Below are 57,671 nucleotides of genomic sequence, written 5' to 3'. Positions count from 1 at the left end.
CATCAATCCAGGTGTTGCCCGGCACCGTCTGCACCACGTCTATTTCATTCGTTTTTCCTCCGTGACACCTTCGCCCGCCATGAGCGTGAACTCTACTTTTGCCATGCGGTGGTTGAAACGGAGGCTGACGGCTTGGTCATAACCTCCCACTACGGTGACGTATAGAAGGCCGAAGCCGGCATACCCGCCACTTTGGTCGATATCGGCATTCGGAGTCCGTGCCGTGACACATGTCTCGGTAGTGCTCTTCCGGTAAATGGTGTTTTCAGCATCCTTTGGGACAGTATTGCCCGAGGCGTCCATTACGTACCTTTGGAGGCTGAGCATGCCATCCAGCATCACTCCTATCTCCTTGCCGCCGGCACGGGGGTGCGGTTGCGCCACCTCCGCTGTCAGTCGCAATGGGTACTTGCCATCGGGTAAACGTGTAGTAGATTCTCCCGTTTCCATCTTGCCGCAAGAGACGAGTAGCCCGCCCGCGAGCATCAACATCGGCTACCAGCCGCTGATGCGCATCCATCGTCCGGAATATCCTGTTCCTTTCACATCGTTATTTTTCTTTGTTTTATGTGGTTAGAAAGCGCACACGGCACGCACATTGAGTGCGCCGTCCTTTTCGCTGAGCTGTGCGAAGGCATTGTAGAAATACACGCTAAAAGCGCCATTCTTATTACTGGGGCTCTCCGAAGAAGACCAGAAACGTTTATGGTTATTGCGCGGTGACAATGCGTCACCGCCAACGGCGGAGATGGAGACTTCGACTATATCCCTCGTCTCTGTGTTGTCCCGTGTGTACGCAATATTATCGACATCCTTATAACATAGCATGTGCAGTTCCTTTACCGACGGCAAGAACCATCCGGTGCTGTTTGCCGGGGCTGGATTATTTGCGATAAATGTTTTCAGGACCTCAGCAGGATTGACCAAGGCATCGGTTTTGCCGTTTGTCTTGCAATATCCGTTATACGCCCACAGCACTTTCGTGTTCTGGTAACCGAGTATCCTGTTTATGTTGCCGGTCGCATCGAAACCAGTGGCAATGTTTACGTACTCATCCTTATCGACAGGATTGAAATCTGTTCCTCTTTGAAAATCCGCCACCCAGTCGTTAACGTTTTGCCACGAGACGTTGCCCGGAGCATCTTTAATCGACACGGCAAGGCCATGGGTGCAATTGGGATGTTCTTTCACCATAATCTTGTCGAAATCCAGAGACGCCGGCGTGATCCGTCCTTCAGGATTGGTCTCTGCCGGTGTCCAGAAGACGATGGCCGCCACGCTTGCCTTCTGCTCCTCGGTCAGGGTAGTACCCTTAGGCAGCAGGTTGCCGTCGGCGAGCAGGTAATCTCCCCGTTGCATCGTGTAGTCCTTTACAGTTGTCACCGCGCCGTCCACCTTGTATCTCTTGTAACTGCCGGTAGAAAGGCCGGACGGGGTTATGGTGAACTCCTTGCTTCCCTCGTCATAATGTCCTTCGATAGTCGGTGCGGGAGTCGCGTGATTCACCAAGTAGCGGTATGTACCATCGTTCACGCGCAGCGGCTGGGCAATGCCAGAGAATGTAGTGGCGGGTGACACGGCGTAATCAGGAATCCTCTCGTCGGTAAACTTGTATTTAACGGTATTCGGCATCTCGATGACGGCCAATGCCATACGATGGTTCATGGTGAAAGAGAGGTGGAGGGTGTTGTCTTCCCCTGTCGTTGCGGAGCCTTCGGCAGTCATCAAGTCGGAGGCGGTATATGCCGCATGAGTACTTTGGTCGTCCTGAGGCTGCCAAGCGGAAACCAACGGGGCGAAGAATTCCGTGTCGGTCAAGGCTGAGCCTGTGGGAGTGGCAGTCTTTCCGCTCATATCCGTTTAGTAGGGATAGTAGAGGTAGTAGTGCTCATCCGACAATCCCCCCACAAGTGTCGTGTTGTCCTTGGACTTCCACACGAGGTCGCCCGTGGCGGCATCCCTCTCTGCGGTCAGTTTCACGTTGGAATAGAGGGTTTGAGTGCCGTGCGTCACGTATCGCCGTCAGGCATGTTTTTCCTGCCGCTATGAACAACGGCGGGGGTATATGGTTATCCGGATGTTGCCGATGGAAAAAATCGGCTGGAAGAAGAAATAAATTTCTCGCAACGTTTCACAACAGCTTTGACCTGATGCTTTTCAACACACGCCACACCGTCATGCCTGAGAGCTTTATTCTCTTCCTAAGCAGATAGTTGGCAATCCGTTGCGCTCCCCATCTTCTTGTCTCACGCACAGATTAAGGATAATGGTTTCAATTTCAGGTGTTATCTTCATATTGGCAAGTCTTGATGAACGTTTAGACTTATCGGACAATTCCGACTTGCCTTGTTCTTTCTCGCAATTTATCCAACGGTATAACGTGGAACGGGTAATCCCGCACCGAAGGGCAGTTTTTGTCACAGAACCCGTTTCGACGTATAGCTCAAGCCATTTTTGGCGCATCCGTATATCTTCTTTCATGCAACGAAGATACGGATTAAGATTTGCCAACGAAAAGAAAAAGTGTAGCGTATCTATTGATACTTTGCAATTAAATACTACTCCGCTTTTCAGCCATCTCCTTAATACCAGCCTGTCAATCTACACATTGTTGAGAAGCCATTCATGATTAATATGATCAAAACAACCCTTAATGTCACCTTCCAGTATCCATTGTGGTAAACAGTCTCTACTCAACCATCTATGAAGTGCGCCTATTGCATCCGCAGTACTTCTAAACTTTCTGAACCCATATGAGTTCGCATCCGCTTCACTTTCAGTTATAAGTTCTAAAGCCATAAGATATATCCTGCACGGCTCTGTCCTTCATGGTTGGTATTCCCAAAGATCTTGTCTTGCCATTTGCTTTGGCTATGTTGACCTTCCTCAGCGGGAAGGCCTTATATCCTCTCCTTTTCAATAAACATATAGCTTCTATTTTCTTGGCATCAGTGTCCCACTTCATATGGTCAACCCCTGCCGTACGTTTACCTTTATTGGAAGTTACTTTCCTTATCGCCAATGCCTTGGCTTCGTAGGAAGTGGCAAGTAGGTACCGTAAGGCCTTTACCTTGTTGTACCTCTTTTCTTTGTGGGCCTTTGCTATTCGGACCTGCAGTTTTCTCACTTTACGCTCATATTTGGAAGAATCGATATCTTTTCATGTCGTGTTTCGTACGGTTAAAGATGCACACTCGGCTTTTGCCTTGCTCATTTGCAGTTTCTTCATTTTATTAAAGTTCTACAATCGTTTCACAAAGAATTACCCTGCGGAAGTCTGCCTGATTTCGCATGGGGTGATGTTTAAACCTCTATCCTCCGCATTACACAGAATCATTCACTTTCTCCGCAATCCTTTACCCGCACCACATTCGGCTTTTCTTGCAATTGGCTTACCTGCCTGACATAGACAGGAGAAATACGGGTTTACCAAGTTCCGTACAAGTAACTGACGCCCGACTTAGAGCCCGCCCCTCCACCGCCAGTATGATGTCCGTGTAGCCTTACATTCCCCAAAGACTATCCTGACTACCCACCTTTTGGCTATAGCTTATAAATATCCGTAAGCTATTTCTTTATTACGATGGTGTAGCGATTCACATATGTTACTCATATCAGTCAGCCTAACAGCCTATACATTGGATATTTCTGTAAAGGACTGCATTGTCAAGAGGGCTTCGCACTAAACCATGACTTGGTAAAGCACGCCTCTTTAGACTACTATTGACAGAACAATAGGTTCAGGCACAGTGCTGAACAATTACTTGTACGACTTCTTGTCGCACGGAATACCTAAAGATACAAAAAGGCCAACTAATTCGCAATAATTTGGCTATGAATTAGTTGGCTAATTTTATATTATTTAATAAATACCCCTATTCAGTTCGATTAATGGAGCTGAACTATAAATTTGGACGTTTGCCTTCTTATACAAGATTGACATTCATTGTTTCCGCTATTGTTTTGTTTTCAATCAGCATTCAACTGTATCAACATGAACAGTCGTTTGAAAACTTGAAACTCATTTTCCAAAAACATAAATAATCAACAGATTATTAAAGGTAATCAGTTGGACTATACATTATCTCAGAAAATATATCTATTTGACCTTCATTATATCTTTCAACAGTCCCAACGGCTCATCTGTAGTGATAAAGTCGACTTTATCCCAAAAGTATTGCATGTCCTCTTTTTTATTAACCGTCCATACATTCACTTTTAGCCCCAAGGCATGGCAACTTTCAATCCAATCGGTATAACGGTAAAATTCAGAGAAGTGATAATCCGGTCCGGCACTACCCAATTCTTTCAGTTGTTGTGGAGATAAGTCCCCTTTCAGATAATATACAGGAGTGCTTGTGGGAGCCTGACGGATCAGTTCCTTTAATGCGTGAGACGAAAAGGTGATATATATCATCCGGGGTTCGAGTCCCATCTTCTTTATCATCGAAACGATCTCTTCAACAGCTTTTATCTCCCGTTCGGGTTTACTATGAGCTTTCAACTCCAGCACCAGCTTCAAAGATGTTTTCCGCTTAGCTGTTTCCAGAAGCTCTTTTAAGGAGGGTACGCATTCTCCATTCGCTAACCATAACCCGGTTAATTCCTTCAGAGTGGACTCTTCAACCTTATGCCCTTGAATAATCCCATCATGGCTAACCACCAAACCATTATCTTTTGTCAGCCAGACATCAAACTCCGAACCATAACATCCTATAGAATCCGCTTTCAACAAAGATGTAATGCTATTCTGTGCTGATCCTTGGGTTTTCCAGAAACCACGATGGGCAATCACCCGTGTTTGTGCCGAAGTATTGGCAATCATAAACATAATTGCCAATAAACACATTACCTTTTTCATTTTGTCCTTTCCTCTAATTGTTAGTTATATAAGAGCTGATTCTCTAGTATCCCGGATTCTGCACTAGATTGGGATTTACTTCTATCTGATCTTGTGGAATAGCAAGCCAATAGTTCTTGGGAGCGGTAAAATTACGAACGCCGGTTTCTTTCATGTCCGTAAGTTTATAAAAACTATCAGCGGTTTTTCCGGATAATGTCCAGGATTTCTGATAACGCATCATTTCAGTATGGGCAATTTTCCAACGGCGCATATCATGGAAACGTCTGCCTTCCATAGCCAATTCAATGGAGCGTTCATCATGTAATATTTCGCGCAACTTCTCTCCTGAAGGAATACCACCGGCTTTTGCCCATGAATCTGCAAAGGTAGGTAATCCGCAACGTTCACGTACTTTATTCAAATAGGACAGACTGGCAGTACTCAGTGTGCCGCTATATTCGAAATCCGCTTCTGCATAACTCAGATAGAGTTCGGCCAGACGCATATAAGGAAAGCACCAACGGTTGTAGGTTATTTGATCGGTAGTCCTATTATAGGTATCATATTTAGACACCCATTTCTGACAATAATAACCGTTGTCCGTTTGATACTCATCCTTGGCATTGCCATTATTCTGCTGCATTTCACCACGTCTGCATTTGAGCACTATTGTCTTTCCCTGCACGTCATAATTTCCACGATCAAAGCCAATAGAGGCATAAAAGCGCGGATCACGATTCCTGTGAAAACGTACCGTACTATCACCTGGTGCAATGGAATACGGATCAAGCTTCTTAGTCTCGGGGTCATCTGCCCAAGGTAGACCGTTCTTGGTATAATACCTACTCACACAATCCCACGTCGGGAATAAGGACCCTCTAAAACCTTTGGTCGAATAACTTGTAAATTCAACACGAGGAGCCATATTCTTGATACAGTAGGAAATAGTTCCCTGTTCAGCAAAGCCAAACAGGACTTCATTCCAGTTAAATCCGCTACCACTGATCCCATCACCGACAAAGGCTTCATGATAGTTTTTCTTCCCTTGCTCCAAGTCATTGGTCGAATTTCCATAAAGTTTGTAACCGTTCTCTTCGCAAAGGTCTATGGCCTCTTTGGCAGCATCCATCGCTCTCTTCCACTTTTCCCGGTCATAAGTCTGGTTAATCAGAAAAGTGCCGTCGGGGTTTTTAAAGTCGGAATAAAACTCACTATTCCCATTGACTAACGGCGAGGCGGCATAAAGCAACAGCCGAGCCTTGAAAGCCAAGGCAGCAGAAGAGGTAGCCCTGTTTCTCTTACTTGAATCCCATACGCCAGGAAGTAATCTAGCTGCTTCCGAATATTTATTGGCAATGAAATCGACACATGTATCATAAGGAGAACGGGAGGTCATCATCTCGGCCGGAGAACTTTCCATTGGTATTTCCTTGTCAATAATAACTATCGGTCCATAGTACTCCAGCATGATCTGATGATAATACCCGATCAAAAACAGCGCTTCACCTTTCCACCAGCTCAGGTTTTCGGGGGTAATGTCCGATACCCTATCCAGATTATTAAGCACATTATAGCAATTGCGGATACTTTCCCATACTGCTTTCTTCACAGCACCCTGCGGATAAGATTTTGCTGTATTGCTCCATAATGAGTAATAAGTCGTTGTTGGGGATTCTTCCCCATAAACCAGACTGCGGAAATGAAACCAGCGCGTTGTTCCTCCTTTGCTCGTTATGATTTCGTTTCCTCCGGTAAAATCAGGAAATTGTTGGGGATGGAAATAGTTAGGGATATTCGCGTAGCAAGACAGTACCATTCCTTCAGCCTGATATTGTGTTCGGTAGATATCATCCACGGTAGCAGTACCTTGCGGAACCACATCAAGAAAATCACATGATGCCATCATTAAACAGCCGATTGCCGACAGGCATAACTTTGTATATATATTTTTCATAACTTATTCTGTTCTTAATTAATAATGAAACTGAATCCCGATCTTGGCCGTGCGCTGTAGCGGATATTTCAAACCATTCCCACTTCCCATTTCAGGATCCCAGGTACTGAACGGAGAGAATGTCAGCAAATTAGTACCTGCTGCATACACACGCAGCCACGGGAAGAAGGAATAGCCCAGTTCGGCATTCTTCAGGCGCAGGAAAGCTGCGTTACGTAGGTAATAAGTGCTGGTTTGCGCATTGTTCGTGATAAATTCGGGTGATAATCGGGGATAGGCGGCACCGGCTACATTATTGCTTTCCGACCAGTGGTCATCAACGATATACTGTGCAATGTTATATCCTTTATGGCCCGCTTCGCTGAACGGATGAATATCGCTCATCATTAAACTGACTTTGGCCACTCCCTGGAAAAACAGAGACAAATCCCACTTTTTATACTTCAACGTTCCTCCAAAACCATAGATAATCTCCGGAATTTCAGGATTGCCGATAATCGTCCTGTCATAACCATTCACCACGTTATCACCATTCAGATCTTTATATTTAATATCTCCCACCGTATAATTTCCGAACGACTGTTTGGGAGATCTGTCTATTTCCTCCTGAGAAGTAAACAATCCGTCAGACACATATCCCATAATACTGTTTATCGGGTGTCCGATTCTTGAAGAATAGGGTTCTACATTCACCGGTTCGTCTATCTCCGTAATCTCATTATGTGCATAGGTCAGACTACCGTTCAGGCGGAGCACCCAATCTTTGCCAATTACTTTGCTGTATGCTACACTCATATCCACACCCTTATTCTTTACCGAGCCAATGTTGGCATAAGGCAGCATACCTGTCACTCCCATTGTTGAAGGGACGGACGAACGTTGCATAAAAATTCCACTACGGTCTTCCTTGAAATAATCAATGGTTATATCCATAGATTCAAGAAGGGTCATATCGACACCTAAATTCAGCTTTTTCGATTTCTCCCATGTAGCGTTCGCATTACCATAAATATTTACAAGCGGCCCATTCACGCGGGTACCGCTACCAGTCCACCAATCCAAATTATTATTCATACTGACTTCTGTTACATAGGGAAAGCGAGTGGCAAGCGCATCATTTCCGGTCAATCCATAAGTAGCTCGGATTTTCAGAGTGGAAACTGTTTTTTTTAACGGTTGGAAAAACTTTTCATTAGAAATAGTCCATCCTAGGGCAATCGCAGGGAAGAATCCGAAACGATGCCCGCTTCTGAAATTCTCCGAGCCATTATAACCAAAGGTAGCCTCAAGCAGGTAACGCTGACCAAAACTGTAGGTCAGACGTCCGGCCATCCCTTGCTCACGGTAAGGAAGAAGATCTTTTTCAGCTCCGCCGTCCTTCACTTTCTTGGTTTCTTTCATGTGGTAAACAAGGGTAGCTCCCACATCATGTCCACCAAACTGGCGTGAGTAGTCCAGCGCTCCCTGTAAAGACCAGACACTCTCTGTCGGATCACGCCCGGAATTGCTCTTCAGATAAGGTTCTCCCGGCTCACCGATAGTCGAAGTCTTATAAAGGTAGTTTCCCTGATCATCCATCGTATAGTCATCAGATACTTTATAGTAGAAAGGTACAATCCAATGATCCAGCCAGTTAAAACTGTAATTATAGAAAGATGCCAGTCCGGTGAGTTTTAACCCTGGTGTGACAAACTTCAAGTCCTGTTCGAGATTGAAAGCGGTCGTCATATAGACATAATTTCGTTCCGTATAACCTTCACTCAATTTGGCGTAAGGATTCGGCTCTGATTTTCCCACATCCCACGGATCATTGCTACCGTAGCGGATGTATGTATCCCCTGGTTCAGCAGGAAGTGTAGCAGGAAAACGTACGGGATTCCCATGCATGGAATAGGCGAACAAATTCCGGGTACTTGTTTTGGGGGCATGGTGGTAGAACAACTGCGTATTCATATTTAGCCCCACTTTCGTCGTAGAGGTAACACGGGCTGTCACATTACTCTGAAACAGGTATTTCTTGTTGCGCATACCCACATCAAGCTTATCTTCCTTGGGTTGCCGGATGATACCATTTTCATAGAAGATTCCAGCATTCAGGAAGTAATCCACATTTTTGCTTCCGCCCTTGATGGAGATATTCAAATTCTGATTAACGGCGAAGTCTTTGAACAACATACTGTACCAGTCATTGTTTGGGAACAGGTAGGGATTTGCATTGGCACGTGTTTTATCTATCTTATCCCGGCTATAGAAAGGCTCATACTCTTGGTTATTGGCAATAGCCTGATTATAAACGGCTTCATTATACATATCCATGTAAGTCGGGCCATCTGCCATTTTCTGCACATAGGTAGGCATGGAGAAAGTATTATCAAAGCGGATATCTACAGACATTTTCTCGGAAAGCTGTCCTTGCTTGGTAGTAACGATGATAACTCCGTTAGCCCCCCGTGAGCCGTATAGGGACGTTGCCGTAGCATCTTTCAGCACAGAAAACGACGCGATAGATTCTGGAGGAATATTGTTCATCATCGTAGCGTTGATTTCCACACCGTCAAGTATGATCAGCGGTGAGGTATTCGAACCAAAAGTTGATATACCACGTATATAGAATTTCGCCTCATCAGAGCCTGGTTCACCCTGTGTTTGTACGGCGATGATACCTGGAACGTTCCCGGCAAATGAAGTACTAAGATTACTGGATGTCATCTTCAGGTCTTCCGGCTTCACTGCCTGCACAGCTCCCACGAGGGATTCTTTCTTTTGTTTGCCAAAACCGACCACGACCACTTCATCCAGCATCATACTCCTGTCCGGAGTCAAATTAACGGAAATGAACTTCTTATCTTTTACCACTACCGTTTTCTTCTGGTACCCAACATATGAAATGGTCAATGATGCGTTCTTTGCCAACTGTATAGTGAATATACCGTCCACATCTGTTATAACCCCGTTCTGCGTTCCACTTTCCAATACGGTAGCTCCAATAACAGGCTCTCCGTTTTCGTCTCCCACATATCCTTTCATTTCTGCTTTTACTTCTTTTTGCTGGCTCTCGTCGATCTTTCTATTATCTGCCGCCGTTACAACGGAAACGGGAAATAATGTGAAGGCTAACCATAACAGGATGCAACAGCTTTCGCTGGTAAGGCATCCTTGTTTTACTTTACAGTTCATATATCAATAGATTTTTTGATTAGTAGTGTAGATTTTTCTCTGAAATACAGGGAGGTGTGTCGTAATGCACGATGTACCCTCTTTTTTATTCATTACTATACAACTCTGTTCATTTTCTTTTCTATTATTCATTGTGTGTGCAATTTATTTTATAATTATTTCTTTGACTTTATATAAATTACAGTACAAATTCTCAAACTAAGAATCGTTTATATATACGATAGGAAAACAACTCTCTCTTCCGCCCGAAGGCTGGCTGGCAAAAAAAAGTAAATACCTTGTCATACATCAAATTTAGTTGTTAATATATTTGCAAAATTACCCGGAACAACTCGGATAAAATATCAGAAAATGACCTGATATTATAAAATTTAAAGCAAAATACATATTACTAGTGCGATATGAAATCTTTAGGCAGTACTCCGAACTGTTTTTTAAAACAGCTTGAAAAATAGGAGGGGGTACTGAACCCTACCATGTAAGAGACTTCCACCACTCCATAGGTTCCTTCTTTCAGTATGGAAGCTGCCTGCTTCAAACGGAAAAGGCGGAGATATTCGTTCGGACTCATATTTAGGATTCCTTTCAATTTCCGGTAAAAGTTGGAACGTCCCATATTCATTGCATCCGCTATATCATCAATTTGCAGGTCCGTATTATCAAGATGGCGTAATACATACTCATTTAACTTGCTAATAAACATCTCATCGGCCTTTGTCTGCGCCATTGCATCTGCTTTGATAAAAGGAAATTCAATAAAGTGACGGCGTAATCTTTCCCGATTACTCAACAGATTTGCTACATTGGCACGAAGATACTCCATAGAAAACGGCTTTTCAATATACGCATCCGCCCCTTCTTCAAGTCCTTCGATTCTTGATTCCAGATTAGTTTTAGCTGTCAATAATATTACAGGAATATGACTATAGTCCAGATTTTGTTTCAGATGCTTGCATAATTCAACCCCGTCCATCAGAGGCATCATAATGTCACTTATTATCAGATCCACAGATTTCTGTTCAAGAACGTCCAACGCCTCGACCCCATTTTCCGCAATCAGTACATGATACAATGAAGACAATTGCCTGAACACAAAAGCAAGCATATCCTTATTATCTTCTACAACCAATATGGAAGCAACCTCTCTTTTATCTTTATCAGAAACTTCACGATCTTCATCATCATACCCAGGTTTCTTATGTTGTTCTTCCGAATCATCCGGAAGTGTCTGGTGTAATATTGGAATGGAAAGAATGAAACGGTTACAATCTAGCTCCCGGTCCATCACCAGCATACCTTGATGCAACTCTGCCAAGTAACGAGCCATAGCTAATCCGATGCCTGTGCCCGAGACAATATCTTTCCCGTCCCGGTATTGGACAAAGGCTTTAAAAATATTTTCACGCATTTCGATAGGGACTATATTCCCATCATTACTCATAGAGATAGTGAACACCTCATTCTTCTCATCAACAGACAAATGGAGATAAACGTATGTCCGGGCATATTTCAATGCATTAGCAAACAGATTACTGAGAATTTTGGTCAAAGCCTCTTTGTCAACAGAAGCCAACAATTCTTCCTCTGGAACTTCTACTTCAAGTTTAATTCCCCTTTGCTTTGCCAAAGTGGTGAAATACTTATAAACAGAGTGGACGATAGTACCGATATTATATTCTTTCGGATTCAATTTAAAACCTTTATTTTCCGCTTTACGGAAATCAAGTAATTGGTTTATCAGGTTCAGTAACCTCTCCACGTTCTGATCCATAATTTCCAATTCCATCCTTACATTTTCGGAGAGTTCCCTATCAGCAAGTACATTCTCCAATGGGCACTTTATCAGTGTTAAAGGAGTACGGATTTCGTGTGCCACATTTGTAAAGAAATCTATCTTAGTGGTGTAGAGTTCCTGCTCCTTTTCCTGTTCGAACTTCTCCATCTCTTTACGCTGCTTTTCAATAGTACGCTTCCTTAAATAAAAGAAGAGGGCGAAAAATGTACCGAGTATCAATAGGATATAAATCAGGTATGCCCATACGGATAAATAAAACGGGGGCAATATCCTGATCCCCAATGTGCGTACATCTGGATTCCATACACCATCACTATTCGCACCTTTCACGCGTAACATGTATGTCCCATAAGGTAAATTGGAATACGTAATAGGGCCCTTACCCGCTGTATGCCATTCGGAATCATACCCTTCCAGTCTATATAGCAGTGTATTCATGCTCGGTGACTGATAACTTATCGCAGCTATCCTGAAGGAGAACGAATTCTGATTTGACTGAAGTTCGATATGGTTTGACAAAGTGATACTTTGTTTCAATGGAGAGCCTTTTTCTCCGACTACCACCTTTTTATTAAAGAGCATAAAATCGGTAATCAAAACAGAGGGTAAAAAATCATTATCAATAAAGGAGGAGGGGGCAAAGGAGATGAAACCGTTAATACAGCCAAAATAAATCCGTCCATTCTTATCCTTATAGCTGGACTGGTAATTAAACTGGTTACTCAGCAACCCATTAGCAACTGTATACACTTTAAAACTGGAATTCTTCGGGTTAAAATGCACCAGCCCTTTATTGGTTGAAACCCAGAACAATCCCTTTTCATCTTCTTCAATCCGATAAATGACGTTGCTTGGCAGACCGATACCGTCATAACGGACAAAGGTGTTGGCGGAAGGCACAAAGCGGCAGAAGCCACCTCCTTGTGTGGTAAACCATAGCTGATTTTGACTGTCTTCAAAAATACTCAGCACCTTATTGGATGGAAGGGTGGACGAGTCTGCTTCCTCATGTACGAAATGTTCCCAACCACCTGTACGGACATTCTTTTTATAGACGCCATCGGCATAAGTTGCCAGCCATAAATTCCCCTGCTTATCCTCCTTTATATAATAAACAAACGTCCACCCAAGTTCGGGGACGCGTTTAAAACGTTCCGTATCTGGGTTGTACCGAAACAATCCTATTGTTGTTCCAAGATACAGATCGCCCGCAGTTATCCGGCAGATAGAAAAGATATCACTTGCAATATTATCATAGTGCTTTACAGCGTATGTCCTCAAATCAATACGCTTCAATCCTTTTGCAAAATTCCCAACCCACAGATAATCTCCGTCCAAATACAATCCGTGAACATTATGATAAATATCCGGATGAATGAACGGTTCGATTTTTCCAGTACTAGGATAATAATGGAAAAGCCCCTTATCTTCTGTACCTATCCAGAGTGTGCCGTCATGGGCGGCACAAAACTCCCGCACCCTTTTTCCCATTTTGTTTGATTCTTTCTGGGGATAGACTTTATCAAAGTAGGTATATTGCCGGGGGTAATAATTCACACCCCCAAAATAAGTCCCTATCCACATTCCGCCTTCACGGTCTTTGAGAATCGAATAGATGGCATTGTCAGAGATTGAATAGGGATCACCGTTGACGTTCTGCAAGTGGATGATTTTTGCCGTGTGCAGATTATAGATATAAAGTCCCGATTCGGTTCCTATCCATAATTCGTCATCTGAATAAAATGCAAGTTCCCTGATATAAATATCACCTCCCAATTCATCCTTGGAAAGAAGGGTACGGATAGTCTTATTAGTTAGGTTCACTTCTTTCAGTCCGAATACAGTTCCCACATACATGCAATTATAGGGTCCGGGGAGCAATTTATAGATGTATTCATCTCTGAAAGACACTTTTGAATCTTCTGGAAAAATCGGAGTTAAAGTTTTAAGCTTGTCTTTTGAATAATACAGATTTCCATCACGTATGTCCAACCAGCAGACATCGTCCGAATCAAAATAGAGTTGGCCGGAAGTTTTAAGGTTCAGAGTACCGGACCCGTCCGACTGATAATTAACCAACTGGCTATCCTGGGGATTGTAATAGAAGATTCCCCGCGTCTGAGTTACAACCCAGATACCTCCTTTCTGGTCCCCAGTTATCAGATTGACCGTACAGTCTATATCTATGTTTGAATTACTTATCAGAGTAAAATGCCTGACCTTTTCCATTTGTGGGCAATAGACATATAGGCCTACGTCTGTCCCAATCCATATTTGCCCAAGATTGTCTTCATACAAAGAAGTGATGAAATTATTGCCCAAGGTTCCGGATTCTTTCATGAAAGTCCGAAAAGAGATACCATCATACCGGTCAAGACCATCCTTCGTCCCAAACCACATAAATCCTTGTTTATCCTGAAGGATGGCATGGACCGTATTCTGGGATAATCCATTATTGATATCAAGTGAACGGAATGCATATTGTCCTTCATTCAGAACGGCAAGGGAATAAAGAGGCATCAAAGAAAGAAGTATTAATATAACTAAAATACGTAGTCTCTGCATTGTCTTAATTGTTAGTTTCATTAATTAACATACAACAGGATATAAGAATATCCTGAAAAGTGGATATCAGAGCTATTTCAACAGTATATTCTCAGTACGTCCCGGTGTCAGCAATTCCCAAAGGGATGCTACCGTCCAACCGGGAGCAAACATGTCATTATAATATCCTTTTCCATTCCTTCCATAATCCCAGTTGGTGTGCTGGATCACTTCCGGATAATAACCAACTTTTATCACTCCACACATATGTCCTTTATAAGGAAGTAACTGGCACATGGAAGTAGAAATGACTTCAGCAAAATCAGAGAAACGAGGTTCATTATACTCTTTGGAAAGCCAACGGAGCACATCGGCAAATTCAAAAATAAATACATCAATATGATTATTCTCCACCGAGACATTTCCCCAGCCGCGAGTTTTCAGACCGATATCACCCAACATCTGCCCGGGAGCAAACGGAACGTCCCAGACGTAATACCAGGACAAGGCAAAATAAGCCGCTTTTCGTGTCAGAGAGGCATAGTGGTTATGTTCCGTACCATTTGTTATCAATGATAAATAGTAAGTTGCCGTAGCGGTATAGAGGGAAGCTTCCTTATCCTCACAGTTTGCATCCAGCGTAGAGGAGAAATAGTCAGCCTTTGATATAAGCTCTTTTTCCAGATATTCCGCAGTACGCCGGGCAGCGGACAGATAGCGTTTGTCCTTAAAATATTTATATCCCATAACCAGAGGTAATGTAGCGGATGGAGTACTTCCTCCACTTCCGTCAACAACTGTAAAGTCATCATGGAATTTACGTGGAAAACTTCCATCTGGATTTTGCAGTTGCAAGAACATATCGAGCATTTTCTTTAAGCGTTGTTCCCAATCAGGATGGTGACGTTTATACTTCTGTTCATAATTCAGATAATGAAACATGGCATAAATTCCTTCCGACTGACGACGTATGCTATGCACTGGGCGTTCTTCTTTCACATCACTATCATTTTCCAGATTTACCCATTCACGCAAATAACCGGTTTCCGTAAAGCCATTTTCTAAGTAACTATCAAATATCTTTTTACTGCTAGCTGCAAGGTCATCACGTCCATTCTCATTGCCAAACTCCCATGCATTGAAAGCGTTTAGAAGTACGCGACCGACAAAACCTATCTCTGCTACATTCATGTTGGCACAGGCTGCCACTTTCATTTCAGGGCTGGAGTAATAGGCAAGAGCTTTGTCCCCAACAAAACTTTCCACAAAATAATTGCTCAGCACTCCTTTTATCTCTTCTGGAGAAAAAGGTATTTTCACAGGTTGGGGACGGTATGTATCATAACAATATTCCCAAGTATGGCAAATAAAATCTGAGTAGTCTGTAGCCTGCCCCTCGATAAATTCCCAGGTCAGGAGTACTGTTTCTCCTTTTTTTAGATATTGGAAAGATGTAACCTCCGGAGCCAGCGTCAACTTACGAATATAGGTTTTAGGAGCTTCTCGGTAAGGAAATCCAAAAGATAGTGTTGATGTTCCGTCATGGCTCTCAAAGCCGGTGAACCCTAGGGACGTTTTGCCCGAGAGGATGATTTCGCCTGTTTGGTGGGTAGCAAGGGCATCCCATTGAAAATCGTCCTTGCGTGCCACAGTCATATAACGTCCATCTTTCTGATTGAAGATACCGGTAAGGGGTGAGCTCAGACGATCCTCACGTACCAGCCAACTCTCTGATATATGAAATGAAGGAGCACCTTTAGGAGAACGTAAATTGCGACTATACCAGAATCCTGGTAGATAAAACATACAGTCATTATGTCGGAAGCCTGTTTTCAACTGTTGTTGATAATTAAAGTACACGTCTTCCAATGCCGTAATACTTACTACCATTACACATTTAACATTGTCACGTTCTATTCTCTCTGTAATGATTAATGGTATTTTTTCTTCAGACTCTAACAGATAGATTCCCTTATCATCAACGGCTCCTTGAAAAGCAAGGGAATAGTTTCGTGATTGATTACCGGGAACCTTCAAGGAGACTTGTGCAGATATTCTTTTATATATATCATTAACAGTCCTAGCATCAATAGTAATAGTACAGATCATCAGGCAACAAAGCATACATCTTAATTTTGTCATATAAATCAGATAATTTAGTTTATTAATATTCTTTTAATTTGCGTTCCAAAATTAGGATATTACGTATACAAAGAATGTGATTTTTTGAGCAATTATTATAAGATTTCAGTAGAATTCATAAGAAACAGCCCATTAAGTATTTATTTTTTAATCCTCTATTAAGATCCCATTACAATATACACTTATATTTTTATTGGGATATTTAATACTACAAATGTAAATGTGTCAGAATGCGGGCACAACCTCAGGTCCCTAGCCTTTGTATTGACGAGACTTCTTTAAGCTGCGGAGAATTATATACTGTTGTCACTAATCGTGCGGGACGTGGTGGCAGAGGTACACTTGTGACCATGATACGTGGCACGAAGTCTGAAGACGTCATAAAGGTGCTTGAAATGATTCATGTCTCCAAGCGCAAGACAGCCAAAGAGGTCACTTTAGATCTTTTGCCGACCATGATGCGGATCGTCTGAACGGCTTTTCCCAATGCCACTATGACAGGTTATCGGTTTCATGTACCTTAATTCCGCAATACTATTGTAAATTAAATCTTTTAAGTAGAGGTTGTGTCAAAACGCTGACACACCTCTTTTAAATGCTATTTAATGCGAAATTACAAAAATACGCATTTAGATGGAGGCAAACTGTTTGCGCCATTGGCTAGGTGACATGCCCGTTTTTTGTTTGAATATACGATAAATCCATGTGTGGGATGAGAAACCGCACTCTGTGGAAATAGCGTCAATGCTATATTCGGGGTTGGCTTTCATCATGCGAACAGCCTCATTAAAACGAATGTCGCTAAGCCAGGTTCTAAAATTGGTGTATTCTGACTGATTGAAGTATTCTGTCAGTTCGTTTTTCTTGTATCCCAACTTGGTAGCTAGCGAATAGATGTTAACTTCATAGTCCTTATAAAATCCCTCTTCACACCATTTCTTGAGGGCTAATTCTATTTCCATCTTTCTATTAGCTGTCAAGATATTTGTGCCATGAGTGTTCTTGCCGTCTTTCATGTCTTCTGCTTCCGTGACTTTTGCTTCTGCGTCATTTTCCTCAGGAATGACTTCTTTGGGTGTGATGTAATAGCCCATAGCAATGAAAGTGTGGACGAAAAAGATGACAGAGAGTAATATCAAGGGACCTATTATATATAATAAGGTATTGAAGAGGATTGCTACAGGAAGGAGTCCAGCAGCAAAGTATAGCAAAATGATGCTGGCTTGCGAATAGCGCACGTATGGAATCAAGTCGATTCCGAAATTCTCCATGAGCTTCTGCTTTCGGGCTTTTGTTTCTTTGCGAATGATAAGAATAAAATATGCCATGCTAGCCACAAAAAGACCGAGCATCACATAGAGCATATTGCCAATGTGTAAACTTTGACTTTTGAACATGCCAATGACGAAAACTATGGCGATGAGTATGTATGCCATCATACCACGTAAACAATACCGTCGCACTTTGTTGCCTGTGCTCTCTATGTTGATTATGGAGAGAGTGATGGCAAATGCCACTGGAGTATAGAACAATATGTTGAATGCTGCGCCCACATCGGCACCTTGTGCACGGAGTCCATGAATCATCTGTAAGAGGTAGTGGACGGAGAAGAATAGCATGGATGCAACGAGAATCCATCTTGATATTTCGTAGCGCCACACCTTCCATCTCACCTGCAAACTTGCCATGGCTAATTGCAATGCTAGCATGGCTGTAATGACGCAACATACAAGTTGTAATATGAATAACGATTTCATAGTATTGTTATTACCTTAATTCCGCAACACTATAAATTTTAACTTTTATAATATCCTGAACAACAAAAAGTTCTTGGACAAGCCAAGCGGCAAAGCCGAGCGGCTCAGGATTTTGTCATGTCAAAGGATTCACTTAACTTAGTGTTGCAAAAATAGTCAAACAAAACCTCATCAAGCATGGTAAAAGTACAAATAAAATCCGAGAAACTCACATCTTTTGGTGGTATATTTCCAATTATGGAGAAATTCGACAGGATGTTGTCTTGTACAATAGACTCTACTTTAGGTTTGCGTAGCAAAGTGTATGGCTATCAATATAGCGAGATAATACGTTCTCTGATGTGCGTATATTTCTGTGGAGGGTCATGTGTCGAAGACGTGACCTCACACCTTATGGAAGCACTTTGCTTGCATCCACCCCTCCGTACATGCAGCGCAGACACAATACTTAGGGCCATTCGTGAATTGACCACACCGAATCTGACCTACAGGTCTGATTCGGGCAAAAGCTACGACTTCAACGTGGCTTCCGACCTTAACAATCTGCTTGTCAATGCATTGCTGGCAACTGGACAGTTGCTGCCAGACAATGAATATGACTTTGATTTTGACCACCAGTTCATTGAGACGGAGAAATTTGACGCAAAAATAACCTACAAGAAGTTTACCGGTTACAGTCCAGGAATAGCAACGGTCGGCGATGTCATCGTCGGGATAGAGAACCGCGACGGCAATACCAATGTCCGTTTCCATCAGGAAGACACTCTAAAACGTATTTTTGAGCGTTTGGAGAATGCCAGAATACATATAAACCGTGCGAGGATGGATTGTGGCTCATGCTCTGAGGCTATGGTGGAAATGGTGGAGAAGCACAGTCGGCATTTTTATATCCGCGCAAACAGGTGTGTATCGTTGTATGACGATATCTTTGCCTTGCGCGGATGGAAGACCGAATACATAAACGGTCACGAGTTTGAGATATGCTCCATCATTGCAGAGAAATGGGTCGGCAAAGCGTACCGCCTTGTCATACAGCGGCAAAGAAGCATCAACAAGGAACTCGACCTGTGGGAAGGGGAATATACATACAGATGCATACTGACAAATGACTATACTTCGACAGACCGTGACATCGTGGAGTATTACAACAAGCGTGGCGGTGCTGAGCGTGTATTGGACGACATGAACAACGGCTTTGGCTGGAAACGGCTGCCAAAATCGTTCATGGCGGAAAACACGGTGTTCCTGCTTCTGACCGCTTTAATACGAAACTTTTACAGACACCTCATATCTGACGCAAACATGAAGAGCTTTGGACTTAAACGCACAAGCAGAATCAAAACTTTTGTATTCAAGTATGTTTCTGTCCCTGCAAAATGGATTAAGACTGCAAGACAGCACATACTGAACATATACACAAGCAATGATGCATACATGATGGCCTTCAAATTTGATTTTGGGTAGCCTCAAATCTTCGTGGCCTTTTGCGTATTGCCTCAAGTCGCATCATGGGGTAAGGGGATTTTGTCTCTTGCGACTGCACCATTAGGGTTCTTTACGAAAACGAGTCGTTTTAGAGAGGTATCTGCAACCCCAGATATCAAAAATATTACAGGTTGCGGATTTTAGGATGTACAAAAGCTCTTTTATGAGGCAATTGATGAACTCAGGATTACTTATCGCTGAAGGGCACGGGATTTGGAGAGCGGAGAGCGATGAAATTCAGTGGCGCAGAGAGTAAAATAATAAAAAAGTTGGATTTTTATTGACGCGAATCAATTCTTTTAGTATTTTTGCCTTGTCTTTTACCAAAAAAGATTAATAACAGTAAGCGTTAGGCATTATCCATGTTCAGGAAATCCCCAATTTCAAGACAACAATTGGATAATACATCAGGTGTCCCTATGCACTATTATATCTTGTTAGCATATATAGGCGTGGGGCTTTGTGTATTATATGTTGTTGAGTATGGGGATACTTCTGAACGGTAATACCAAAGTTCCCACGCTTAACTTTATATAAACACAACTTCAGGGAACAGAGTTGTCATATAATCGCATTATGAAAGCAATTTGTTTCAAAACCGGACAGGTCCTGCCTTCCGTTTTCATTCCTCTGTCTGTTACTGTCTTTAGTGGAATTCTCTGCCTTTTTGTTTCCATTCCTGCCCCTTTTCGGGACTTGCGGCTATTATTACACAAATTACATGCCAAACAGTTTCTCTGAATCCATTTATGGCATTCAATAATCCCCCTGGACATACAGAAGAGGAACTTTGGCAACAAATACTCTCCCTGTCAAGGGAATTGCAGGAATGCAGGGCCTGCCTGCACTATCATAATACGCTGGATTACATATACGACAAGATCAACATGATAGAGAAAGAACTGGATATCTTGTTGAGAATGTTGTAGGGATCTTGTGACAAAAAGGCATGATAATTATACATTTTTATGACTATTTGTCTCGCAAGCATTAAAATTCATTTTACAACTCCATAAGAGTCCGATTTACAGATGCTATCACATAAATTCATGATTATTGCAGGATATGAATTACGATTTATTTTGTCTAATTTCAAATATCAGAACAGCCATGGATAAACGAATTGAATATGCGATGAACACATTGATCAATACAGAAATCTGGTCAACTAACCTGTACCTGTCATTGCAGGTCTATTTTGAGGGGCAGCAACTTCCGATATTGGCCTCATGGCTAAGTGCACAGGCACAGGACAATATGGGCAAGGTCTATCAGATGATGAATCGCATCTATCATGAAGGAGGTGCTGTAACCATCCATGAAATCAGGCGCGACATCCGGCAATGGCCGACACCGCTGGCTGCCTTGAACACCCTGCTTGAACATGAACAATATATATCCCGTCAGATATCCGAACTTCACGTACTATGCCAGAATACGGATTCATCCATCCATTCTTTCATCAAGGGGCTGTACACAAAACGGATATATGTAAGTACGGCGTTTATGGAATTGTTGCGTATCCTGGCCATGGAATATGAACGCAGGCTGCCCTGCTTCATATGATGTGTCAAATCGTGTAACCTGACCGGAGTTTATTGTTCACAGAGAAAATAATGGTCTAAAAATAAAACAAGTATCATCCTATGGATATATTCGCATACTCAATGTTGTGTTTCACTTCGTTGTTCACATTGATGGACCCCCTCGGAGTGATGCCGGTTTTCCTGCAGATGACCGAGGGCATGAGTGCCGGAGAACGCCGGAGCATCGCCTTAAAATCCTGCGCCCTCACGTTCGTCATACTGGTACTTTTCACCTTGTGCGGCAGGTTCCTGTTCCATTTTTTCGGGATCTCGACCAATGGTTTCCGGATTGCGGGAGGTATCATCATCTTTAAAATCGGATATGACATGCTGCAGGCACACTTCACCCATGTGAAACTGAACGAGAACGAGAAAAAAGAATATTCCAGGAACATCACCGTCACGCCTCTTGCCGTTCCGATGCTGTGCGGTCCGGGTGTAATTTCAAGCGGCATAACACTGATGGAAGATGCCCCTGAGCATATTTTCAAAATTGCACTGGTTTGCGTGATCGCCCTAGTCTGTCTCCTCTCTTTCATTATCCTTTGCGTGTCAACGCGGCTTTTGAAAATTCTTGGAGAAACCGGAAATAATGTGATGATGAGACTGATGGGGCTTATTCTGATGGTCATCGCCGTGGAATGTTTCATAAACGGGATGCAACCTGTCCTGACAGATATTTTGAGACAAGCACACGCTTGCCCCTGAATATGAAAAATAAAAAATAGTACCAACATTAAAAATTAGATTCATTATGACCGAGAATTTACAAAAGGCCCTGAACGGGCAGATTACTGCGGAATTATGGTCCGCCAACCTGTATCTTTCAATGTCCTTCTATCTGGAAAAGGAAGGTTTTTCCGGCATGGCCCGCTGGATGCGCAAGCAATCGGCGGAAGAGACAGGACACGCATGTGCCATCGCCGAATATATGGCCAAACGTGAGGCGGAGGCAAAAGTGGACAAGGTCGATGTGGTTCCACAGGGTTGGGGCAGTCCCACCGAAGTCTTTGAACATGCCTTGGAACACGAGAGACATGTTTCCAGATTGATTGACGAACTGGTACATCTGGCTTCCGAGGAGAAAGACAATGCCACCCGTGATTTTCTTTGGGGATTTGTCAGGGAGCAGGTGGAGGAAGAGGCGAATTTCCTGAACATCGTAAACCTGATGAAGAAAGCCGGAGAGAGCGGCATCCTTTTCATGGATGCAAAACTGGGGGAACGCCAGTCCTGATTTGGAATAAAAAAACGACTGACATGAGCACGATTATTGATTTGTTGGGAACGCAGGCAGGATACTACCTGGACCATGTATGCAAGACAATAGACAAGAAACTCATCCATATCCCCGAGCCGAATATGATAGACAAGGCATGGGTGGATTCCGACAGGAATATACGCACCTTGGAGAGCCTGCAAGCCCTGTACGGGCACGGGCGTCTGGCCAATACCGGGTATGTCTCCATCCTGCCGGTGGATCAGGGGATAGAACATTCTGCCGGAGCATCCTTTGCACCCAATCCTCTTTACTTCGATCCCGGGAACATTGTGAAACTCGCTATCGAGGGAGGATGCAACGCCGTGGCATCCACATTCGGAGTTCTGGGAGCTGTGGCACGTAAGTACGCCCATAAGATTCCTTTCATCGTGAAGTTGAACCATAACGAGCTGCTGACTTATCCGAACAGTTATGACCAGGTCATGTTCGGTACAGTGAAGGAGGCATGGAACATGGGTGCCGTTGCCGTGGGGGCAACTATCTATTTCGGTTCGGAACAAAGCCGCCGCCAGATTGTGGAGGTCTCACAGGCGTTTGAATATGCCCATGAGTTGGGGATGGCCACGGTATTGTGGTGTTATCTGAGAAACAGCAGTTTTAAGAAAGACGGGATTGACTATCATGCGGCAGCAGATCTGACAGGGCAGGCCAACCATATCGGGGTCACCATCAAGGCTGATATCGTGAAGCAGAAGCTGCCGTCCAACAATGGAGGTTTTAAAGCCATCGGATTCGGTAAGACCGACGGGCGTATGTATACGGAACTGGTCTCCGACCATCCGATAGACCTCTGCCGCTACCAGGTGGCCAACGGGTATATGGGAAGGGTTGGCCTGATCAATTCGGGGGGCGAGTCCCATGGGACATCTGACCTGCATGATGCCGTCGTAACCGCAGTGGTGAACAAACGTGCCGGAGGTATGGGACTTATCTGTGGGAGAAAAGCCTTCCAGAAGACGATGAAAGACGGGGTCTCGCTTCTGAACACCATTCAGGATGTCTATCTGGATCCTTCGATAACCGTTGCATAAAAACTATATGGCATGAAAAGGATCGTATTGTTGAGACATGGCGAGAGCCTATGGAACAAGGAAAACCGCTTTACCGGTTGGACCGATGTAGACCTGAGTGATAAGGGGATCGCAGAAGCCTGTAAAGCCGGTGATATGCTGAAAGAAGCGGGATTCTCTTTTGAGGCGGCTTACACATCCTATCTGAAACGGGCTGTGAAAACGTTGAATTGTGTTCTGGACCGTCTCAATGAAGACTGGATCCCGGTGGAGAAAAGCTGGAGGTTGAACGAGAAACACTACGGCATACTTCAGGGACTTAACAAAAGGGAGACAGCAGACAAATATGGCGAGGAACAAGTCCATATCTGGCGGAGAAGTTACGGCGTGTCGCCCGAGCCGGTGAAGGAAGACGATCCCCGCTATCCGGGGAACGACACCCGTTACGCCGGTGTTCCCGAAATGGAACTGCCACGGACTGAATCCCTGAAGGATGCCGTCATGCGTGTCATGCCCTATTGGGAATGTGTCATCCTACCCACATTGATGCATAGGGACAACCTGCTTGTCGTTGCCCATGGAAACAGTCTGCGCGGGATAGTCAAGCATCTCAAGAATATTTCCGATACGGACATATCCCTCTTGAACCTGCCCACGGCAGTACCTTATGTATTCGAATTTGATGAACGGCCGGTGCTTGTCAGGGACTATTTCCTCGGAGACCAGGAGGAGATACGGAGACGGACGGAGGCTGTAGCCGAACAAGGTATGATCAGACGATAAGAGTCAGTCAATCAGACTGATTTGTATTGTCTTTTTGAATATTTTATTTATTAACAATTTAAAAAAGGAGGTAAAAATGGTACCTGTAAAAACAAATTCAAACTGGTTGCCGAGTATTTTTAACGATTTCTTCGAGAATGAGTGGCTGGCAAAAACGGGAGTTACGGCTCCTGCCATCAATGTCATTGAGAATGACAAGGACTACAAGGTTGAAATGGCGGCTCCCGGAATGACGAAGGATGATTTCAAGGTGAATGTTGACGAAAACAACAACCTGACAATCTGCATGGAAAAGAAAGAAGAGAAGAAGGAGGAGAAGAAAGACAAGAAGTATCTCCGCCGCGAATTCTCTTATTCCAAGTTCCAGCAGACCATCCTGCTACCTGAAAACGTGGAGAAGGATAAGATTTCCGCAAAAGTCGAACACGGGATCCTGTCCATTGAAATCCCGAAAGTGAAGGAGGAAGAAAAACAAAAAACTTCCAAGGCTATCGAGGTTAAATAATTCCATATCTGGAATGGTGTAAGGCCGGACAGGCTTTTCCTGTCCGGAGAGCCGTCCGGCCTTTAACAGGCACTTCCGGAACAGGGAACCGGCACAACCGATGAAGGAATTCAATTTTGAAAAAGAGCTGCTTAGCGTACAGGACGAACTGTTCCGTTTCGCGTACAAACTGACAGCGGACAGGGAGAAGGCGGAAGATCTGCTGCAGGATACCCTGCTCAAGGCAATGCTTCACAAAGAAAGTTACAACAAGAACACAAATTTCAAAGGGTGGCTGTTTATCATCATGCGTAACACGTTTATCAACGGTTACCGGGCGGAGGTCGGTCATACCCGTCTGTACATATCCTCCGATCCTGCATATTATTCGCGGATCATGGACGAGTCCCGTACAGAGGAGGTGGACAGGAACTATGACCTGGAAAAGATACGTAATGCCATCAAAAGTATACCGGAGTCGCATTTCATACCTTTTGAGATGTACCTGTCAGGGTTCAAATACCGTGAGATAGCGGAAAGAACCGGTGTGAGTTTGGGAACCATAAAGAGCCGTATTTTTCACTGCCGGAAAAAACTGAAAGCTATATTGGCAGAATGAAACAAAACAAGAACTGAGATAGATGAAAAAAGATGAATATATAGGAATCCTTACTTCCGGAGGGGACGCTTCCGGAATGAATGCGGCAATCCGTGCCGTGACCCGTACCGCCATTTTCAACGGCTTCAAAGTCAAAGGAATTTACAGAGGGTACGAAGGCCTGATAGCGGGCGAGTCCAGGGAACTTACGACCGAGGATGTGAGCAGCATCATCCAGCGTGGGGGAACCATCCTGAAAACGGCACGTTCCGAAGCGTTCACCACCCCGGAAGGACGCAGAGAGGCATACGATACCATGAGGAAAGAAAAAATCGGGGCGCTGGTAGTCATCGGGGGCGACGGCTCACTGACTGGAGCCCGCATATTTGCCGAGGAATACCCTGTCACGTGCATAGGACTGCCCGGTACCATCGACAATGACCTGTACGGTACCGATTTTACAATCGGATATGATACGGCCCTGAACACCATTGTGGAGTGTGTGGACAAAATCCGGGATACAGCCACCTCGCACGACCGAATTTTCTTTGTCGAGGTGATGGGACGCGACGCCGGTTTCCTCGCCCAGAACAGCGCAATAGCCTCGGGAGCCGAGGCCGCCATTATTCCGGAAGACCGGACGGATGCGGATCAGCTGGAGACTTTTATCGGACGCGGATTCCGGAAGACCAAGAACAGCAGCATCGTCATCGTGACGGAAAGCCCGGGCAATAAGAATGGCGGAGCCATGCACTATGCCGACCGGGTAAAAAGGGAATACCCCGGATATGATGTCAGGGTCTCTATCCTGGGACATCTACAACGGGGAGGAGCGCCAAGTGCCAACGACCGCATATTGGCCAGCCGGCTGGGTGAGGCCGCCATACAGGCCCTGATGGAGGACCAGCACAATATCATGGTAGGCATACATAACAATGAGATTGTCTATGTTCCTTTTGACCAGGCTATCAAGAACGACAAGCCCATTGACAAAAACCTGATCCGTGTCCTTAACGAGTTGTCCATATAAAATGTTACTCCTATGTCGGAAGTTGCCCCTTTAATATCAGACCTTGCCACTATCTTGATTATAGCCGGTATCATAACCGTCATTTTCAAATGGCTGGGACAGCCGGTCATAGTGGGATATATTGTGGCCGGTATTATGGCAGGTCCTTCCATTTCCCTATTCCCGACTGTTTCCGACCAGGCCAATATCAAGATATGGGCGGATATCGGTGTTATTTTCCTCCTGTTCGCCATAGGACTGGATTTCTCGTTCAGAAAGCTGATAAGTGTGGGAGCCTCGGCCATATTCTCCACTGTTATCATCGTCTGCGGCATGATGTTCCTGGGATATACGGCAGGCAATGCGATGGGCTTCTCACACACGAGCTGTATCTTTCTGGGCGGAATGCTGTCCATGTCCTCCACCGCCATCGTATTCAAAGCATTCAGTGACATGGGGCTTCTCGATCAGAAATTTACCGGTATTGTCCTGGGGATACTAATCATTGAGGACGTGGTGGCGGTAATCATGATGGTGGTCCTCTCCACATTGGCTGTAGGCAAGCATTTTGAAGGCTTCGAAATGCTGGAGAGCATATTGAAACTTGCGGCCTTTCTTATTTTCTGGTCAGCATTGGGAATCTATCTGATTCCTACCCTTCTGAAAAGATTGAACCGCTTTATTAGCAATGAAATACTGTTGACAACCTCCCTGGGACTATGCCTGGGAATGGTGATGATAGCGACAAAGGCGGGATTCTCCGCCGCGCTGGGTGCGTTCGTCATGGGATCCCTGCTGGCAGAAACAGATAAAGCGGAAGAAATCGCACATATCGTGCAACCGGTAAAGGACCTGTTCGCCTCCGTTTTCTTCGTATCAGTGGGAATGATGATCGACCCTGCCATGATATGGGAATATGCCGTTCCTGTTTTTATCCTGACGGCACTGGTCCTATGCGGGCAGGTCCTGTTCGGGAGTTTCGGCGTGTTGCTTTCCGGACAACCGCTAAAGATTGCGATACAAGCCGGCTTTTCCCTGGCACAAGTGGGTGAGTTTGCGTTCATCATCGCTTCGTTAGGAATCAGTCTGAATGTAATGGACAAATACCTTTATCCGGTCATAGTGGCAGTATCGGTCATCACCACTTTCCTTACTCCTTATATGATAAGACTGTCGGATCCCGTCTACTGTTTTGCAGACAGGCACTTGCCACAATTCCTGAAAGATTACCTGACGCATTATTCTTCTGGAACAATGACCACAAGACATCAAGGCTCCTGGCACAAGCTCATCAGGTCCATGTTGGTATCCGTCACCCTTTATCTGGTGGTATGCCTGTTTTTCATAGCGCTGTTCTTCTCCTATGCGTATCCTCTGGTAATGGGACGTATTCCGGGGATGAAAGGAAGCCTGCTGAGCTTCGTTCTTGTCCTCCTTATCATATCCCCGTTTTTGTGCGCCATCATCATGAAGAAAAACAATTCCGTCGAATTCCGCAAACTTTGGGCGGACAACAGGTTCAACAGGGGGCTGCTGGTATCAATGATAGTGATCAAGGTGTTGATCTGTATCATTATCGTAATGGGTATCATCATCCGTCTTTTCAATGTCGCTTTGGGGTCAGGACTGATATTATCTTTCCTGATCATTGTCGTTATCTATTTTTCCAAGCGGATACGGAAACGATCGCTAAGTATGGAAAAACAGTTCCTCGAGAATTTCCAGGGTACAGCCGGGACATTTCCACAGGAAGAACCGGAAACAGGAGAAACCTCCACAGAAAAAAATCATGAACTATCAAATAAGTAAAATGTTATGGAATATTCAAGTTATCATGTAAACGTCCCACAATGGAGGGAGATTACAGTCGGTTCACACCTTCCGGCAGAATTGCGGAGATTTGCGGAGATGGCACATAATCTTTGGTGGACCTGGAACGAGGATGCGAAGAGTTTATATAGTGGTTTGAACCCGGAACTATGGGAAGAGGCGGAACAGAATCCGGTACTGTTTCTGGAACGGATGGATTATGAAGAGCTGGAGGCACTGACACATGACGGAAACTTCATGCGTAAGATGGAAAACGTATATTCCACTTTTAAGGCGTATCTTGATGTGGAGCCGGACCACAGCCGTCCGTCAGTTGCCTATTTCAGCATGGAATATGGTCTGGACAGGGTTCTTAAAATCTATTCCGGCGGTCTGGGCATATTGGCAGGTGACTATCTGAAGGAAGCTTCGGACAGTAACGTAGACCTCTGCGCTGTAGGGCTTTTATATCGTTATGGCTATTTTGACCAGGCTCTGGCGATGGACGGGCAGCAACAGGTTCATTATGACCCACAGAATTTCGGGCAGCTTCCGATAGAGAAAGTGATGCAGCCTGACGGGCGACAACTGGTAATCCATGTTCCCTATGCCGACAGTTTCACGGTCCATGCCAATGTATGGAAGGCCAATGTGGGACGTGTTTCCCTCTACCTGCTGGATACGGACAATGAACTGAACAGCGAGTTCGACCGTCCGATTACCCATCACCTGTATGGCGGTGACTGGGAAAACCGGCTCAAGCAGGAAATACTGCTCGGCATCGGAGGAATGATGACATTAAAAGTATTGGGCATCGAGAAAGATGTATATCACTGCAACGAGGGGCATGCCGCACTGATCAATATCCAGCGGTTATGCGACTATATATCCGAAGGCCTGGACTTCGGACAAGCCATGGAACTGGTTAGGGCTTCCTCGCTTTACACTGTGCATACACCTGTGCCTGCCGGCCATGACTATTTCGATGAGGGGCTTTTCAATAAATATATGAAAGGATATCCTGATAAGCTGGGCATTACGTGGGACGAGTTGATGAACCTCGGACGGCAAACTCCGGGCAACAAGGGAGAACGTTTCTGCATGTCGGTATTCGCCTGCAAAACCAGCCAGGCGGTAAACGGTGTCAGCAAGCTGCACAAGTCCGTTTCACAGCAGATGTTCGCGCCTCTCTGGAAAGGCTATTTCCCGGAAGAGAACCATGTGGGCTATGTGACGAATGGCGTACACTTTCCCACTTGGTGTACGGCGGAGTGGAAAAAGCTGTTTAAGGACAATTTCGATGAGAATTTCATGAACGACCAGTCCAATCAGGAAATATGGAAAGGCGTTTATAATATACCCGATGAAGAGATATGGAACATGCGGAAAAGGTTGAAAACCAAACTGATATCCTACATCAAGTGGAAATGCGGCCGGGACTGGCTCAAAAGCCAGGTTGACCCGGCATTGGGTGTCTCCATTTTCGAGAAGTTTAATCCGAATGCTCTTCTTGTCGGCTTCGGAAGGCGCTTTGCAACTTACAAAAGAGCTCATCTTTTGTTTACCGATTTGGATCGTCTGGCGCGGATTGTGAACAATCAGGAACATCCCATACAGTTTGTCTTTGCAGGAAAAGCCCATCCAAACGACACTGCCGGGCAAGGGCTCATCAAGCAGATTGTGGAGATATCCCGCCGTCCTGAATTCTTGGGTAAAATCATCTTCCTTGAGAATTATGACATGGACCTGGCACGGCATCTTATTTCTGGGGTTGACATCTGGATGAATACTCCCACCCGTCTTGCGGAGGCTTCCGGAACTTCCGGTGAGAAGGCTCTGATGAACGGCGTACTCAACTTCTCCGTGCTGGACGGTTGGTGGTACGAAGGCTACCGCAAGGAGGCGGGATGGGCCATCACCGACAAGGCCACCTATCAGGATGAACAGTACCAGAACCAACTGGATGCGGAAACAATTTATTTCCTGCTGGAACATAATATCCTGCCGTTATATTATGAACGGAAAGAAAAAGACTATCCGGAAACCTGGGTCAAGTACATCAAGAACTCGGTTGCGCAAATAGCTCCCCGCTTCACGATGAAAAGACAGCTGGATGACTACTATGACGGATTTTACAACAAGTTGTCGGAACACTTTCATGTTTTGGCGGCGGACAATTATGCAAAGGCGAAAACGCTTGCCGGCTGGAAGGCAGCTGTCGACAGCAGATGGAATGCCGTGGAAATCGTTTCCGTGAATGCGGGAAAAGGATTGGACGCCACGGTGGAGGCTGGTAAGGAATACGAGATGACGGTCGTCATTGACGAGAAAGGGCTGGACAACGCGATCGGATTGGAATCGGTCATTATACGGCATGAGGAGAATGAGGATCGCATCCATGAGGTCATTCCTTTTTCTTTGACATCCAAAGACGGAAACCTATACACTTTCAAGGCAATAACCAGAATGTTCAGCGCTGGAAGCTTCAAACAGGCATTCAGAATGTATCCCAACCATCCCCTGTTACCTCACCGGCAAGATTTTTGTTATGTACGATGGTTCTGAACGGACATGAATAAGCAAGAGTTACTGACAAATGGACGGTGTAAGAAGAAGGCGGACCGAGAAACCGTCTGGCCGGTTGTCATCATGAACTTCACCGGTGTGTATGCCCATGAGGTATTTGCACGGAACAATCAGTTCATTTGGCTAGACTGCCGTCACCTTTCTGGAACGAGAGGTTACTGTGACAAGGAGGGGATACGAAAATTGAAGCGGGTGATTGCCGGTTATCCAGCGGAAGGTATCCATTTCATTGATTCGGGCAATTATCATTACCTGACCAAATTATGGACAGACAAACTTCGAGTTCCGTTCTCTCTGATTGTATTCGACCATCACCCCGACATGCAGCCTCCCTTGTTCAAGGGCATGCTTTCTTGTGGGAGCTGGGTAAAAGACATGTTAGACTGGAATATGCTTTGCAAGAAAGTGGTGATAGTCGGTGCATCGGACAAACTGATACGCACCGTACCGGAAGAATACGGACAACGAGTCAGTTTTTATAGCGAAGCGACGTTAGCTCACGAGAAGGGCTGGCACAATTTCTCCTCTGCGTATATTGAAGGACCGGTTTACTTGTCCATAGACAAGGATGTCCTGAACCCGGCATCCGCAGTAACAGACTGGGATCAAGGGTCTTTCAGCCTGCAGGAACTGGAGGAATTACTGGCAATTGTCCTTCGAAAGGAACGTGTAGTCGGCATTGATATCTGCGGGGAATGCTCCGCAACGCTTACTTTGTTTGAGGAGAGGCGGGAAGCCACCGTGGACAGCCGGGCGAACAAGGAGCTGCTCAAACTCATACAGTCATTCTCCTGTTTTTTATAAAGCTGTTGGATATTGTTAATTATATTATCACATAAACCATATTTTATTATTATGATGAAAACAATTGTTCGTAAAATCGGTCTGGTTGCACACGATGCAATGAAAAAGGACATGATAGAATGGGTTCTTTGGAACTCGGAACGTCTGATAGGGCATAAGTTCTATTGTACGGGAACCACCGGTACACTCATTAAAAAAGCGCTCGAAGAGAAACATCCTGAAACAGAATGGGATATCACGATTCTGAAATCCGGTCCTTTAGGTGGTGACCAGCAAATGGGCTCACGTATTGTGGAAGGAGAGATTGATTATTTGTTCTTTTTCACGGATCCGATGACATTGCAGCCACATGACACGGATGTAAAGGCACTGACCCGGCTGGCGGGAGTTGAAAATATAGTTTTCTGTTGTAACCGTTCGACAGCGGACCATATTATTTCCAGTCCTTTGTTTCTTGACCCGACCTACAAACGGATTCATCCAGACTATACCAATTATACACAACGCTTTGAAAACAAAGAAATTGTATCGGAAGCAGTAGAACGGGTGAAGAAACGGATGAGCCGAAATGAAAACAATATGATCGAATGAGAATGTAATGTCCAATAAAGGGGATGTGATATGTTTCAGTCATAAAAAGCAGGTTCCTATCCTTTCTGTGAGTATAAAAAAAGATTAAAAGATCAACTGTGTGATAGCAAACTTGCGAGGTATCCTCAAATGGTTTGAAACAGTAATAAACTTTTATCATAAGTTTCTATTATTCCCTTTTATATGAGCGAACACGCCTTTTTGTAGGATTCCAATATAAGAATGAAGACTTCCATGTGGTTGAAACTTAAAATCCTTTTAGGATATGTCATACTGCTTCTCCTGCTCGTCCTGACCATTCATATCTTCCGCAAGGAACAGACGAGGCGGAACAGCCTGCGACAGGATGAGCATGAACTGGCCTGTATCCGGCATCTGGCCGGAGAAACATACGCGGGCTTGCTGGGACTGGCCACTTACGGTGAAACAGCCAGCGTCTGGGATGAAAGCGACCTTGGACTCTACCACACAAAAAAAGACAGTGTCTGTAACATGTTGCAGACACTGAAAAGGTATGTGAAGTCTCCCGAACAACAGTCGCGCATAGATTCGTTATGCCTGCTGCTGGAAAGAAAGGAACTGTTGTTAGACACGGTCATGGACACGTTCGGGCGTCTGCGCAAGACCGGCGAGATCGTGAACAGCAAGATTCCGGCAATCGTGTCCCATATCCAGCAGGCGGATGTCCTTCCTGCCGAGAAATAGAAGGAGGAGGAAACTCCGAAGAAGGGTTTCTGGTCATTCATCAGGCCCGGGAGGAAAAAATCGGCCTATCTGCAGCAGAAGGAACAGCTGGAACGCCAGCGACAGTCCATTGGTAAACATCAGGGTACCACATCTGTCACGAGCATGCTGCACTCCCTTGACAGGGAGGTGACCGACATGCAGAAAGCCGAACGGGAAAGGCTGCTGGAACAGATGGACCTCCTGTACAGTAACAACACGGACCTGAACCACAGGCTACACCGGATTGTCAGGGACTTTGAGGCGGATGCTGGAATACGGCTTGATGAGCGTTACAGGCAATTCATTTCCACACGCGACCGCTCGTTCCATACGGTCTCTCTGCTGGCTGTCCTCATCTCGTTGCTGACCGTCCTCCTGTATCTTATCATCCACCGGGATCTGAACAGGATAAACCAGTATCAGCGTCAGCTGGAAGCCTCCAATCGTGAGAACACGGAGCTCCTACAATCCAGAAAACGCATGATGCTCACCATCGCTCATGACCTTCGTGCGCCACTGGCTACTATCAAAGGATGCGCCGAACTGCTCCCCGGGGAAGAAAAGAAGAGCCGCAAGGACGAGTATGCGGAAAATATACTCCATTCTTCCGATTACATGATCGGGCTGGTCAATACGCTGATCGGATTCTACCTGCTGGATACCGGCAGGAACAAACCCATCCTTTCGATTTTCCGGCTGGAGACCCTTTTCAGCGAAACAGCCCGGAACTACGGTTCGCTGGCCAAAAAGAAAAAGCTGCGGCTGACAACCGCCTTTTCCGGTCTGGATGTGGTAGTAAGCGGTGACCGTTCCCAGCTCCAGCAAATCCTGAACAATCTGCTTTCCAACGCCATTAAATTCACCCGGCAAGGTGAAATCCGCCTGCAAGCGGAATACCGGAATAAAGAATTGCATTTCTCGGTACAGGACACCGGTACCGGGATGACGGAGGAAGAAACAACCCGGATATTCACAGCTTTTGAACGGTTGGACAATGCCCGTAATGTTCCCGGTTTCGGATTGGGGCTGGCCATTGCAAGCAGGCTGGTCTCCGGGATGCAGGGAAGCCTTACCGTAAAAAGCAAACCGGGTGAAGGCAGCACGTTTACCGCATTCCTGCCACTCCTTGAGGCGGATGAATCCACCCAGATGGATGAGACACGCATCGCTACTGATTATCATCTGGATGGAATCAACGTACTGGTCATTGATGACGACCGGATGCAACTGAACATTACCAAAGAGATGTTTAACCGTAACGGAGTGCGGTGCGACTGCTGCCAGACCAGCCGTGAACTGGTTACCCGGCTACGGTCACAAAGATATGACCTGCTGCTGACGGATATACAGATGCCTGAAACGGACGGCTACGGAATACTTGAACTGCTCCGGGCATCCAATATGGAGAACGCAAAGACAATCCCCGTCATAGCGGTAACGGCACGGGTGGATGATGACAACGAGTATCTGTCGGGCGGCTTTTCGGGCTGCATCCATAAACCATTCTCTATGGAAGAACTGATAAATACAGTGGCACAAGTGATAGGAGAAAAAGACAGAAAGGAGTATGCTCCCGATTTCTCACTCATCCTTTCAGGAGAGGACAACAGGGAGGAAATGCTCGCCCTGTTTATCGAAGAGAGCCGGAAAGACCTTGCCGCATTAACCGCTGCCTTAGACCGACAAGACAAGGAGGCCGCCGCCTCCATCCTGCATAAGAACCTGCCCCTATGGGAAACCGTCCGTCTGGATTTCCCCTTGTCTCATTTACGGGAACTGGTGACAGAACCTGCGACAGAGTGGACCAATAGACAATCCATGGAAATGCGGGACATCATCCGGGCAGTGGAAAAACTGATAGTATACGCTGAAAAATACGGGAGGAAAGCCTATGAAAACAATCCTGATTATTGAAGATGATATTGTGTTCAGCCGTAGCATCAGCAACTGGCTGGTGAAAAAAGGGATGAAAACCGAATGCGTGGCAACCCTTGCGAATGCCCGTAAAGCCATCGGGCAAAAGGAGTTCGACCTAATACTGGCAGACCTGCGCCTGCCGGACGGAAATAGCACCTCGCTCCTGAAATGGATGAATGAGAAGTACTACTCTATCCCTTTTCTGATCATGACCAACTACGGACAGGTGGAGAATGCGGTGACAACCATGCAACTGGGAGCCATCAACTACCTGTGTAAGCCTGTGCAGCCAGACAATCTCCTGGCTCTGATAACGGAGATACTGGATAAAAACGATAACGAACAGGAGTTCTACCGAGGTGAAAGCCCCAAAGCCCATGAGATGTACCGTCTGATAGAGATGATTGCCTGTGCCGACATCTCCGTTCTGCTCCGTGGGGCTTCCGGCACCGGGAAGGAGCACATTGCAGCCGAGATACATGCCCGGAGCCATCGGAAGAACAAGCCGTATCTGGCTATCGACTGCGGGGCCATTTCCGATGAGCTTGCCGCCTCCGAGTTTTTCGGTCATCAGAAGGGAGCCTTTACCGGTGCGGAAAGCGACAAGGTCGGATTGTTCCGTGCCGTTAACGGAGGGACATTGTTTCTGGACGAGATAGGCAACCTTTCCTATAAGACACAGATGCTCCTGCTCAGGGCCTTGCAAGAGAAACGCTGCAAGCCGGTAGGTTCCACGAAAGAATACTCTTTTGATATCCGGCTGGTTGCCGCCACCAATGAGAATCTGGAAAAAGCCATCGGAGAAGGACGCTTCCGGGAAGACCTGTTCCACCGGCTCAATGAGTTCACTCTGCGGATTCCTACACTGGCAGAATGCCGGGAAGACATCCTTCCTCTGGCTTATTTTTTCTTGAAACTCACTTGCGCCAAGGCCCATAAATCGTTTCGTGGCTTTGACCGGCTGGCAGAGGCGGCACTGCTGGAATATCCCTGGCCGGGGAATATCCGTGAACTGAAGAATGTAATAGGTCGAGCCGTACTCATCTGCCAAGAGCAATGGATTTCCGTTTCAGACCTGAACCTTGAAATCTCCCTTCCTAAAGAAGAAGAAACGCAGTGGACGGAAGAAGAAAAAGAAAAGGCGTTGCTTCTCCAGACCCTTGAAAAGACGGGTGACAACCGTTCCAAGGCGGCCCGGTTGCTCAATGTCAGCCGGACTACCCTGTATGAGAAACTAAGGAAATACCATATCATCGACTGACCGGAGGATAACCCGAAGCAAATGAGGTTTACAAAAGTGTAAGCCGTCCTAACATTCTTGTCAAGGACGGCTTACACTTTTTATTTACACCCGTTTCTATATGAAATTTGTTTATTGTTGATTGTCAGTATTTTAAAAAGGTATAGAGCTTTAAACGATAGCAGAGGCATTTCATTTGGCTTACTCCGGTATAAACAAATCAAATGTATGCCGTATGAAACCATTTACAGAATGCCGTATATTCAATTATTTATCTCTGGCTTCAAGCCCAAAACAGACAGTTTCCGATGAAGAATTCTCTTCCTCCTATACCGAATATGAACAATACCTTTACGACCTCGCCATCGAATCGGTTTCCGTATCGGAAAGGCTGCGCCATCTGCTTCACAGCAAGGTAGAACTGATTTCCCTAAAGAAGTTATTCACCCGAACAGGACATTTCCACACGGCAGTAGCCGAATTCTATCTGGACAAATGCCTCCTGCTGGTGGAGGCGGAAATAGAGCTGGTCAATTTTGGTGTACAGTACCCCGGAACCATCACGACACCTTCCTCGTTTCTTTCATCGCTCCATTGGAAAGGTTCGCTGGTCAACCTGATGGAACTGATCTCCTCGCTGGATTACAGCGGGCTGATTACGGACGAAAGCGGCAAACGCCTCTCTTTCGCCGGTATCGTTTCCGCTTTTGAGAAACTCTTCAATGTTGCCATTCCCAAACCATATGACCTGCGTGCCGACCTTGCCCGGCGCAAAAAGAACTATTCCGTCCTGCTGCCCAAACTAAAGGAAACCTTTGAAAAGAACATCGCGGCTTGCGGAAACGGGAAGTGAACAGGGGTATTTTTACCCCCTGTCACAAATAGTCATCTCTTGTCATTTGTAGTCACTTTCCGATTTTAGGTTCGTATCAAAATTATCACTTATTTTGCTGCCGGATAAATAAAACCTGAAAAGATATGGCTAAAATCAATAGTACACGCAAACCCGGACGGGCTGACACTTCGAGCAAATGAAGAGGCGGACGGAATCCCAAAGAGGAATCAGAACTTCATTCTTATTATTACGGATTCCGTCTGGACGAACTCCAGAACATCGAGTTTGAGAGGCTCTTTGAGAATTCGGGAGCTAATAATAAATCCCAGTTCATCCTTGCCGCCCTTTTCGACAAACCGATGAAAGTCGTGAAAATAGATAAGGCGGCAACGGACTACTACATCAAGCTGACCAACCTGCAGAGCGAATACCGCCGGATCGGAGTAAACTATAACCAGGCAGTCAAAGCTCTGCATACCGGACTATCCGAAAAGAAGGCTCTTGCCATGCTCTATAAATTGGAGCAACTGACTATTGAACTAATATCTCTCAACCGGGAGATTATCCGTCTCACCCAAGAATTTGAACAATGGTTGCAAAAATAACATCAGGAGCCTCCGTTTACGGGGCATTATACTACAATCAAGAAAAAGTGGACAAGCAGCAGGCACGGCCACTGGCATGAAACCGGATCATGGAACCGGCAGACGGCCATCCGACCATCCAGCACTGCATCCGTTCCTTCGAACCGTATCTGGCGGCTAACCGCCGGACTGAGAAGCCCGTTATCCACATTTCATTAAATCCACACCCGGACGATGTGCTGACCGATGAACAGTTGACCGCTATCGGCCAGGAATACATGGAAAAAATGGGATATGGCAACCAACCCTATATCATCTACCGGCATGAGGATATCGGCAGGCCCCACATCCATATCGTCTCCCTGCGTATTGACGAGCAGGGAAAGAAAATTAAAGATTACAAAGAATGGCAACGCTCGACCGCTGTTTGCCGGGAGCTGGAGAGGAAATACCATCTGTTACCCGCCGAGAAGATGGAGCGACGGGAATCCCTGCCGCTGACTGCCGTCGATTACCGGAAGGGGGATATCAAGCATCAGATAGCCAATGTGGTCAAGCCCGTCATGCAGGGATACAAGTTCCAATCCGTCAAGGAGTTTAAAGCCCTGCTTGGCCTTTTCCATGTAACGGTGGAAGAGGCCCACAAGACGATAAAGGGAAAGACCTATCATGGACTGGTCTATGCGGCTACCGATGAAAAAGGAGAACGGACCGGCGTAGCCATCAAATCCAGCAAGATCGGTAAAAGCGTAGGCTACGAGGCACTCCAAAAGAAATTTGTGAAAAGCAAACAATGAATTGCCCGACATCCCGTACCCGTACAGACGAAGGAAGCTATCGCTACCGCCCTGCAAGGACAGCCCACCCGTCAGGGATTCCTGCAGGAACTTTCTGGAAAAGGCATTGCCGCCATACTCTGGCAGAACGATTCCGGTGTGATCTATGGCGTGACCTACATCGACCATAACTCAAAGACCGTATTCAAGGGCTCGCTTCTGGGCAAAGAATATTCGGCATCGGTTATAAACCGGAAGTACGGCACGATCCCACCGGAAAAGACTGAAGAAGCCCCTGTTATCCATCCGTCCGAACCGGAAATGAAAGAGACGGAGCTGGTGGAAGGACTGCTTGATATATTCTCTTTGGAATCCTATCCGTATCCGGCAGACGACCTGACGCAAAGCCCTTACGGGAAAAAGAAAAAGAGAAAACGCAGAGGTCCGCATCTGGGCTAATAAAATGTATCACCATTAATTATCATACCGCTTATGTCACAAGACGAAACCAGAGGGCTCAATAAGAACCTTGACTTCATGAGGGCCATCAGCATCCTATTTTTAGTGATGAATGTCTATTATTTCTGCTATCCCTATTTTCTTTCCATGAACCTGAACATCGGTGTCGTGGACAAGATACTGCTCAATTTCCAGCGGGATACCGGGCTGTTTTCCCATTCGCTGGTGAGCAAGTCCTTCAGTCTGCTCTTCCTTTTCTTCTCCTGCATGGGAGCGAAAGGACGGAAGGACGTGGAGATGTCATGAAGGAGTATCGGCTGTTACCTTATAGCCGGGATGCTGCTCTTTTTTGGTAGCGAGCTCTTACTGACGGCACGCTTCCCCGTCGCGCTTCTAACCTTATTATATGTAGCTACCGTAGCTGCCGGATATATCAGCCTGCTTACCGCCGGAACCTGGATCAGCCGCCTGTTGAAGAACCAACTCATGGATGACGTCTTTAACGACGAGAACGAGAGCTTCATGCAGGAGCGCAGGTTGATTGCCAATGAATACTCGGTAAACCTGCCCACCCGTTTCCGTTACCAACGAAAGACCTATTCAGGCTGGATAAACGTGATTAATCCCTTCCGCGCCTCATTGATATTAGGCACGCCGGGATCAGGAAAGAGTTATGCCATCATCAATAACTATATCCGCCAGCAGATAGAGAAAGGATTCGCCGCCTATATCTATGATTTTAAGTATCCGGATTTAAGCATAATTGCTTATAACCAGCTGCTTAAAAACAAGGATAAGTATGCCAAGCCGGTCGGATTTTATGTGATTAATTTCGATGATCCCAGATACAGCCACCGGTGCAATCCCCTCAATCCTTCGTTTCTATCCGATATCGCGGATGCATACGAATCAGCGTATGTAATCATGTTAAATTTGAACAAGAGTTGGATTCAAAAGCAGGGAGATTTCTTTGTAGAAAGCCCGATTGTGCTATTTGCGGCGGTGATCTGGTATCTTAAAATCTATGAAAACGGGAAATTCTGCACCTTCCCACATGCCATAGAGCTATTGAATAAACCGTATTCCGACCTGTTCACCATACTGACCTCTTACCGGGAGCTGGAGAATTACCTGTCACCTTTTATGGATGCATGGAAAGGTGGTGCGATGGAGCAGCTCCAAGGGCAGATAGCTTCCGCCAAAATTCCGCTATCAAGGCTGATCTCACCTGCCTTATATTGGATTATGACCGGAGATGACTTCACGCTGGATATCAATAATCCGGAGGAACCCAAAGTTTTGTGCGTCGGCAATAACCCTGACAGACAGAATATTTACTCATGTGCGTTAGGATTGTATAATGCCCGTATCGTTAAAATGGTCAACCGAAAAGGCAGGCTCAAATGCTCTATTCTAGTGGATGAGGTTCCCACACTTTACTTTAAAGGACTTGACACCCTGATCGCTACCGCCCGTAGCAACAAAGTGGCAGTATGTCTGGGAGCACAGGATTTCAGCCAGTTAATACGTGACTACGGTGATAAGGAGGCGCGGGTGATCCAGAACACAATTGGAAATATCTTTTCCGGGCAAGTGGTCGGAGAAACAGCGAAAAACCTTTCTGAAAGGTTTGGGAAAGTGCTCCAACAGCGCAAATCCATTAATATGACCCGTGAAGACACCTCAACCAATATCAGTACCCAGCTCGACTCGCTGATACCTGCCTCCAAAATCTCCAACCTCTCGCAAGGAGAGTTTGTCGGCAGTGTCTGCGACAACTTCGGGGAGAAGATAGAACAGAAGATATTCCATTGCGAGATCGTGGTGGACAATGAACGGGTAGCCGCCGAAACAAAAGCCTACAAGCCTATCCCCGTCATAACCGACTTTACCGGTGCGGATGGTAAGGACCACATGCAAGAGGAAATCGAAAGGAACTACTATCAAATCAAGGAAGACGTGACGCAAATCATCGAAAAAGAGCTGCTTCGCATCCAAAATGATCCCAACTTGAAACACCTGCTGGAAACGGCAGACGATGAATAATCCCTATTTAATTTATTAATCATTTAAATGTTGTAAACATGGAAAAAAAGAAAAGTTCTCCGGCCAACCTGCCGGGAAAACCCTGCTTCCCCTGGGTGGGAGGTAAAAGAAGACTGCTTCCCGTACTTATCGAATCCCTTCCGAAAGACTTCGGACAGATGGATACCTATGTAGAACCGTTTGTCGGTGGCGGCGCCCTCTTCTTCTGAATAAGACAAGCCTATCCGGAAATCCGTTGCGTCATCAACGACTCCAACGAGGCTCTGATCAATGTCTACCGCGTCATCAAGGAATCCCCGGAGCAGCTTATTAAAGTGCTTGCCCGGATACAGGACGAATACATCGCGCTGGAGGAACATACCCGAAGAAGGGTCTACTTCATGGAGAAACGTACCTACTACAATGAAGGAAACCCGAATAACATCACCCGTGCCGCCCTGTTTATCTTCTTCATGCGTACCTGTTATAACGGCATCTACTCCGTGAACCATAGCGGAAAGCTGTCCGTCACTTTTGGTGCCGGGGGACGGGTAAAACTGTTGGAAGAGGAACTGATCCGCTTTAACCACAAGCTGCTGCAAGATGTTGTGATTCTGGACGGTGACTACCGGCAGACCGCAGAATACACCGGAGCCAACTCCCTATTTTATTTTGACCCGCCTTATAAGCCGGTCAATGAGGGTAACTCCTGCACCTCCTACATGCCACAGGACTTCGGAGATGAAGAGCAGATCAACCTGGCAAATTTCTGCAAGGGAATAGGTGAAACCGGTGCCAAATGAATGCTTTCCAACTCCGATCCCCGGCAAAAGAACCCTGAGAACACCTTCTTCGACGACCTCTATGCCGGTTTCCATATCCAGCGAATCAGCATCTTCCGTTCCATCTGTTCCATAGCCGAGAAAAGAGAAGCGGTCAATGAATTGCTGATCAGAAATTATTAAGAATAAATATCCGGTGGTAGCCGGGTAGCAATAAAAAGAGAGCCAAATTCCCTCCAGCAGGGATTTGACTCTCTTTTTTATTGCCTGCCTTTCATGCATCAGACAAGGACCAGTATTTTATAATTTTCAACCGGACTGTTTCTTTGCAGGCTTTTCAATCAGCTTCGGGGCTGTTTCGTGCTGATGATCCGTCTTGTTCTCCTGCGCCATCTTCCTGCCCAACAGGTAATCGTTCAAATCGTTATACTCCCGGTAGCAGTCGGACTTGTCCCTGACCGGGCATCCGGCTTGCGCCATCTGCTGAAAAGCCTGCCTTCCGGCGGAATCGTTATCCAGTAGGCAGAGGGCACTCTTATACTCTTTCAAGACAGGGATAGCCTTGCCTACATTGCTGACCGAATTTAAAACGATATAGTCCGGACCGTTTCCTTTAGGCTGTCCGTTACCGGGATGCGTAGCCTTGAGCGTGAGGTATGAGAGATAATCCATAAAGCCTTCAACCACTATGCAACGGTCGCTGCCATTTTTGATATGGGTAATCTCTTTGGGCGATATGCTGCCTTTTAGGTATTTGTTACGGATCTCGTACCCGCCGCTCCGGTTGGCAAAGCCTACGGCAAAATACCATTTTCCCTTGTTCTGAAAATGCACTTCCTTGCATGCTTCCCTTGCGATTTCAGGCAAGATGCCTCTTTCTTTGAGATATCCCAGCAAGACCGGGTTCGTCAGCGGATCAATGCGTACCTGCCGGTAGCCGGTAGCCTGCGGTTCCGCCTGCCGGGGAGAGGCTGCTACCGGACGGAAAGCAGCCGGAAAATGTCCCTCTATCGTTTTAAGCGCATAAGAGATATCCTTCGTCTTTTGAAGCTCCATCGCCAGGGTGATGATGTCCCCTCCCTGTCCGATGCCGAAATCGTATCATAGGTTGCGGGATGCGCTCACCTTGAAAGAAGGTGTCTTCTCCTCACGGAAAGGGGAACAATACCAGATACTGTCCCCTTGTTGTTTTACCGGGTTGAACCCCATACGCCGGAGATAATCCTCCAACTGAATGCTCTTGGCTTCTTCAATGTTCATTGTGTAACGGATTAAATTAATGACTCTTTTTAGAACGGGAATCCTTTAGTATCACCCACTGCAACGGATTCTGCGGCTTCCCGTTTTTTCTCAGTTCAAAATGCAGATGGTTGCCGGTCGCTATGCCGGTATGACCGACATTGCCGATATGCCGACCTATGCGTACATCGCTCCCTTTCCTCACATGCAATTTGCTCAAGTGTGCATACAACGTGGAAAAGCCGCCCGCGTGCCGGATTTCGATGTACCAGCCGTAACTGCTGCTATACCTGGCTTCAACGACTTTCCCGCTTCCTGAAGCATAGACCGGCGTGCCATAGGGTGCGGCAAGATCCACTCCGGCATGGAGTATCCTTTTCTTTTTCACCGGATGCATCCTTATACCGAAACCGGAAGAAACGGCATACCTCCTCCGACTTTCATTCAATGGATACAGAATAGGATAATCGGCCAGTACGGTAACCGGCAACCGGCTGTCTCATATGAAAGACTTTCACTGCCGGGCAGAGTGGATACGGTAGATGACAGCACTGAGTCCGGCTTTATATCCCTTTGACGGGGACTGTGCAAAAGCCGGACATGACAATAAGTGACAGAACATGACAATTAATGACAACTTCCTCATAATCAAACTATTTAATGACAAAGATAGTAATTTTACCCTCGTAAATGATTCATTAATCTTTAAAATTAACGTATATGAACGATGTGAATTTAGCTCCTGAAAACAAGGAAGCAACCCCGGAACACGGGTATTTGATGGCGTATGACAAGAAAGAGCAGAAAGCCAAAGGTGTAAAAGGAATCGCAGCGAACGGAGAGCTGGAAACGCTCGAAGCTAACGAGGCGAACAGGGACCAGTTTATCAAAGTGGACCAACGTGGAAACTTCTTCACCAACTTCGGGAAGAATTTTCTCTACCAGTACAATAATCCCGGTCGTTACTCCCTCTACAACATGCCGAAGGAAACGCTCGTAGAGCAGGCCAAAGAAAAGATCGAAGCGGCGCAGGAACCACAGAACGAAGCAGTCAGAAGGGAACTGGCTTCGACCAGGGTGTATAATAACCATCGCTTCAACGAGCGGGAAGTGAATTGGGAACAGGCCGCCAAATACGGCATTACCCCGGACGGACTGAAGAACGCAAAGGACAGCCTCGAAAGAATGTTGCAGGGAAAGACTTCCGCTATCGCTTTCCGTGTGGCAAAAAATTCCGAGCTGGGGCGTGAAAACGGGGATGCCAAACTCTCCCTGTTCCGCGACGAGAACGGAGCTGTCAAGTTCGACATCCACTACATCCGTCAGGCTCCCAAGATCGGGGAAGACTACAGGGGACATGTCCTGACGGAAGAAGACCTCAAGGCCCTGAACCAGACCGGCAATCTCGGCAAGGCGGTGGATGTAGTCATTGACTACCGTACCAAAGAAACCAAATCCTGCTACCTTTCCAAAGACCCGGTGACCAATGAATTGTTCCATATGCCCGTAGAGCAGGCACGCATTCCGCGTAAGGTGAAAGATTATACGCTTTCTCCGAAAGAATACGATGCTGCCGTGCGCGGTGAGGAAGTACCGATCCGTTTCAAGTCTGATAATGGAAAATTTTATGCCACCTCCATCCAGATGAGTGCCGCCGAGCGAGGGGTGGAATTCCTCTGGGAAAGAAGCACCAAGAAGTTGGAAGAGGCACAGAAACAAGGTCAGGAACAAGACGGAAGCCAGCAGCAGCCCCATGCACCGGTACAAGTAGCCGGAAAACCCCGGAAAAAAGAGGAAGCCTCACAGCAAGCGGAAAAGAAACCGCGTACCCGTAAACCGTCCATCACACCTAAAATGTAAGAAAAATGGCAACCTATATTTCTGATGATCCCAAACTATTGGACGAGCTTTTCAGGAAAGACGGTGAAGGCCAGCTCCTTGTCGGTTATGAAACCGGCAAGGAGAAACCCCATGCAGAATCCTCCTATATGCTTTATCCTGCCAATCCCGACAGGCAAGACCCTGTCTATACGTTTATGGCCTTGTTCAGCCAACAATCGATAAAAGCCAAATACTCCGCCTTCGTACCGAATACCCGTCTGGAAATCTATTCATTCCCGAAGATGACGGATGTACCGGCTATCTCCGGAGATATTTCCAAAAAGGAATATATCAATCAGGTATTACTACCCTATATCCGGGAAAAGGGACTGGCTCCTCTAATAAGTACCAATCTGAGAAATGTCCTGTTTGCGCAGTCACGCAGCGATATCCTCATGATATCGGGAGAACTTCCGAAACTGACCACACAGCAGTTGGACGAGCTGGTCCATTTTCATCAGAAGCAGGATGAGCTGGCTGCCAGGTATGATTATAATCCGGTTTACAAATTACCGCTGCATGCTGTGGAAACGTCCAAAGGAATCTTGTTTTTCAGTGATACCAAAATGGGACGGGAGGGATTGAAGAGCTTTTACCAACAGTTATCCGGCAATTATTTCTGGGTTCATGGCGAACCCGGTCCTGTCAGGCAATACAACGTCAACTGCCTGTCCGACGATATCTGTCCTTTGGTGGATGCCTGCTACCGGAAGAATCCCCAAAGCGGAAAAGGGGAATATGATTTTGATAATGCTGTATTCTCAAAAGAGGCTTTCCGTGACAGGAAACAGTGGAAACTGGCGTTTGAAACGGACATGGAGCCGAGCGCTTCTGAATTTCTCCGCCTGAATGAATTTGCCGGATGTCCTGCGAGCCGTAACAATGCGGATATCAGCAAACTGTTGTATCTGATGGAGAACGGATTCAAGCGGGATATAATAAATGATCCCGATTTCGGATACCGGAATGTCTTTCAGGAGTATGTCACCCGGATAGACGACTGTATCAACGGACAGTCCTCGGGGCCAGATTTGTCAGATGTGCTGGATGACATGCGTTGGAAAGCGAAGAATATCCTTCTGACGGATTTCGATGTCCGTGGACACCGTACATTGGAAAGGACACTGAATGACAGGAGCGTCCCGTTTCTCATCAATGGAACCGATGCCGGCGAAGCCATGAGGCAAGCCTTGCTGGAAGGAAAGTGGATCTACTGTCCCCAAATATCCAAGTCAATGCCAGATTTACATTTCCTCCATGCCGAAAAGACATGCAACCGGGTAATGGCATATACCAAATCTCCCGTAAACAAGACCGTGTATCAGGAGAAAAACGGCAAAATCATTCCATATGTACCGGCTTTGAAAAAGGTATCGAAAACGAAAAGGAACAATTCCCTCAAAATGTAATGATATGAAGCAACCTGAACAATCCTATACAGCCATAGAGACAGCCCATGGCTTTGTGTTCTTTACTGATACGACGGAAGGACAGAAAAACAGGCAGGACTTTCTGCAATTTATGGCAGACCATTACTTCGATCCCCATTTCAATCTTGGTCCGGTAAATGTTTACCGGGCAGAAGGAGTCCTAAAGGATGGATCCTATGTCAATCCGGGTGAAGGCCTGTACCCGGAATATGCTTACCTGCAGATGGATAAGACACCGGAAATGGAGCTGGTCTACCGGAATGAGATGAAGCCGACCTGGGAGGATTTCGGTAGTTTCTGCCACAATATGCATTGTACCAGCAGCCATCGCAACCGTAATATCGCTGATATTTTGGAGGAAATAGAAAGCAAGGACCGTAAATTACTGGAGCTTTCCAAACAAGGTACAGCATCGGATATCCGGCAGCAGATAGAAGAAACCGGCCAGGATAAAGCCTTGCTGGACAAACTCCTCAAGCAGTATTACGATGTGCGTGGACACCGGACTGTTGGGAACATCCTCCGCGACCCGATGGAATGTGTCACCGTAGACGGTGTCCGGCTCTTTACCCCTCACCGGCAAGTATTGGCGGCAGGGCACGGACTCTTCCTGCCGGGAGAGGCAAAAAGCAACCCGTCCCATGCCTATGCATGGATAAACGGGGATTTCACCCGGATCGTATTTTCTAAGGATCCTCCTGCGAACAAACAGGTGTTCAAAGTGAAAACAGTCATCGAAAAGGCTTTGAATAAAAAGCAGGACGTGAAAAAGAAAAGAAATACCCACCCTAAATTGTAGAAATATGGACAAGAGAAACCAAATGGAAAATCCTTTTTTCGATCCCGACAAGCCGGGAAGTATTTTTGTCGGTATGGACCGTTACCATCAGTACTCTCCCCACCAGCCCCGAAATGCCCTCACATTCATTCAGAAAGGAGATGCGGACAGCCTGTTCCGCAAATTCCTGATTGACAATATCAAGGAAGCGGAGTGCTGCCCCTATATTCCGGATACGGAACTGCTCCGGTTTGACCTGGCGAACATGAGGCAGGTTCCACCGGTAGATACCCATACCCCTTTCGAGGAATATATCAGCAAGGAACTGCTGCCGTATTTTCAAGAACACTGCATTCCCCCTGCCAAACGCATTTCCCTGCGTGATGCGGTCTATACCTATAAATACAAGAATGAACCGGACGGCGGCATATTGAAGAAGTATCTCATGCAGGAACCCGCATACTTGGAGTTTCGATTACAGCAACAGGAAAAAAGGACATTGTACCGGTGCCAGCCGCGGTACACATTCCCCTTAAAAGTGGTGGAGAATGACTTCGGATACCTTATCTTTTCCGGTAACGAGATCGGCAGGAACGGATTCAGGGAGTGCATCCGGTACATCACGGACCATTACTTCGACCCGCACTACGATACCGGCCATCTGGCCGTCTACGACAGTACGTTCATGGACAAGAACCTGGTTCCTCTCATAGATGCCGCTTACAAGCCGTGCAAACCGATGGAACTGGATTATTCCTTCGATTTTTATCCGGCATCCTATATCGGTCTTGACGAACTGCCCAAAGAATTCATCGACAGTTTAAAACCGGTATGCTACCATTCGATGGAAGCGACAGCCGGGGATTTTATAAAATTCGCCACCGACTGGCATTTCAATAAGGATACGCAGGTTTCCATCAGCCGGGAGAACCATGACATTTACCGGCTGCTGACCGTCATGCGTAACGGTTATATGAATATTCATGAACAACCGTTTACCTATTTCAATGAACTGCTGCCGTATGCCAAGGAATTTGAAAAAGTCACGCAGGTTAAATCTGCCGGCGAATTCGATACGGGAAAGTTCAAGCGGTTGTCTACGGAAATCCGGAAGGCTGCCGATGGAATTTTGAAAAGGGATTTCGATGTGAGAGGGCACCGTTCCCTTGAGAATATGTTGAATGACTCCACCGTTACCTTCACCGTCGGAAGCCGAAAACTGAATGAAGTTCAAAAGACGGCACTGGCTTCGGGATACGCACTGTATCTCCCGGAAAACAACAAGGAGGCGACAAGGCATCTCCTTTTTTGCAAGGCCGACTTTGAGCAGGGCAGAATTGAGGGTTCCTCCAAGCCCTTCGGCGTCAGGACATACGTGATAAAGGACGGACTGCTCTGTCCGCTGCCGGAAGAGAAGAATACCGTTAAAAAGACTGAGAATAAGAACAGACATAACAATAACCGTTTAAAATAAAGCGATATGATACCTAAAAGTCAGATGTACCTCGGAGCGCGGATTGTAGAGAACGATCCGGAAGAGGAAACTCCCGTTGTTCCCTATAAAGGAACAGTAACAGCCATTGAAGAAACCGGAAAAGGGGAACTGGATTACTTTGTCTATATCCGGCTGGATGATGAGTCCATGAAACAAAAAAGAATCTCCCTTTGCTGCCCGGACAAGATCATGACCTGTTTTCCATGGACTATAGACCTGGAAGAAAAACAGAAAATGGAGCAGAAAATGAAGAATAAAAAAGTTCCCGACCCGTCGAAACGGCATAGACTATCTTAATCAACCATTCATCTAAACCATAAAATAATATGAGTACATACATTGGTTTCAATTTGAACAGCAACAGGCAGATTGAACATTTCCAGACCATAGAGAATCGTTATGGCATCAATTCAGATGGCGGCAAATTTCTTTTCGGGCAGGCAGAACTGGCCTTGAAAGGCTCCTACATTCCTAAGGAAGAAGTCTATTTAATACCATATCAGGGTGCTGTACAACCGGGGAACATTGAAAGGTTCATCAAGGACATGACCCATAACGGAGGACTGTCTTGTGCAACTCATTTCCCATTGCGGGATATCGCCTTCGTTTACGAGAATACATCTCCTTATGGCATCCATAATGTGGATAGCATCCAGAGAATGCTTCAAAAGGCCAAAGACAATCCCCTGCTGAAAAAACAACTGAACGCTTACCGCGCATTCCATCAAGAAAAGGAAAAAGATATCTACAACAGGGTGATTACTGCAATAAATACGAACCAGGGAGTCCTGATGTTCAATGATACCGGCAGGGGGATACAGTGTGCGCAGAAATACCTGCAGCATATTGGCGATAATTTCTTCTCGCCGGTTTACAGGGATGCGGATAAACTGCAAATATATTATTTCAGCACTTCCAATATCAATCTGATCAAAGAGGCGTCAAAGTGTTCGAACATGTTTGAACATGGCTTAAAAAAGATATACCTTCCCCAAAAGGCTCATTTCCTGGATTCAAATATGATAGCCAACTATACCCCGGCGGTAGAATGCAGCATGGCTCCCTCTTTGGAATGTTATAACCAACTGGCCGAAAAGTTGAATCTGGGCAAGAGCCAGAAGAATTATAACATAGGCGTACTCGACCGGATCTGCAAGACCGGGCAAATCGGGAATTTGGAAAAAGACAGCCGGTTCAACCATCAAAACAGCTTTGTCTCCCTGGATGAACGGATCAGGCTGTCTTATGTGGGGAAGCAGGATGGCACACTGCTGAAAAATGCACTTGAACGGACCATCAAGGATACGGCAAAGAGAATCCTACAGACGGACTATGCGGTACGGGGCTATGAACCGCCCAAACAGGAAAAGAAAAAGAGTAGAAGTATCACCATGTAACTATTTTAAATTTCAATCGTATGCAAAAGCAAGAGATTTCAAACATTATGATTTTCTTTGTTACCCAGGACTTGGAAGGGCAACCCCGACAACTGGAGATGCACCTGATGCCGGAGAAAGAAGTATCGATGATGAATCAACGATTCACCGAATACCTCCAGCGGCAAAGGGAAATGTACAAGCCGTCCCTTGTCCAAAGCCACTTGCCGGATCTTTATCTGTGCCGCTACCAGTTTCCGGCAGGAGTAAGCTACCCGGATATCCGGCTCTTTGACAAGGATAACAGCTTGGTACAAAAATTCATCACCCGGAACGGAGGAAGCATGCAGGGCAATGTCTCATTGCGCGGACTGGAATACCTGCATTCTCACGATGAAGAAAAAAGCCTGCCCATGCTGGTAGCCAGCGGACTTGCCGACCACCTGCTTGTACAGCCGGAAGCCAAACGGTTCGCGCTGGCACAGGATACTCTCCACGACGATCCGTCGGAAACCCTGACCGCCGTGGAAACCGCCAAAGGAGTGCTTCTGTTCGAATATTCCGGCTTTGGAAAGACATGCTGCCATGCCTATATGCAACATCTGGCCGACCGTTTCTTCATTACGGACGAAGAGAAACCGGAGTTTGTCAACCTGTACAAGCTGACCCGTCCGGACGCAGAAGTGGTAAAGGCATTCCAAGCATCTCCCAATGCCTTCTCCTTATATACAAACTCTTTTCTGCCGGAGAAAGCACAATATCTGGATGCGACTATCCTGCGGAATGCCCGGCTGGACAGGAGCCACCGCATAGAACCGACATTCGATGCCTATGACAAGTTTGCTTCCTCCTATAACGTGCTCCCCAGTATTGCCAATGCCCAGATACTCCGGTTACTATCCTTACAGGAAACCGCAGGAATCTATGGGATAGACTATACAACCAGAAGGATTCCGTTCATACACAAGAATTCTTTCAACTCCCAGTTCAATGCGCTGCAGAATATTCCGGCTGAAAATAAAGGCGGACAGGAGAAGGTCAAATCACAGATCCGGGATCAGGCGGCCTATATCCTGAAACGTGATTACGGGCTTATCCCGGACAGCCTGCAAAACAAAGAGATAGACCCCATCATTTCCCTCCAGACTCCCAAAGGAGCCGTCTACCTGCCCGCCACGGATGAAGGAGCCATCTATAAACAGTGTTACCTGCAATATCTGGCTGACCGTTTCTTCACTCCGGAAGTACAGGCTCTGGGACGAATCAGAGAATTCTATATTTCCTGCCCGAACCATAGCACGGAGCATTACATGCAGAAGCATCTGGACCTTTTCCGGTCCAATCCTTTCTACGGGCAGCTGGCGAAAATGCCATTGTATCCGATAGAGCAATCCGAGCTGTTGAAGAAAGGCGGCTATCCCATAGAGCCGACATACCATGCATTCAAACAGTTTACGGAAGATTACCGGCTTTCGGTAACGCCGGAGAATGCCGAGATATTCACCCTGCTCTTTATACGGGAATACGGATTACCGGCTGATTTCAATACTAATGAAAGCTATAAGGAGTTCACCCACAAAGGAAATTTTAAACCGCTGGATCAAGAAATGTCCGAACTGCAATCCAAAAAGGGATATAGTGAAAAGGCATTCTACAATATTCAAAACAGGCAGCAGCAACTCGCGGACAAGATACTTGGCCTGAGATACAGACTGACCTGTCCTCCGTTGCAACTGACCGGACCGGCGGCTTCGGAAAAGAGAAAGACGGCTTCCCGTCAGAACAAGTCACATAATCCCCGCATCTAAAACTGATTATCATGCCTGCATGGATGGAAAAAATAAAAGATACATTCACCGCTAAAGCGGATTTAAAGAGCCTGTTTATTGTGTTACAGCCGGATAATCAAGTCTCGACTGTCATGGTCGTGTCGTATGTTCCGACGGATAAGGACTCTTTTCAGGTATTTATGGATCTGACCGCCCGGATTGCTATGGATCAGAAAACCATACCGGATAACTTATTGCTGCATTTTGAGGGAATACCTGCTAAAGATATTCCTTTCACCAGCGAACTACCGGCGAAAGACAGTGAGAAAGCCCTCAGTTTCATCGCCTCTTACGGAGGCATCACTGAAAACAACTCCGTACCTTTACGGAAAGCGGCTTATTTGAGAGCATGCCAAAGGGAACTGACGGCAGAGAATATCCGGGATCTGGACTACTCACCAGCTTATAAGTGCTTTATTGCACACGAAGATGCGATGGAGAAGATTGCGGCAGGAAAGCAAGCCAAACAGTTCTACACCATAGCTGAAACGGAACAAGGTGTCCGCGTATTCAATGACGGACTTTCCGGGACTATAAAGTTTCGGGATTACCTGCAATCGACAGCGGACAATTTCTACTCAAGCTCTTTGCAGGATGTGGAGTCATTGAATATTTACCGGATAGAAACCGTCTCCCGCCGGATGCTGGAACTCTCCAACGGGAATCAGACCACCATGCCGCAGGCCGGGATGGAAATTCTGGCGAATTACAAGCCGTCCGTCACTTTCGACATGCATCCTACGGGAGAAAATCTCAACCGGTTTGTCACAGCCGGCGCATTGGAACTCTCTATCCGTAACCGGAACATTATGACACTTCAGGACATAGCAGCCAGAGGATACGCCCATTTACCGGCAGACGAATCGTTTGCCTATAAAAAGGATTTCTTGTTTGTGGAGAAAGGTATCCGTGAGATTACCCGGCAAAAGGAATTGTACCGGGATTATCCTTTCCGGCAGAAGATGGATGAATTACAAAATGCTGCCAGGTCATTGGCGCAAACACTGTTAAACAGGGATGGAGTCCGGAAGAACTATCATCGGGTAAGCCCGCCTGTTGTTGTTTCTAAGAAAGGAGAAGCTCAAACAGCCGAAAAACCGCAAGACAAGCCCGGACTGTCCTGTGGCAATGAAAAGAAAAAGGTCAAGACAAAAACCGCTTCCGTTAAAAAGCAGGCGAAGCCCAAATTATAATGCATATGGAACTGATAAATAATACATTCATTCCCGAAAAAGAGATACCACGTAGCCGCAGGGCTGCCGGAAGGAAAGCATTCCTGCAAACTTTCAGAAACCTGTTTACCAGCCGGAATCATTTCAGGAGATTCATGGATACTTACCGTTTCAACACGATCCGCTGGAGCGCGTCCAACCTCCACGAACCCTCATGGGGAAAACGGATCGGATTATTCTTTCGTACCAAAAATCCAATCGCTATCCTCCGGGATGATTACCGGAGCAATCGCAGTAATCTGTTGAATAAATGGGAAACGTCCAGCCTGAACCGTATCCAGATGGAACTGGTCCGAATGGGTAGTATGCCTATTCAGAATAAGGACAGACATACTTTCAAAGCTCTGAACAGCATTGAAAAGAAAATCAAACAACTGCAGGAATATGAAGGATGTCCCGATATGAGCCATGAAAAGCAGCTTCTGGCAACATACAAGTACATTCTTTCTTCTCCTTTTGACCGGAAGTTCGGAGGATTGCCACCCGATGAGATTTGTGGGATGCTTCAGCAGAACGGACTGTCTGAATCAAACCTTCCTTACCAAAATTACGAAGGAATCCTCCAGGGCCGTGAAACAGTCATGTACGAACTGGCAACCGGAAAGAACGGGGAGAAATACCTCCAACCGGCAGATCAGGTGAAACTGAATGCGGGAATGTCAGGAATCTCAATGGATTTAATCAGCCGTTTTCCGGCAAAGGAAATACCCCTGCCGAATCTGACGGAAAGCATACAAGTATCGGAAAAGAAAGAGAAGCTCTCCATTCCCAAAGAACCGAAGAAAAGGGTACGGAAAGAAAAATCAAAGGTCAAGAGTGTAAAAATTAAATAGTCATTCATATTAAAAAAGAAAGTAACATGAAAACAATTTGTATTTGTGAGAAGCCCTCGGTGGCACGCAGCATTGCCCGGGTCCTGGGCGTAACGGAGAAACAGGAAGGATACTTGAGTGGGAACGGATATGCCGTCACATGAACTTACGGCCATCTGTTGGCATTGGCCCTGCCTCAAGACTACGGCATTGTCCATGTGGAAAAGGAGATGCTGCCTATTATTCCCGACCCGTTCAAACTGGTTGTCCGTCAGATTAAAACCGAAGATGGATACAAGGCTGATCCGACGGCTCTGAAACAATTGGAAGTAATCCGTAAACTGTTGGGTCAGGCTGATCAAGTGATATCCTGTACTGATGCAGGGCGGGAAGGAGAGTTAATTATGAGATATGTGCTTGAATATCTGGGATATCATAAGGAAACCAAACGCTTGTGGATATCTTCCATGACAGAAAAATCGATACGGGAAGGATTTGATAGCCTCAAATCAAGTAAGGAGTTTGACAACCTGTACCGTGCCGCTAAAGCCAGGAGAGAATCAGATTGGGTCGTCGGTATGAATGCCAGCCTGTCTTTGAGCATGGCTGCAGGCAAGAGTAACTATTCTCTGGGAAGAGTACAGACACCGGCACTTGGCATGATTTGCCGTCGATATCTGGACAACAGGGATTTTATAGCCAAACCCTATTATCTGCTACAGCTACGGACAACGAAAGCAGGGAAAGAACTCGTCTTAACCTGTACCGGGAAATATGATACACCGGAAAAACTCGATGTGGACCGTAAAAAAGTGTATGAAGAGACGACAGCCAAAGTGGTGCAAGTGGAGAAGAAAGAGGTTCCAGAAGAAGCTCCGCTACTTTATGACCTGACCGCCCTGCAACGAAGTGCCAATACCAAACTCGGACTGACCGCAGAACAGACGCTGAACATTGCTCAAAAATTATATGAAGGAGGCTACATTTCGTATCCCCGTACCGGATGTAGCTATATCACAGAAGACATCTTCGAACAAGTCCCTTCCCTCATCGGCCTGCTTAAGCAACATCCCCGTTTCACATGGCATGCGGAAAACCTCTGTAACCAGCCTTTAAACCGGCACTGTGTGGACGATAGCAAGATGACGGACCATCATGCGTTAATCATTACGGAGAACTATCCCCAGAGGCTTTCCCTTGACGAGCAGAATATCTATTCCATGATCGCGGGACGCATGTTGGAGGCTTTCTCCGGCAAATGCCTGAAAGAAACGGTATCCGTACAAGCGGACTGTAACGGCGTTCTTTTCGGGATAAAAGGAAGCCAAATCAAAGTTCCGGGGTGGAGAGGCATCTATAACGAACCCAGTGAGAAAGAAGAAGGAAGTCTTCTGCCCGAATTTCAGGAAGACGAAATATTGCCCGTGCTCGGTATTGATACATTGGTCAAGAAAACCAAACCGCAGCCCATATTCACTGAGGCAAGCCTGCTTGCTGCGATGGAAGGTTGTGGCAGAACATTGGACGATGAAAAGGAAAAAGAGGCAATGGAGGATTCCGGCTTGGGTACACCGGCTACACGTGCCGGAATCATCGAACTGCTCATTGCCAGACACTACGTGGAAAGAAACGGACGGTCACTGATTCCCACTCCCAAAGGACTGGAAGTATATGATATTGTAAAAGAGAAGATGATCGCCAACGTGAGCATGACCGGAGGGTGGGAATGCGCCTTGCATGAAATCGAAACCGGCAAAGTTTCCACGGAAACATTTACTCAGAGCATCAATTCCTATACCCAACAAATCACCTCGGAACTGCTTGCCCTGAAACTTAACCATCCGGACTTGCCACATTGTAACTGCCCCAAATGCGGAGCAGAAACGATTATCGTCTTTAACAAGGTCGCCAAATGCAGCGATCCCAATTGTGGGTTCCTGTTATTTAGAACGTTCAACGGCAGGGAACTGACGGATAATCAGATGCTCCTGCTGCTATCGGGGAAACGTACCGGATATCTGAAGTTTACCAGCAAGAAAGGAAAGAAGTATGAGGCATCACTCGAGCTGGATGACAATTACAGGATTGAGATGACTTTCAAGGATAATAAACCTAAAAAATAAAGAAGCGACTTATGAAAAAAGAAATGGAAGAGATACCGGATGAACTGAATCCGGACTTAATGCTGAATACGATTGCTTCCGAACTGCTGATCAAGATAGCCAAAGGGGAGATTGATATCCAGAAGCTGGTCAGGAAACAACTCTCGGACAGGGGAATCGATGACCAACGGAACTGGATAGGACCGGACAAGGCAAGAAAATATTGGGAGAAATATAAGATGCCTGTCTAAACCAAGTCAGTCAGGATAAGAAGATAATTGCAGGTTATTCAATCCGTTTGTAGGCCAGCCTGCAAATACCGGATCTGAAACATTTGTTCCCGGTCATTTCCCATGAGGAAGGACCGGGAATTTCTGTAAACAGACGTATGCCGTCCCCTTGGATATACGGTGCGACAAAAAGGATGATTTCATCCACCAACCAGTATCTGAACATGCTGCTTATAACGGAAATTGTATCCGGAGCCGCTTCTATGAAATAAATACCTTCATTTTTCTTTTTCCATTGTGTCAATGAGATGAAAGATACATCCGGCCCGAGAGTCTGTGTAGCACGTTCCCGTATTTTGGTGAGGCCATATTTGTTCGGATTATCCCACAAAGGGGAAGAAACAGTCCTGTCGAAGAGGTATCCGTCAAGAGTAGTGATTGCAAGTAATTGGAGTTTTGCCATAAGTATAATATTTAACCTATAAATATTATTCGGCAGAAGTATTTGAGAAAGCGTGGCCTTACCCAACTCCAAGACGGAGGTTCTGGTAAACCTATGAATAGTAGCTGTGTAAGCCACGCTATGACAAAGCATAGCATAAGCAATACACAAAAAGCCTCTATTCATTGAAATTTACCAGATTTCCGTCTTGAGACATTCTGCGAATGTTATGTCTATATCTAATTGGAAGGCTATTGCCTGCCATTTAAATCTATATTTCGTTCCAAAGATACTCATATTTCTGATTTCTCCGAAGAAATCCATATCATAAAGAAATGTGGCAGGGCAAAAAAGGAAAAAAGATGAAAGAGTTACCATTTGTATAAGGGATGTCGGATTTCACGACTCCCCCGTTAAATAAAAAGTATAAGAAAAGCTACGCTGACAAAAAATGACTATTAATGACTATTAACGACACTGGAAACTAAACGATTGATTTATAGTAATATTCCCTTTATCTTGCACCCAATTTCATTATTCACAATTTAATTTATAAATCATGGAACTGACAATTATCGAAACAAGTGCTTATCAGGACTTGAAGAAACAACTAAGTATGCTGTCCGTGCAAATGATGGACTTTCAAAAGAAAATAGCCCCCGTAACACCGGACAAGTGACTGGATGCGCAGGATGTGTGCCTGGCTCTCAATATTTCCAAAAGGGCACTGCAGACTTACCGGGATAACGGGCTGATTCCTTATTCTAATATCGGTGGAAAATTCTTTTATAAAGAAGTGGACATCCAGCAAATTCTGGAGGAAGGACTAATCAAAAAAAGAAAATAAAGAGTATGGCAGACATTATCACTAAAGATTCGGAAGAGTTCAAGGAACTTACCGGATGGATCAAACGGACAGGAAAAAATCTGGAGGCTGCTGCGGCACGGATACGTCCGACGATTGCAGACGAACATTATCTGAGTGGAGATGAGGTATGCCGGATGCTTCATGTTTCCAAGCGTACATTACAAACACTACGGGATGAAAAGGCAATACCTTATACCTCAATTACCTCTGTCGGGGGTAAACTGCTCTATCCGGAAAGCGGGCTATACGAGGTACTAAAAAAGAACTATAAAGATTTCAGGCGTTACTTGAAATAAGGAGGATGTAAATTAAACTGTGTCAGCAAGGAATAAAGTATTAACTTTGCTAACACAGTTTTTTTTATGAAAGAAGAA

50 protein-coding genes and 3 pseudogenes (1 of these 53 running past the window's edge) are annotated in these 57,671 nt (G+C 45.8%); 37 read left to right on the top strand and 16 right to left on the bottom strand.

Annotated features, from left to right (window positions below; genetic code table 11):
• The 11 genes from LPH68_RS04490 to LPH68_RS04440 all read right to left on the bottom strand — a co-directional run.
• Positions 1–37 carry the start of a hypothetical protein gene (locus tag LPH68_RS04490; RefSeq protein WP_004318655.1) on the bottom strand. The gene continues 455 nt to the left of window position 1, outside the view, so the window shows 37 of its 492 coding nt (coding positions 1–37); its start codon is at positions 35–37; its stop codon lies beyond the left edge, outside the window.
• Between the two features lie 2 nt (positions 38–39).
• Positions 40–492 carry a hypothetical protein gene (locus LPH68_RS04485; RefSeq protein ID WP_004312652.1) on the bottom strand — a complete coding sequence of 151 codons (453 nt, stop codon included), beginning with the start codon at positions 490–492 and terminating at the stop codon, positions 40–42.
• An 81-nt stretch (positions 493–573) separates the two neighbouring features.
• Positions 574–1,854 carry a fimbrillin family protein gene (locus tag LPH68_RS04480; protein WP_004308132.1) on the bottom strand — a complete coding sequence of 427 codons (1,281 nt, stop codon included), beginning with the start codon at positions 1,852–1,854 and terminating at the stop codon, positions 574–576.
• Between the two features lie 336 nt (positions 1,855–2,190).
• Positions 2,191–2,481, bottom strand: a complete 291-nt coding sequence (locus LPH68_RS04475; protein ID WP_008771115.1) for a helix-turn-helix domain-containing protein — start codon at positions 2,479–2,481, stop codon at positions 2,191–2,193.
• Positions 2,482–2,601: 120 nt separating this feature from the next.
• Positions 2,602–2,799, bottom strand: a complete 198-nt coding sequence (locus LPH68_RS04470) for a reverse transcriptase domain-containing protein (protein ID WP_230296867.1) — start codon at positions 2,797–2,799, stop codon at positions 2,602–2,604.
• Positions 2,777–3,127 (bottom strand): reverse transcriptase N-terminal domain-containing protein, encoded by a 351-nt coding sequence (locus tag LPH68_RS04465; RefSeq protein WP_004308130.1) that lies wholly within the window; start codon positions 3,125–3,127, stop codon positions 2,777–2,779. Before LPH68_RS04465 ends, LPH68_RS04470 begins: the two co-directional genes overlap by 23 nt.
• A 972-nt stretch (positions 3,128–4,099) precedes the next feature.
• Complete coding sequence (locus tag LPH68_RS04460) at positions 4,100–4,861, bottom strand: glycerophosphodiester phosphodiesterase family protein (protein ID WP_004308129.1); 762 nt, start codon at positions 4,859–4,861, stop codon at positions 4,100–4,102.
• Positions 4,862–4,904: 43 nt separating this feature from the next.
• A complete protein-coding gene (locus tag LPH68_RS04455) occupies positions 4,905–6,797 on the bottom strand; it encodes a RagB/SusD family nutrient uptake outer membrane protein (RefSeq protein ID WP_004318653.1) in 1,893 nt (630 codons plus the stop codon).
• 18 nt (positions 6,798–6,815) lie between these two features.
• Entirely contained in the window at positions 6,816–9,974 is a 3,159-nt protein-coding gene (locus tag LPH68_RS04450) for a TonB-dependent receptor (RefSeq protein ID WP_004318652.1), read from the bottom strand.
• A 391-nt stretch (positions 9,975–10,365) separates the two neighbouring features.
• Positions 10,366–14,334, bottom strand: coding sequence for a two-component regulator propeller domain-containing protein (locus LPH68_RS04445; RefSeq protein WP_004318650.1), 3,969 nt, complete (start codon positions 14,332–14,334; stop codon positions 10,366–10,368).
• 72 nt (positions 14,335–14,406) lie between these two features.
• The gene (locus tag LPH68_RS04440) at positions 14,407–16,455 is read right to left on the bottom strand and encodes a hypothetical protein (RefSeq protein ID WP_004318649.1); all 2,049 of its coding nucleotides are present in this window, start codon (positions 16,453–16,455) and stop codon (positions 14,407–14,409) included.
• A 230-nt stretch (positions 16,456–16,685) separates the two neighbouring features.
• Between LPH68_RS04440 and LPH68_RS04435 the strand changes: the two genes are divergently transcribed.
• Positions 16,686–16,928 carry a transposase gene (locus tag LPH68_RS04435; RefSeq protein WP_004318648.1) on the top strand — a complete coding sequence of 81 codons (243 nt, stop codon included), beginning with the start codon at positions 16,686–16,688 and terminating at the stop codon, positions 16,926–16,928.
• A 156-nt stretch (positions 16,929–17,084) separates the two neighbouring features.
• Here the strand turns inward: LPH68_RS04435 and LPH68_RS04430 are convergent, their stop codons facing one another.
• Positions 17,085–18,212, bottom strand: a complete 1,128-nt coding sequence (locus LPH68_RS04430; protein ID WP_005680128.1) for an AraC family transcriptional regulator — start codon at positions 18,210–18,212, stop codon at positions 17,085–17,087.
• A gap of 177 nt (positions 18,213–18,389) precedes the next feature.
• Between LPH68_RS04430 and LPH68_RS04425 the strand changes: the two genes are divergently transcribed.
• The 23 genes and pseudogenes from LPH68_RS04425 to LPH68_RS04315 all read left to right on the top strand — a co-directional run bounded on the left by LPH68_RS04425 (position 18,390) and on the right by LPH68_RS04315 (position 41,766).
• Positions 18,390–19,676, top strand: coding sequence for an IS1380-like element ISBfi1 family transposase (locus LPH68_RS04425; RefSeq protein ID WP_004312659.1), 1,287 nt, complete (start codon positions 18,390–18,392; stop codon positions 19,674–19,676).
• Between the two features lie 770 nt (positions 19,677–20,446).
• Positions 20,447–20,626 (top strand): hypothetical protein, encoded by a 180-nt coding sequence (locus LPH68_RS04420; RefSeq protein ID WP_008771119.1) that lies wholly within the window; start codon positions 20,447–20,449, stop codon positions 20,624–20,626.
• Between the two features lie 181 nt (positions 20,627–20,807).
• Complete coding sequence (locus LPH68_RS04415) at positions 20,808–21,263, top strand: ferritin-like domain-containing protein (RefSeq protein ID WP_005680129.1); 456 nt, start codon at positions 20,808–20,810, stop codon at positions 21,261–21,263.
• Positions 21,264–21,343: 80 nt separating this feature from the next.
• Complete coding sequence (locus LPH68_RS04410; protein ID WP_004308119.1) at positions 21,344–21,991, top strand: MarC family protein; 648 nt, start codon at positions 21,344–21,346, stop codon at positions 21,989–21,991.
• A 46-nt stretch (positions 21,992–22,037) separates the two neighbouring features.
• The gene (locus LPH68_RS04405; protein WP_004308118.1) at positions 22,038–22,520 is read left to right on the top strand and encodes a ferritin; all 483 of its coding nucleotides are present in this window, start codon (positions 22,038–22,040) and stop codon (positions 22,518–22,520) included.
• Between the two features lie 23 nt (positions 22,521–22,543).
• The gene (locus LPH68_RS04400) at positions 22,544–23,596 is read left to right on the top strand and encodes a class I fructose-bisphosphate aldolase (protein WP_004308117.1); all 1,053 of its coding nucleotides are present in this window, start codon (positions 22,544–22,546) and stop codon (positions 23,594–23,596) included.
• A 12-nt stretch (positions 23,597–23,608) separates the two neighbouring features.
• Positions 23,609–24,358: a 2,3-diphosphoglycerate-dependent phosphoglycerate mutase gene (gene gpmA / locus LPH68_RS04395; protein ID WP_004308116.1), complete on the top strand. Its 750-nt coding sequence runs from the start codon at positions 23,609–23,611 to the stop codon at positions 24,356–24,358.
• A gap of 76 nt (positions 24,359–24,434) precedes the next feature.
• Positions 24,435–24,863: an Hsp20/alpha crystallin family protein gene (locus LPH68_RS04390; RefSeq protein ID WP_004308115.1), complete on the top strand. Its 429-nt coding sequence runs from the start codon at positions 24,435–24,437 to the stop codon at positions 24,861–24,863.
• A 100-nt stretch (positions 24,864–24,963) separates the two neighbouring features.
• Positions 24,964–25,461: an RNA polymerase sigma factor gene (locus tag LPH68_RS04385; protein ID WP_004308114.1), complete on the top strand. Its 498-nt coding sequence runs from the start codon at positions 24,964–24,966 to the stop codon at positions 25,459–25,461.
• A 22-nt stretch (positions 25,462–25,483) separates the two neighbouring features.
• On the top strand, positions 25,484–26,470 hold the full coding sequence (gene pfkA, locus LPH68_RS04380) for a 6-phosphofructokinase (RefSeq protein WP_004308113.1): 987 nt from the start codon (positions 25,484–25,486) through the stop codon (positions 26,468–26,470).
• A 12-nt stretch (positions 26,471–26,482) separates the two neighbouring features.
• Complete coding sequence (locus tag LPH68_RS04375) at positions 26,483–28,258, top strand: cation:proton antiporter (RefSeq protein ID WP_004308112.1); 1,776 nt, start codon at positions 26,483–26,485, stop codon at positions 28,256–28,258.
• A 6-nt stretch (positions 28,259–28,264) separates the two neighbouring features.
• Positions 28,265–30,823, top strand: coding sequence for an alpha-glucan family phosphorylase (gene glgP, locus LPH68_RS04370; RefSeq protein WP_004313433.1), 2,559 nt, complete (start codon positions 28,265–28,267; stop codon positions 30,821–30,823).
• A gap of 6 nt (positions 30,824–30,829) precedes the next feature.
• Positions 30,830–31,648 (top strand): arginase family protein, encoded by an 819-nt coding sequence (locus LPH68_RS04365; RefSeq protein ID WP_008643581.1) that lies wholly within the window; start codon positions 30,830–30,832, stop codon positions 31,646–31,648.
• A 54-nt stretch (positions 31,649–31,702) separates the two neighbouring features.
• A complete protein-coding gene (locus LPH68_RS04360) occupies positions 31,703–32,239 on the top strand; it encodes a methylglyoxal synthase (protein ID WP_008775197.1) in 537 nt (178 codons plus the stop codon).
• A gap of 234 nt (positions 32,240–32,473) precedes the next feature.
• Positions 32,474–34,879, top strand: a pseudogene (locus LPH68_RS04355) (ATP-binding protein).
• The gene (locus LPH68_RS04350) at positions 34,857–36,143 is read left to right on the top strand and encodes a sigma-54 dependent transcriptional regulator (RefSeq protein WP_004308106.1); all 1,287 of its coding nucleotides are present in this window, start codon (positions 34,857–34,859) and stop codon (positions 36,141–36,143) included. The pseudogene LPH68_RS04355 and the gene LPH68_RS04350 overlap by 23 nt, the downstream one beginning before the upstream one ends.
• A 214-nt stretch (positions 36,144–36,357) precedes the next feature.
• Entirely contained in the window at positions 36,358–36,975 is a 618-nt protein-coding gene (locus LPH68_RS04345) for an RteC domain-containing protein (protein WP_004308105.1), read from the top strand.
• Between the two features lie 242 nt (positions 36,976–37,217).
• The gene (gene mobA / locus LPH68_RS04340) at positions 37,218–37,562 is read left to right on the top strand and encodes a conjugal transfer protein MobA (RefSeq protein WP_224202605.1); all 345 of its coding nucleotides are present in this window, start codon (positions 37,218–37,220) and stop codon (positions 37,560–37,562) included.
• 89 nt (positions 37,563–37,651) lie between these two features.
• The gene (locus LPH68_RS04335; RefSeq protein ID WP_004308102.1) at positions 37,652–38,338 is read left to right on the top strand and encodes a relaxase/mobilization nuclease domain-containing protein; all 687 of its coding nucleotides are present in this window, start codon (positions 37,652–37,654) and stop codon (positions 38,336–38,338) included.
• Positions 38,339–38,476: 138 nt separating this feature from the next.
• Positions 38,477–38,776 carry a hypothetical protein gene (locus LPH68_RS04330; RefSeq protein WP_004308101.1) on the top strand — a complete coding sequence of 100 codons (300 nt, stop codon included), beginning with the start codon at positions 38,477–38,479 and terminating at the stop codon, positions 38,774–38,776.
• 33 nt (positions 38,777–38,809) lie between these two features.
• Positions 38,810–40,822, top strand: a pseudogene (mobC, locus tag LPH68_RS04325) (conjugal transfer protein MobC).
• A gap of 38 nt (positions 40,823–40,860) precedes the next feature.
• Positions 40,861–41,604 (top strand): annotated as a pseudogene (locus LPH68_RS04320) (DNA adenine methylase).
• Positions 41,605–41,766: a hypothetical protein gene (locus LPH68_RS04315; protein ID WP_004308096.1), complete on the top strand. Its 162-nt coding sequence runs from the start codon at positions 41,605–41,607 to the stop codon at positions 41,764–41,766.
• Positions 41,767–41,892: 126 nt separating this feature from the next.
• Here LPH68_RS04315 and LPH68_RS04310 read toward each other — a convergent pair whose 3' ends face one another.
• The 3 genes from LPH68_RS04310 to LPH68_RS04300 are packed head-to-tail and all read right to left on the bottom strand — an operon-like array spanning position 41,893 to position 43,312.
• The gene (locus tag LPH68_RS04310; RefSeq protein WP_004318633.1) at positions 41,893–42,639 is read right to left on the bottom strand and encodes a toprim domain-containing protein; all 747 of its coding nucleotides are present in this window, start codon (positions 42,637–42,639) and stop codon (positions 41,893–41,895) included.
• 45 nt (positions 42,640–42,684) lie between these two features.
• Positions 42,685–42,843: a hypothetical protein gene (locus tag LPH68_RS04305; RefSeq protein WP_004311895.1), complete on the bottom strand. Its 159-nt coding sequence runs from the start codon at positions 42,841–42,843 to the stop codon at positions 42,685–42,687.
• Between the two features lie 16 nt (positions 42,844–42,859).
• Positions 42,860–43,312: a M23 family metallopeptidase gene (locus tag LPH68_RS04300; protein WP_008771124.1), complete on the bottom strand. Its 453-nt coding sequence runs from the start codon at positions 43,310–43,312 to the stop codon at positions 42,860–42,862.
• Between the two features lie 230 nt (positions 43,313–43,542).
• Here LPH68_RS04300 and LPH68_RS04295 point away from each other — a divergent pair, with 230 nt between their 5' ends.
• The 11 genes from LPH68_RS04295 to LPH68_RS04245 all read left to right on the top strand — a co-directional run bounded on the left by LPH68_RS04295 (position 43,543) and on the right by LPH68_RS04245 (position 56,008).
• Positions 43,543–44,682: a DUF4099 domain-containing protein gene (locus LPH68_RS04295; RefSeq protein ID WP_004318630.1), complete on the top strand. Its 1,140-nt coding sequence runs from the start codon at positions 43,543–43,545 to the stop codon at positions 44,680–44,682.
• A gap of 5 nt (positions 44,683–44,687) precedes the next feature.
• Complete coding sequence (locus LPH68_RS04290) at positions 44,688–46,112, top strand: DUF6047 family protein (RefSeq protein ID WP_004311892.1); 1,425 nt, start codon at positions 44,688–44,690, stop codon at positions 46,110–46,112.
• A gap of 4 nt (positions 46,113–46,116) precedes the next feature.
• Positions 46,117–46,932, top strand: coding sequence for a DUF6047 family protein (locus tag LPH68_RS04285; RefSeq protein ID WP_004311891.1), 816 nt, complete (start codon positions 46,117–46,119; stop codon positions 46,930–46,932).
• Between the two features lie 4 nt (positions 46,933–46,936).
• The gene (locus LPH68_RS04280; RefSeq protein ID WP_004318628.1) at positions 46,937–48,385 is read left to right on the top strand and encodes a DUF6047 family protein; all 1,449 of its coding nucleotides are present in this window, start codon (positions 46,937–46,939) and stop codon (positions 48,383–48,385) included.
• 6 nt (positions 48,386–48,391) lie between these two features.
• Positions 48,392–48,703, top strand: a complete 312-nt coding sequence (locus tag LPH68_RS04275; RefSeq protein WP_004311889.1) for a hypothetical protein — start codon at positions 48,392–48,394, stop codon at positions 48,701–48,703.
• A 29-nt stretch (positions 48,704–48,732) separates the two neighbouring features.
• The gene (locus tag LPH68_RS04270; protein WP_004311888.1) at positions 48,733–49,803 is read left to right on the top strand and encodes a DUF6047 family protein; all 1,071 of its coding nucleotides are present in this window, start codon (positions 48,733–48,735) and stop codon (positions 49,801–49,803) included.
• Positions 49,804–49,823: 20 nt separating this feature from the next.
• Positions 49,824–51,590 carry a DUF6047 family protein gene (locus tag LPH68_RS04265; protein WP_004311887.1) on the top strand — a complete coding sequence of 589 codons (1,767 nt, stop codon included), beginning with the start codon at positions 49,824–49,826 and terminating at the stop codon, positions 51,588–51,590.
• Positions 51,591–51,601: 11 nt separating this feature from the next.
• Positions 51,602–52,804 carry a DUF6047 family protein gene (locus LPH68_RS04260; RefSeq protein ID WP_004315703.1) on the top strand — a complete coding sequence of 401 codons (1,203 nt, stop codon included), beginning with the start codon at positions 51,602–51,604 and terminating at the stop codon, positions 52,802–52,804.
• Positions 52,804–53,676, top strand: a complete 873-nt coding sequence (locus LPH68_RS04255) for a hypothetical protein (protein WP_004318625.1) — start codon at positions 52,804–52,806, stop codon at positions 53,674–53,676. Before LPH68_RS04260 ends, LPH68_RS04255 begins: the two co-directional genes overlap by 1 nt.
• 209 nt (positions 53,677–53,885) lie before the next feature.
• Positions 53,886–55,778 carry a type IA DNA topoisomerase gene (locus tag LPH68_RS04250; RefSeq protein WP_005680137.1) on the top strand — a complete coding sequence of 631 codons (1,893 nt, stop codon included), beginning with the start codon at positions 53,886–53,888 and terminating at the stop codon, positions 55,776–55,778.
• Between the two features lie 11 nt (positions 55,779–55,789).
• On the top strand, positions 55,790–56,008 hold the full coding sequence (locus LPH68_RS04245; protein WP_004318621.1) for a hypothetical protein: 219 nt from the start codon (positions 55,790–55,792) through the stop codon (positions 56,006–56,008).
• Between the two features lie 34 nt (positions 56,009–56,042).
• Here the strand turns inward: LPH68_RS04245 and LPH68_RS04240 are convergent, their stop codons facing one another.
• Positions 56,043–56,450, bottom strand: a complete 408-nt coding sequence (locus LPH68_RS04240) for a deaminase (protein WP_004311882.1) — start codon at positions 56,448–56,450, stop codon at positions 56,043–56,045.
• Between the two features lie 658 nt (positions 56,451–57,108).
• Here LPH68_RS04240 and LPH68_RS04235 point away from each other — a divergent pair.
• A complete protein-coding gene (locus tag LPH68_RS04235) occupies positions 57,109–57,276 on the top strand; it encodes a helix-turn-helix domain-containing protein (RefSeq protein WP_008771129.1) in 168 nt (55 codons plus the stop codon).
• A 5-nt stretch (positions 57,277–57,281) separates the two neighbouring features.
• Positions 57,282–57,593: a helix-turn-helix domain-containing protein gene (locus LPH68_RS04230; RefSeq protein WP_004311879.1), complete on the top strand. Its 312-nt coding sequence runs from the start codon at positions 57,282–57,284 to the stop codon at positions 57,591–57,593.
• Positions 57,594–57,671: the final 78 nt, after the last annotated feature.

The organism is Bacteroides sp. 1_1_30 (assembly GCF_020982715.1).
In the GTDB taxonomy this organism is placed as follows: Bacteria; Bacteroidota; Bacteroidia; order Bacteroidales; family Bacteroidaceae; genus Bacteroides; species Bacteroides xylanisolvens.
The sequence above is the reverse complement of the archived record's forward strand: the minus strand, read 5'-3'. Positions and strand labels throughout refer to the sequence as shown.

Coding starts and splice junctions, on each gene's coding strand:
- LPH68_RS04485 (WP_004312652.1), bottom strand. CDS start 492: ATGTTGATGCTCGCGGGCGGGCTACTCGTCTCTTGCGGCAAGATGGAA.
- LPH68_RS04480 (WP_004308132.1), bottom strand. CDS start 1,854: ATGAGCGGAAAGACTGCCACTCCCACAGGCTCAGCCTTGACCGACACG.
- LPH68_RS04475 (WP_008771115.1), bottom strand. CDS start 2,481: ATGAAAGAAGATATACGGATGCGCCAAAAATGGCTTGAGCTATACGTC.
- LPH68_RS04470 (WP_230296867.1), bottom strand. CDS start 2,799: ATGGCTTTAGAACTTATAACTGAAAGTGAAGCGGATGCGAACTCATAT.
- LPH68_RS04460 (WP_004308129.1), bottom strand. CDS start 4,861: ATGAAAAAGGTAATGTGTTTATTGGCAATTATGTTTATGATTGCCAAT.
- LPH68_RS04455 (WP_004318653.1), bottom strand. CDS start 6,797: ATGAAAAATATATATACAAAGTTATGCCTGTCGGCAATCGGCTGTTTA.
- LPH68_RS04450 (WP_004318652.1), bottom strand. CDS start 9,974: ATGAACTGTAAAGTAAAACAAGGATGCCTTACCAGCGAAAGCTGTTGC.
- LPH68_RS04445 (WP_004318650.1), bottom strand. CDS start 14,334: ATGCAGAGACTACGTATTTTAGTTATATTAATACTTCTTTCTTTGATG.
- LPH68_RS04440 (WP_004318649.1), bottom strand. CDS start 16,455: ATGACAAAATTAAGATGTATGCTTTGTTGCCTGATGATCTGTACTATT.
- LPH68_RS04435 (WP_004318648.1), top strand. CDS start 16,686: ATGCGGGCACAACCTCAGGTCCCTAGCCTTTGTATTGACGAGACTTCT.
- LPH68_RS04430 (WP_005680128.1), bottom strand. CDS start 18,212: ATGAAATCGTTATTCATATTACAACTTGTATGTTGCGTCATTACAGCC.
- LPH68_RS04425 (WP_004312659.1), top strand. CDS start 18,390: ATGGTAAAAGTACAAATAAAATCCGAGAAACTCACATCTTTTGGTGGT.
- LPH68_RS04420 (WP_008771119.1), top strand. CDS start 20,447: ATGGCATTCAATAATCCCCCTGGACATACAGAAGAGGAACTTTGGCAA.
- LPH68_RS04415 (WP_005680129.1), top strand. CDS start 20,808: ATGGATAAACGAATTGAATATGCGATGAACACATTGATCAATACAGAA.
- LPH68_RS04410 (WP_004308119.1), top strand. CDS start 21,344: ATGGATATATTCGCATACTCAATGTTGTGTTTCACTTCGTTGTTCACA.
- LPH68_RS04405 (WP_004308118.1), top strand. CDS start 22,038: ATGACCGAGAATTTACAAAAGGCCCTGAACGGGCAGATTACTGCGGAA.
- LPH68_RS04400 (WP_004308117.1), top strand. CDS start 22,544: ATGAGCACGATTATTGATTTGTTGGGAACGCAGGCAGGATACTACCTG.
- gpmA (WP_004308116.1), top strand. CDS start 23,609: ATGAAAAGGATCGTATTGTTGAGACATGGCGAGAGCCTATGGAACAAG.
- LPH68_RS04390 (WP_004308115.1), top strand. CDS start 24,435: ATGGTACCTGTAAAAACAAATTCAAACTGGTTGCCGAGTATTTTTAAC.
- LPH68_RS04385 (WP_004308114.1), top strand. CDS start 24,964: ATGAAGGAATTCAATTTTGAAAAAGAGCTGCTTAGCGTACAGGACGAA.
- pfkA (WP_004308113.1), top strand. CDS start 25,484: ATGAAAAAAGATGAATATATAGGAATCCTTACTTCCGGAGGGGACGCT.
- LPH68_RS04375 (WP_004308112.1), top strand. CDS start 26,483: ATGTCGGAAGTTGCCCCTTTAATATCAGACCTTGCCACTATCTTGATT.
- glgP (WP_004313433.1), top strand. CDS start 28,265: ATGGAATATTCAAGTTATCATGTAAACGTCCCACAATGGAGGGAGATT.
- LPH68_RS04365 (WP_008643581.1), top strand. CDS start 30,830: ATGAATAAGCAAGAGTTACTGACAAATGGACGGTGTAAGAAGAAGGCG.
- LPH68_RS04360 (WP_008775197.1), top strand. CDS start 31,703: ATGAAAACAATTGTTCGTAAAATCGGTCTGGTTGCACACGATGCAATG.
- LPH68_RS04350 (WP_004308106.1), top strand. CDS start 34,857: ATGAAAACAATCCTGATTATTGAAGATGATATTGTGTTCAGCCGTAGC.
- LPH68_RS04345 (WP_004308105.1), top strand. CDS start 36,358: ATGAAACCATTTACAGAATGCCGTATATTCAATTATTTATCTCTGGCT.
- LPH68_RS04335 (WP_004308102.1), top strand. CDS start 37,652: ATGGAACCGGCAGACGGCCATCCGACCATCCAGCACTGCATCCGTTCC.
- LPH68_RS04315 (WP_004308096.1), top strand. CDS start 41,605: ATGCTTTCCAACTCCGATCCCCGGCAAAAGAACCCTGAGAACACCTTC.
- LPH68_RS04310 (WP_004318633.1), bottom strand. CDS start 42,639: ATGGAGCTTCAAAAGACGAAGGATATCTCTTATGCGCTTAAAACGATA.
- LPH68_RS04305 (WP_004311895.1), bottom strand. CDS start 42,843: ATGAACATTGAAGAAGCCAAGAGCATTCAGTTGGAGGATTATCTCCGG.
- LPH68_RS04295 (WP_004318630.1), top strand. CDS start 43,543: ATGAACGATGTGAATTTAGCTCCTGAAAACAAGGAAGCAACCCCGGAA.
- LPH68_RS04290 (WP_004311892.1), top strand. CDS start 44,688: ATGGCAACCTATATTTCTGATGATCCCAAACTATTGGACGAGCTTTTC.
- LPH68_RS04285 (WP_004311891.1), top strand. CDS start 46,117: ATGAAGCAACCTGAACAATCCTATACAGCCATAGAGACAGCCCATGGC.
- LPH68_RS04280 (WP_004318628.1), top strand. CDS start 46,937: ATGGACAAGAGAAACCAAATGGAAAATCCTTTTTTCGATCCCGACAAG.
- LPH68_RS04275 (WP_004311889.1), top strand. CDS start 48,392: ATGATACCTAAAAGTCAGATGTACCTCGGAGCGCGGATTGTAGAGAAC.
- LPH68_RS04270 (WP_004311888.1), top strand. CDS start 48,733: ATGAGTACATACATTGGTTTCAATTTGAACAGCAACAGGCAGATTGAA.
- LPH68_RS04265 (WP_004311887.1), top strand. CDS start 49,824: ATGCAAAAGCAAGAGATTTCAAACATTATGATTTTCTTTGTTACCCAG.
- LPH68_RS04260 (WP_004315703.1), top strand. CDS start 51,602: ATGCCTGCATGGATGGAAAAAATAAAAGATACATTCACCGCTAAAGCG.
- LPH68_RS04255 (WP_004318625.1), top strand. CDS start 52,804: ATGCATATGGAACTGATAAATAATACATTCATTCCCGAAAAAGAGATA.
- LPH68_RS04250 (WP_005680137.1), top strand. CDS start 53,886: ATGCTGCCTATTATTCCCGACCCGTTCAAACTGGTTGTCCGTCAGATT.
- LPH68_RS04245 (WP_004318621.1), top strand. CDS start 55,790: ATGAAAAAAGAAATGGAAGAGATACCGGATGAACTGAATCCGGACTTA.
- LPH68_RS04240 (WP_004311882.1), bottom strand. CDS start 56,450: ATGGCAAAACTCCAATTACTTGCAATCACTACTCTTGACGGATACCTC.
- LPH68_RS04230 (WP_004311879.1), top strand. CDS start 57,282: ATGGCAGACATTATCACTAAAGATTCGGAAGAGTTCAAGGAACTTACC.